The following is a 57671-nucleotide window of genomic DNA, read 5'->3' on the forward strand; positions in this document are numbered from 1 at the left end:
GGCGACGTCGAGTTTGTCGAGGGCGGCCTTGGCGCGGATGATTGCCGCAGAGTCGCTGGCGGTCACGTTGCGCGCTTCAAGGGCGGCAGCGGCGCCGGCGCCGTCGAGGCGGTCCATGTTGGCTTCGGTGGCGTGGCCGGCATTGGCGCCTTTGGTGGCGACTTCGCCGTCTTCTTCTTTGTCGAATTCGTCCCAGCTCAGCATGACGTGTCGTCTCCTGCGTGAGGGCGCAAAGGTGCCCGTGTGAAACCGGATGGTTGGGTGTTCACACGGCCCTCGGGCCGCGGTGGATCTTAAGGAATCGTTTGTTGCAACAGCTCGCGCAGGCAAAAAAACGGAATGGGCTAACGGGTGCTGCGTGAGGCTTGAGGGGCGCAGGTGCAGGTGCTTGCCCTGGCGATGCCTCAGGTCTGGCTCTTCGTCCCTTGTGTAAAGGGATATTGCAGGCCCGATTTACCCGCGCATTATAGGGAAAAAATCGGCTTTGTGTTGTGACGGATGGTCACGGTGGGGACGCAGGCGGGCGGGTATTTGGGCTAAGGCGAGGATTTACAGGGGGTTAGCGAGGCTGGAAATTTTTGAGGGGGGGTGGGGTGGTTTGTTGATGCTGGGGGGAGGGCATTTGGCGAGGATTATGGTGGTGTGGCGGCTATCGCCTTCGCGAGCAAGCCCGCTCCCACAATGGGATTGGGGGCAGCGCCTGAATCGCATTCCAGTCAGCAGATGGCTCTTGGCCGCAAGAACGCTGTCCTGCGGCGAGCAAGAATCCGCTTATCCGTTGGAGCAACCGCCGCCCATCACGTGGTACTTGAGAATATGCCGCTGACCCTGGGAATCGTCATATTCCATTTGCACCGGTACCACGCGGCATACATCGGGAACGTTGCTCATGTGCACCACCTTGGCGACATCGAGGTGGGTGCTGTAGCTGTAATCTTCAACAATCGGCGCGTCGCGGCCGGCGAGTTCAGTGGGGGTCTCGTCGGCCAGGGCGGCGGTGGCGCACAGGCTGCTGAGGGTCATGATCAATAAAGCTTTCATCGGGTCTGTCTACCTTTTTCAGGGCGAGAGGGGTCACGAGGCCCTTGTGAGGCCACGCGTGTCACTTGAGTGTTGGGAAGTTCGGATTAACGTGGCCTGGGTGGGGGCTGTTGCGTTGTTAATCGCGGTGCCGTGTTGGCGGAGCTGATTTTAGGCGTGCGGGCGCTGTGCATATACCCGTGCTTTTGATAAACACTTTTGGTGGTTTTTGTAACAATCCGCCGATCAGGGTTTTTTCAGTACGTCGCAAAGCGCCACGGGGCGCGGGCCAGAGCAGCAAGGGCTATGGCGGGGCAATTTGTAGGGTCTTGTTACTACCATCGTCGAATGGTTCTATAGGTCTGGCCCGGCTACAACGGGGCCATACAACAACAACTATGTCACCGAGGTAAGAAAGATGAGTGCGGCTTCCCTGTACCCCGTTCGTCCCGAAGTAGCAGCCAACACGCTGACCGACGAGGCGACCTACAAGGCGATGTACCAGCAGTCGGTGGTCAATCCCGATGGCTTCTGGCGCGAACAAGCCCAGCGTCTGGACTGGATCAAGCCTTTCACCACGGTGAAGCAGACTTCGTTTGACGATCACCATGTCGACATCAAGTGGTTCGCCGATGGCACCTTGAACGTTTCCTACAATTGCCTGGACCGTCACCTCGCCGAGCGTGGCGACCAGATCGCGATCATCTGGGAGGGCGATGACCCTGCCGAGAGCCGCAACATCACTTACCGCGAGCTGCATGAGCAGGTCTGCAAGTTCGCCAACGCCCTGCGTGGTCAGGACGTGCACCGTGGCGACGTGGTGACCATCTACATGCCGATGATCCCCGAAGCCGTGGTCGCCATGCTGGCCTGTACCCGCATCGGCGCGATCCACTCGGTGGTGTTTGGTGGTTTTTCCCCGGAAGCCCTGGCCGGTCGCATCATCGACTGTAAGTCGAAAGTAGTGATCACCGCCGACGAAGGCATCCGTGCCGGCAAGAAAATTCCGCTCAAGGCCAACGTCGACGACGCGCTGACCAACCCGGAAACCAGCAGCATCCAGAAGGTCATCGTGTGCAAGCGCACCAATGGCGCGATCAAGTGGAACCAGCATCGCGACATCTGGTACGAAGACCTGATGAAAGTGGCCGGCACCGTGTGCGCACCCAAAGAGATGGGCGCTGAAGAAGCGCTGTTCATCCTTTATACCTCCGGCTCCACCGGCAAGCCCAAGGGCGTGCAGCACACCACCGGCGGCTACCTGTTGTACGCGGCGCTCACCCATGAGCGCGTGTTCGACTACCGCCCGGGCGAAATCTACTGGTGCACCGCCGACGTGGGCTGGGTCACCGGCCACACCTACATCGTCTACGGCCCGCTGGCCAACGGCGCGACCACCGTGCTGTTCGAGGGCGTGCCGAACTACCCGGACATCACCCGGGTGGCGAAGATCGTCGACAAGCACAAGGTCAATATTCTCTACACCGCACCGACCGCAATCCGCGCAATGATGGCCTCGGGCACCGCTGCCTGCGAAGGCGCCGACGGCAGCAGCCTGCGTCTGCTCGGTTCGGTGGGTGAGCCGATCAACCCCGAAGCGTGGGACTGGTACTACAAGAACGTCGGCCAATCCCGTTGCCCGATTGTCGACACCTGGTGGCAGACCGAAACCGGCGGCAACATGATGAGCCCACTGCCGGGCGCCCATGCGCTCAAGCCGGGTTCGGCGGCGCGGCCGTTCTTTGGCGTGGTGCCGGCGTTGGTGGATAACCTGGGCAACCTGATCGAAGGCGCGGCCGAGGGCAACCTGGTGATTCTCGATTCCTGGCCGGGCCAGGCGCGTACGCTGTTTGGCGACCATGACCGGTTTGTGGACACCTACTTCAAGACCTTCCGTGGCATGTACTTCACTGGCGACGGTGCGCGGCGTGACGAGGACGGCTACTACTGGATCACCGGGCGGGTGGACGACGTGCTGAACGTGTCCGGCCACCGCATGGGCACGGCTGAGATTGAAAGTGCCATGGTGGCGCACCCGAAAGTCGCGGAAGCGGCGGTGGTGGGCGTGCCGCATGACATCAAGGGGCAGGGCATCTATGTGTACGTCACCCTTAAAAATGGCGAAGAACCGAACGAAGCGCTGCGCCTGGAGCTGAAGAACTGGGTGCGCAAGGAAATCGGCCCGATTGCCTCGCCGGACGTGATCCAGTGGGCGCCGGGCTTGCCGAAGACGCGTTCGGGGAAAATCATGCGGCGCATCCTGCGCAAGATTGCCACGGCCGAGTACGACGGGCTGGGCGACATCTCCACCCTGGCTGATCCGGGTGTGGTGGCGCAATTGATCGAAACGCACAAGACCATGAGCGCCGCGTAAGGCTCGGCCAACACAGAAACCCCAATGTGGGAGGTGGCAAGCCCTCCCATATTCCACGCCAATAAATATCGGCTTCTTGCGTCAGAAGAGTCCCGGCGTTACCGCCCAGCGCAAATGTGTAACCCGCCGCCCAAACCTGAGGCATCCCCCTACACCCTCGCTCCAAAAAGCCGTACCCCTATCCCTCTCTGAAATAAGATTTAACACCACACTTGCCGTGCCAGAAGGGTTTGCGAATAATAGGCCCGCAATTTGCAGCATCAACAGGTTTAATATCTTTTGTCTCTGCATAAAACCCAGAGGCTGTCAATGTGCTGGAACCGCTTTCTCGGTGCTTCTGTAAATTGTTGTCGCATTGAGGAAATATCGGCTTCCGGCCTGTCGTTAGAATGCCGATCACCCGCTCGTCGTCGCAGGCAGTGCCTGGGCACGGACGCAGCGCCGCTATTCGGTTTCAACCTTCGCCGCATCGTGGGCCATGGCTCATACTGCTGTTTTGCCCTATATCGATGGAGTCCCATGATGAAGAAACTCGTGCTGTTGGGCGCCCTGGCGCTGTCCGTGTTGTCGATGCAGGCTTTCGCTGAAGGCAAGCCTCTGAAAATTGGTATCGAAGCGGCTTACCCTCCGTTTGCCTCCAAGGCGCCGGATGGCAGCATCGTCGGTTTTGACTACGACATCGGCAACGCCCTGTGCGAAGAGATGCAGGTCAAGTGCACCTGGGTCGAGCAGGAATTCGACGGCCTGATCCCGGCGCTGAAAGTGCGCAAGATCGACGCGATTCTGTCGTCCATGTCCATCACTGACGACCGCAAGAAGTCCGTGGACTTCACCAACCGCTACTACCTGACCCCGGCGCGCCTGGTCTTGAAGGAAGGCACCACCGTCAGCGACAGCCTGGACGAACTCAAGGGCAAGAAGATCGGCGTACAGCGTGGCTCGATCCACGACCGTTTCGCCCGTGAAGTGCTGGCGCCAAAAGGTGCCGACATCAAGGGTTACAGCACTCAGAACGAAATCTACCTGGACGTGGCCGCTGGCCGTCTCGACGGCACCGTGGCCGACGCCACCCTGCTCGAAGACGGTTTCCTCAAGACCGACGCCGGCAAAGGCTACGCGTTCGTGGGCCCGGCCTTCACCGACGTCAAATACTTCGGTGACGGCGTAGGCATCGCGGTCCGCAAGGGCGACAAGGAAAACCTCGACCGCATCAACGCAGCCATTGCCGCGATCCGTGCCAACGGCAAGTACCAGGCCATCGAGAAAAAGTACTTCAACTTCGACATTTACGGTCCTGAAACCAAGTAAACCGTCTTGGCTGTCCGTCCCCAATGGCGCAAGCAACAGAGCATTCTGAAGTTTGCGCCATTTTTTCATCCCCCTTTTCGAGGACCTGAATCATGTTGAAAGGCTACGGGGCCGTTATCCTCGATGGCGCATGGTTGACGCTTCAGCTCGCCTTGTCGTCGATGGCCTTGGCCATTGTTCTGGGTCTGATCGGGGTCGCGCTGCGCCTGTCGCCGGTGCGCTGGCTGGCCTGGCTGGGTGACTTGTACTCCACGGTGATCCGCGGGATCCCCGACCTGGTGCTGATCCTGCTGATTTTCTACGGCGGTCAGGACCTGCTCAACCGCGTCGCGCCGATGCTCGGCTTTGACGACTATATCGACTTGAACCCCATGGCCGCCGGCATCGGTACCCTGGGTTTCATTTTTGGCGCCTACCTCTCGGAAACGTTCCGCGGCGCCTTCATGGCCATTCCCAAGGGCCAGGCCGAAGCCGGCCTGGCGTATGGCATGAGCGCTTTTCAGGTGTTTTTCCGGGTGATGGTGCCGCAGATGATTCGGCTGGCAATCCCCGGGTTCACCAACAACTGGCTGGTGCTCACCAAGGCCACCGCGCTGATTTCAGTGGTGGGCCTGCAAGACATGATGTTCAAGGCCAAACAGGCGGCCGACGCCACCCGTGAGCCTTTTACCTTCTTCCTCGCAGTGGCGGCGATGTACCTGGTGATCACCAGCGTGTCGTTGCTGGCCTTGCGTTACCTCGAGAAGCGCTACTCGGTAGGCGTAAGGGCGGCCGATCTATGATCTTCGACTACAACGTCATCTGGGAGGCCATGCCGCTGTACCTCGGCGGCCTGCTGACCACCCTCAAACTGCTCGCCATTTCGCTGTTCTTCGGCCTGCTCGCCGCCTTGCCCCTGGGCCTGATGCGGGTGTCCAAACAGCCGATCGTCAACGGCATCGCCTGGCTCTATACCTACGTGATTCGCGGCACGCCGATGCTGGTGCAGCTGTTTTTGATCTACTACGGCCTGGCTCAATTCGAAGCCGTACGCGAAAGCTTTCTCTGGCCGTGGCTGTCGAGCGCCACGTTCTGCGCGTGCCTGGCCTTTGCGATCAACACCAGCGCCTACACCGCCGAGATCATCGCCGGCAGCCTCAAGGCCACGCCCAATGGCGAGATCGAAGCGGCCAAGGCCATGGGCATGTCGCGCCATAAGCTGTACCGCCGCATCCTGTTGCCGTCGGCCCTGCGCCGTGCGCTGCCGCAATACAGCAATGAAGTGATCATGATGCTGCAGACCACAAGCCTGGCCTCCATCGTCACGCTGATCGACATCACCGGTGCCGCGCGCACGGTGAACGCGCAGTATTACCTGCCGTTCGAAGCCTACATCACCGCCGGCGTGTTCTACCTGTGCCTGACCTTCATCCTGGTGCGCCTGTTCAAGTTGGCCGAGCGCCGCTGGCTGAGCTACCTGGCTCCACGGAAGCACTGATATGGAACGTATCGATCACCTGTTGCCCTGGGGCCACCTGGGCTGCGAGCGCCAACTGAGCGTGTTTCGCTTTGGCAGCGGCGAGCGCAAGGCCTATATCCAGGCCAGCCTGCACGCCGATGAACTGCCCGGCATGCGCGCCGCCTGGGAGCTGAAAAAACGCCTCACCGAACTGGAACAGCAAGGCGCCCTGAACGGGGTGATCGAGCTGGTGCCGGTGGCCAACCCGATGGGCCTGGGCCAGCTGTTGCAAGGCAGCCACCAGGGTCGTTTCGAAGTGGGCAGCGGCAAGAACTTCAACCGTGATTTCGTCGAGTTGAGCGAGCCGGTTGCACCGTTACTGCACGGCAAGCTTGGCGATGACCCCCACGCCAATGTGCGCCTGATTCGCCAGGCCATGAGCGACGCACTCAACGCCTTGCCCGAACCCGGCAGCCAGTTGCAGGGCATGCAGCGCATCCTGCTGAGCCATGCCTGCACCGCTGACATCGTCCTCGACCTGCATTGCGATGCTGAAGCCGCGCTGCACATGTACGCGTTGCCCCAGCACTGGCCGCAGTGGCGTTCGCTGGCGGCGCATTTGAATGTGAAGGTCGGCCTGCTGGCGGAAGATTCCGGCGGCAGCTCGTTCGACGAGGCCTGTTCGTTGCCGTGGCTGCGGTTGTCGCGGGCGTTCCCCGAGGCGCAGATCCCGCTGGCGTGCCTGGCGACCACCCTGGAGCTGGGCGGCCAGGCCGATACCGGGCGTGACGAAGCCATCTTCCACGCCGAAGGCATTCTCGCGTTTCTCGCCGAGCAGGGGCTGATCAAGGGCGAATGGCCCGCGCCGCAGTACGAGGCCTGCGAGGGCGTGCCCTTCGAAGGCACCGAGTTGCTGTTCGCGCCCCACGCAGGGGTGATCAGTTACCTGCGTAAAGCCGGTGAGCGGGTAGACGCCGGCGATGAAATTTTTGAAGTGATCGACCCCGTCAACGACCGCGTCAGCACCATTTGTGCGGGCACCTCGGGGGTGTTGTTCGCCGTTGAACGGCTGCGTTATGCCCAAGCGGGTTTCTGGCTGGCCAAGGTGGCGGGGCGCGACGCGCTGCGTCACGGGCGCTTGCTCAACGACTGACCACCTGTTTTTGTGAGAACCGACCGCATGTACAAGCTTGAAGTCCAAGACCTGCATAAACGCTATGGCAGTCATGAAGTGCTCAAGGGCGTGTCCCTGGCCGCCGCGGCCGGTGATGTGATCAGCATCATCGGCTCCAGCGGTTCAGGCAAAAGCACGTTTTTGCGCTGCATCAACCTGCTGGAGCAGCCCCACGCCGGCAAGATTCTGCTCAACAACGAAGAGCTTAACCTGGTGGCCACCAAGGACGGCGCCCTGCGCGCCGCCGACCCCAAACAGTTGCAGCGCATGCGTTCGCGCCTGTCCATGGTGTTCCAGCATTTCAACCTGTGGTCGCACATGACCGCGCTGGAAAACGTGATGGAAGCCCCGGTGCATGTGCTCGGCGTGTCGAAAAAAGACGCCCGCGAAAAGGCCGAGCACTACCTGGCCAAGGTCGGCGTAGGCCATCGCAAGGATGCCTTCCCCGGCCACATGTCCGGTGGCGAGCAGCAGCGCGTGGCGATTGCCCGCGCGCTGGCGATGGAGCCAGAGGTGATGCTGTTCGACGAGCCTACCTCGGCGCTGGATCCGGAGCTGGTGGGTGAAGTGCTCAAGGTGATGCAGGACCTGGCCCAGGAAGGCCGCACCATGGTGGTGGTGACCCACGAAATGGGCTTTGCCCGTGAGGTGTCGAACCAGTTGGTGTTCCTGCACAAAGGCATCGTCGAAGAGCGCGGCAACCCGCGTGAAGTGCTGGTGAACCCGCAGTCCGAGCGCTTGCAGCAGTTCCTGTCCGGCAGCCTGAAATAGCCCTTACTGCCTGGAATTGCTTTTGCTTTATGTGGGAGGGGGCTTGCTCCCGATAGCAGTGTGTCAGTCAACACGTGTGTATCTGCCATACCGCCATCGGGAGCAAGCCCCCTCCCACATTGATCTTCATCAGTTTTTGAGATTTGTGTTGGTTTACGGGCTAGCATTGGCCCTTGTCTTCATTACCGTTCTTCGTTTCGGATAGCCTCAATGACCGCCCACAAAATTGGTTTTCTCATCTGGCCCAGCACCAAGGCACTGACGCTTGCGCTGGCTGAGGAGGCTTTGCGCGTTGCTCAGCGGGTGCATCCGGAGGTGATTTACGAGCTGTCGTTTCTGCACGCCGAGCCGCCGATCCATGGCGCCTGGCAACTGCCGGGCGAGCCGTGGGCGGGCAAGCTCGAAGGCTTTCAGAAACTGTTTCTGCTGGCGGACGAGCCGCCCACCGTCATCGCGTCCCAGCTCAGCAGCGCGCTCAAGCAACTGGTGCGCGCCGGCTGCGTGATCGGTGGCCTGTCGGCCGGTGTGTACCCGCTGGCCCAGCTCGGTTTGCTCGACGGCTACCGCGCCGCCGTGCACTGGCGCTGGCAGGACGATTTTGCCGAGCGCTTCCCCAAGGTCATCGCCACCAGCCACCTGTTCGACTGGGACCGTGACCGCCTGACGGCCTGCGGCGGCATGTCGGTGCTCGACCTGCTGCTGGCGGTGCTGGCCCGCGACCACGGCGCCGAACTGGCCGGGGCGGTCTCCGAAGAACTGGTGGTGGAGCGTATCCGCGAAGGCGGCGAGCGCCAGCGTATTCCGCTGCAAAACCGTTTGGGCTCCAGCCATCCGAAGCTGACCCAGGCCGTCTTGCTGATGGAAGCCAATATCGAAGAACCGCTGACCACCGATGAAATCGCCCAGCACGTGTGCGTGTCGCGACGACAACTTGAAAGGATCTTCAAGCAGTACCTCAACCGTGTTCCCAGCCAGTATTACCTGGAATTGCGCCTGAACAAGGCGCGCCAGATGCTCATGCAGACCAGCAAGTCGATCATCCAGATCGGCCTGTCGTGCGGCTTTTCCTCGGGGCCGCACTTCTCCAGCGCCTACCGCAACTTTTTCGGCGCCACCCCTCGCGAAGACCGCAATCAGCGACGCAGCAGCAGCCCGTTCGAGTTGTCGTCGGTGCCGTCCGAGCGCGGTTGAGGTGTGAGGCGCAAAATTCCCGCGCCGCTGCCGCAAAAAATCGTCTCACCCGTTTAAACTGCGCCATTGCGATGCTATATGTCGCATTGGCGTAAACCCGCGTAAAACCGGGGTTTGCGCTATAAGAAGTTGTCGCTTGGCGGCAAGGCCGCCCGCAAGACTGTCCTTACAATCCGTCCATCGTCCGCCAGTTCCAGGCGGGCGTTCCTCTTCAGGAGACTCCGATGTCCGTTGAGCAAGCCCCGGTGCAACGCGCCGATTTCGACCAGGTAATGGTGCCCAATTACGCACCTGCCGCCTTCATCCCGGTGCGCGGTCAAGGTTCGCGCGTGTGGGACCAGGCCGGTCGCGAGCTGATCGACTTTGCCGGCGGCATCGCGGTCAACGTGCTGGGCCACGCGCACCCGGCGCTGGTCGGCGCGCTGACCGAGCAGGCCAGCAAGCTGTGGCATGTGTCCAACGTGTTCACCAACGAGCCGGCCCTGCGCCTGGCGCACAAGCTGATCGACGCCACCTTTGCCGAGCGCGTGTTCTTCTGCAATTCCGGCGCCGAAGCCAACGAGGCCGCGTTCAAGCTGGCCCGTCGCGTGGCGTTCGACCGGTTCGGCACTGAGAAGTACGAGATCATCGCTGCGCTCAACAGCTTCCATGGCCGCACCCTGTTCACCGTCAACGTTGGTGGCCAGTCCAAGTACTCCGATGGCTTCGGGCCTAAAATTACCGGCATCACCCACGTTCCTTATAACGACCTGGCCGCGCTGAAGGCCGCCGTGTCGGACAAGACCTGCGCGGTGGTGCTCGAGCCGATCCAGGGCGAGGGCGGTGTGCTGCCGGCCGAGCTGGCTTACCTGCAAGGCGCGCGCGAACTGTGCGATGCCAACGACGCGCTGCTGGTGTTCGACGAAGTGCAGACCGGCATGGGCCGCAGCGGCCACCTGTTCGCCTATCAGCACTATGGCGTGACCCCGGACATCCTCACCAGCGCCAAGAGCCTGGGCGGCGGTTTCCCGATTGCGGCGATGCTCACCACCGAAGCGCTGGCCAAGCACCTGGTGGTCGGCACCCACGGCACCACCTACGGCGGCAACCCGCTGGCGTGCGCGGTGGCCGAAGCGGTGATCGACGTGATCAACACCCCGCACGTGTTGGTGGGCGTGAACGCCAAGCACGAGCAGTTCAAGGCGCGCCTGCAGCAGATCGGCACGCAATACGGCATTTTCAGCGAGGTGCGTGGCCTGGGCCTGTTGATCGGTTGCGTGCTCAGCGATGCATTCAAGGGCAGGGCCAAGGACGTGTTCAACGCGGCCGAGAAAGAAAACCTGATGGTCCTGCAAGCCGGTCCGGACGTGGTGCGTTTTGCGCCGAGTTTGGTGGTGGAAGAAGCGGACATCAACGAAGGCCTGGATCGTTTTGAGCGTGCGGTAAAAACGCTGACCCAGGCCTGACCGCTACACGGACCAAATGTGGGAGGGGGCTTGCTCCCGATTGCTGTCTGTCAGTTGATACATCAGAGACTGATCCACCGCTATCGGGAGCAAGCCCCCTGCCACATTGGAACTGAGTTGTACCCGGGCTTCCCGGTATTTTCCCCATGCGTTTTTCGAGTTAAGGAGTGACCCCATGCTGGTGATGCGCCCCGCGCAAATGGCTGACCTGGGCGAGGTACAGCGTCTGGCTGCGGACAGCCCGATTGGTGTCACTTCCCTGCCGGACGATGTGGAACGCCTGAGCGACAAGATCGCCGCCAGCGAAGCCTCATTCGCGGCCGAGGTGAGTTTCAACGGCGAAGAAAGCTATTTCTTCGTGCTCGAAGACACCACCACCGGCAAGCTTGCCGGCTGCTCGGCCATCGTTGCCTCGGCCGGTTACTCCGAGCCGTTCTACAGTTTCCGTAATGAAACCTTCGTGCACGCCTCCCGCGAGCTGAAGATCCACAACAAGATCCACGTGCTTTCCCAGTGCCACGACCTGACCGGCAACAGCCTGCTCACCAGTTTTTATGTGCAGCCCGCGCTGGTCGGTTCGCCGTGGTCGGAACTCAACTCCCGTGGCCGCCTGCTGTTCGTCGCCAGCCACCCCGAGCGCTTTGCCGACTCGGTGGTGACCGAGATCGTCGGCTACAGCGACGAGAACGGTGATTCGCCGTTCTGGGACGCCATCGGCCGCAACTTCTTCGACCTCAACTACGCCGCCGCCGAGCGCCTGTGCGGGCTCAAAAGCCGCACGTTTCTCGCCGAACTGATGCCCCATTACCCGATCTACGTGCCGCTGTTGCCGGACGCCGCCCAGGAGGCGATGGGCCAGGTGCACCCGCGGGCGCAGATCACCTTCGACATCCTGATGCGCGAAGGCTTCGAGACCGACCATTACATCGACATCTTCGACGGTGGCCCGACCCTGCATGCGCGGGTCTCGGGCATTCGCTCGATTGCCCAGAGCCGCGTGGTGCCGGTGAAGATCGGTGAGATGGTCAGGGGCGCCGGTCGCCAGTACCTGGTGAGCAACGCGCAGTTGCAGGATTACCGCGCGGTGATGCTGGAGCTGGACTACGCGCCCGGCAAACCGGTGGTTCTGGACCTGACGGCGGCTGAAGCATTGGGCGTGGGCGAAGGCGCAAGTGTGCGTCTGGTCGCGGTTTAAAGAGAGCGTTTCGCGGGTGGCTGACCACAGCGGCCCGTTCGAGGAGATAGCATGATCGTTCGTCCCGTACGCAGCAGCGATTTACCGGCCCTGATTGATCTGGCGCGCAGCACCGGCACCGGCCTCACCACCTTGCCGGCCAACGAGGAACGCTTGACCCACCGGGTAGGCTGGGCCGAAAAAACCTTTCGCGGCGACGCGGGGCGCGGCGATGCCGACTACCTGTTCGTGCTGGAAAACGACGAAGGCCGGGTGGTGGGCATTTCCGCCATTGCCGGTGCCGTCGGCCTGCGCGAGCCCTGGTACAACTTCCGGGTCGGCCTGACCGTCAGCGCGTCTCAGGAGCTGAATATCTACCGTGAGATCCCGACGCTGTTTCTGGCCAACGACCTCACCGGCAACTCCGAGCTGTGCTCGCTGTTTCTGCACGCCGATTACCGCAATGGCCTCAACGGCCGCATGCTGGCCAAGGCGCGCATGCTGTTTATCGCCGAGTTCCCGCAGCTGTTCGGCAACAAGATCATCGCCGAGATGCGCGGGGTGTCCAACGACGCGGGGCGCTCGCCGTTCTGGGAAAGCCTGGGCCGCCACTTCTTCAAGATGGAATTCAGCCAGGCCGACTACCTCACCGGCGTGGGCAACAAGGCGTTCATTGCCGAACTGATGCCGAAGTTTCCGCTGTACAGCTGCTTTCTTTCCGAAGACGCGCGCAACGTGATCGGCAAGGTGCACCCCGATACCGAGCCGGCGTTGAGCATGCTCAAGAGCGAGGGTTTCAGTTATCAGGGCTACGTGGATATCTTCGACGCCGGCCCGGCGGTGGAATGTGAAACCGCCAGGATCCGTGCGGTGCGCGACAGCCAGGCGCTGGTGCTGGCCATCGGCACGCCGGGGGACGACGCCACGCCGTTCCTGATTCATAACCGCAAGCGTGAAGACTGCCGCATCACCGCCGCGCCGGCCCGCCTTGCCGCAGGCACATTGGTGGTCGACCCGCAGACCGCCAAGCGCCTGCAACTGGTGGTGGGTGATCAAGTGCGCGCCGTACCGTTGTCTGCTGCCCGGGAGTCGAAATAATGAATTCGCTGTATATCGCAGGAAGCTGGCTGGCTGGCCAGGGTGAGCTGTTCGAGTCGCGTAACCCCGTAACCCAGCAGACGCTGTGGGCCGGTCACGGCGCCACCGTCGAACAGGTCGAGTCCGCCGTGCAGGCCGCGCGCCAGGCGTTCCCGGCCTGGGCCCGGCGCCCGCTGGAAGAGCGCATCAGCGTGCTCGAAGCCTTCGCGGCCACCCTGAAAAAGCGCACCGATGAAATCGCCCGCTGCATCGGTGAGGAAACCGGCAAGCCCCTGTGGGAGTCGGCCACTGAAGTCACCAGCATGGCCAACAAGATTGCCATCTCGGTGCAAAGCTACCGTGAGCGCACCGGCGAGAAAAGCGGCCCTCTGGGCGACGCCACCGCCGTGCTGCGTCACAAGCCCCACGGCGTGGTGGCGGTGTTCGGCCCGTACAACTTTCCGGGGCACTTGCCCAATGGGCATATCGTCCCGGCCTTGCTGGCGGGCAATACCGTGCTGTTCAAACCGAGCGAGCTGACCCCCAAAGTCGCCGAGCTGACCGTGCAATGCTGGATCGAAGCGGGCCTGCCAGCGGGCGTGCTGAACCTGCTGCAGGGCGCGCGCGAGACCGGCATCGCGCTGGCCGCCAACCCGGGCATCGACGGGGTGTTCTTCACCGGCTCCAGCCGCACCGGCAACCACCTGCACCAGCAGTTCTCCGGGCGCCCGGACAAGATCCTGGCCCTGGAAATGGGCGGCAATAACCCGCTGGTGGTCGATGAAGTGGCCGATGTGGACGCAGCGGTGTACACCATTATCCAGTCGGCATTTATCTCGGCCGGCCAGCGCTGCACCTGCGCGCGCCGCCTGCTGGTGCCGCAAGGCGCCTGGGGCGATGCGTTGCTGGCACGCCTGGTAGCGGTTTGCGCGACCCTCGAAGTGGGCGCGTTCGACCAGCAACCGGCACCGTTCATGGGCTCGGTGATTTCCCTCGCGGCGGCCAAGGCGTTGATGGACGCGCAGGAATGGATGCTGGCCAATGGCGCGGTCGCGCTGTTGGAGATGACTCAACCGAAGGACCAGGCCGCATTGCTCACCCCGGGCATTATCGACGTGACCGAGGTGAGCGAGCGCGAAGACGAAGAGTTGTTCGGCCCGCTGCTGCAGGTGATTCGCTACGCCGATTTCGAGGCGGCGATTGTCGAGGCCAACAACACTCAATATGGCCTGGCCGCGGGTTTGCTGTCGGACTCCGAAGCGCGCTACCGGCAGTTCTGGCTGGAAAGCCGCGCGGGCATCGTCAACTGGAACAAGCAACTGACCGGCGCCGCCAGCACCGCGCCGTTCGGCGGGGTAGGCGGCTCGGGCAATCATCGCGCCAGTGCGTATTACGCGGCGGATTATTGCGCGTACCCGGTGGCATCGCTGGAGACCCCGAGTCTGACGTTGCCAGCAGCACTGACCCCGGGCATCACGCTGCTCTGAAAGTGGGTGTGAGCCCTTGTGGGAGGGGGTGTGTTGAAGACTTTTGAAGCCTATAAAAACAGATGTTCGTGGAGCCTCGCCGATGAAATCCTGTGAAGTCAATTTTGACGGTCTAGTGGGGCCGACCCATAACTACGGCGGCTTGTCCTTCGGCAACGTCGCGTCCCAGAGCAACAGCCAGCAGCATTCCAACCCCAGGGAAGCGGCGTTGCAGGGCCTGCAGAAAATGAAGGCGCTGATGGACATGGGCTTTGTGCAAGGCGTGCTCGCGCCCCAGGAGCGCCCCGATGTGGCCGCCTTGCGCAGCCTTGGTTTCAGCGGCAGCGACGCGCAGGTCATCGAGCAGGCCGCCAGGCAGGCGATGCCGTTGCTGGTCGCCAGTTGCTCTGCCTCGAGTATGTGGGTGGCCAACGCCGCCACCGTCAGCCCGAGCGCCGATACGTTTGACGGCCGCGTGCACTTCACCGCCGCCAACCTCAATTGCAAATACCACCGCAGCATTGAGCACCCCACCACCAGCCGCGTGCTGGGGGCGATGTTCGCCGACGCGCAGCGCTTCGCCCATCACGCCGCCTTGCCGGCGGTGGCGCAGTTCGGCGACGAAGGCGCGGCCAACCACACGCGTTTTTGCCGCAGCTATGGCGAGGCCGGTGTGGAGTTTTTCGTGTTCGGCCGCAGCGCCTTCGACCCGCGCTACCCGGCGCCGCAGAAGTACCCGGCGCGTCAGACTCTGGAAGCGTCCCAGGCCGTCGCGCGCCTGCACGGTCTGGCGGATGACGGCGTGGTATTCGCCCAGCAGAACCCGGCGGTGATCGATGCCGGCGTGTTCCACAACGATGTGATCGCGGTGGGTAATGGCGAGGTGCTGTTCTATCACGAGGATGCGTTTCTCAACACTGAGCAGATGCTCGCCGAACTGCACGGCAAGCTGGCCAGGCTGGGCGGCCATTTCCAGGCGGTGTGTGTGCCGCGTGCCGAGGTGAGCGTCGAGGACGCGGTGCGTTCCTACCTGTTCAACAGCCAATTGCTGACCCGACCGGACGGTTCGATGCTGCTGATCGTGCCGCAGGAATGCCGTGCCAACGAGCGCGTGTGGCGCTACCTGCAAACCCTTACCACCTCCGGCGGCGTGATCCGCGAAGTCAAGGTGTTCGACCTCAAGCAAAGCATGCAGAACGGCGGCGGCCCGGCGTGCCTGCGCTTGCGCGTGGCGTTGAACGAGACCGAACTGGCGGCGGTGAACCCGGGCGTTATCATGACGGCGCCGCTGTATGAGACCCTCACTGAATGGGTGGGCAGGCACTACCGCGACAGCCTGCGCGAAAGCGACCTGGCTGACCCGCAATTGCTGCTTGAGTGCCGGACGGCACTGGATGAACTGACGCAAATCCTTAAACTGGGCTCGGTTTATCCGTTCCAGATCAATTAATGCCTTAAGGCTGAGATATTTTATTTATGACCGACACCCTGAAACTGATCCTTGAAGACACCGACGGCACCCAGCTGGAAACCTCCTGCACGCGCGTTGCCGTGGTCTGGCAGGGCAAGGAGATCTGGATCCAGCATGATGGCCGTGGCCAGTTGCTGATCGGTGTGGACGTGGAAGAGGGCGACGCCGAGTACGCCAACCTGCTGATGCGCCCGTTGGCCACCAACCTGATGAGCCTGCAACTGGAAATGGAACCGGCCGACGTCGAAGGCGATGACGACGATCACGTCCACGGCCCAGGCTGCAACCACTAAGGAAGCTGCGTATGCTCGCCCTCGGCAAACTGCTTGAACTGACCCTCGCCGGTCGTGAACCGGCGCAAAAAATTCAACTGACTGTCGACGGCGTGCAGATGCGCTGGCTCAGCGAGGGCGCGCTCGAAGTGCGCCCGCCGCAGGCCCTGGACGCCGGCGGCGACCTGCTGCTGTCGTCCGGCATCCATGGCAACGAAACCGCGCCGATCGAACTGCTCGACCGCCTGTTGCATGGCATCGCCCGGGGCGAGATCAAACCGCGTAACCGTATTCTGTTTCTGTTTGGTAACCCCGAGGCCATGCGTCGCGGCGAGCGTTACCTGGAACTGGACGTCAACCGGCTGTTCAATGGCCGGCACGAACAAAATATCGGCCCGGAGGCCATCCGCGCCGCCGAGCTCGAACAACTGGCCCGCAGCTTTTTCAGCCTGCCGGGCCGCTGGCGCCTGCATTACGACCTGCACACCGCCATTCGCGGTTCGAAGATCGAGCAGTTCGCCCTTTACCCGTGGAAAGAAGGTCGCCAGCATTCGCGCCACGAGCTGGCGCGCCTGAGCGCTGCCGGCATGCAAGCGGTGCTGCTGCAGAATAAAGCCTCCATCACCTTTACCGCGTTCACCTATGAGCAGCTCGATGCCGAGGCCTTTACCCTGGAGTTGGGCAAGGCGCGGCCGTTCGGGCACAACCAGGGCGTTGATGTGTCGCGTCTGGAAACGCGCCTGACGCAGATCATCGAGGGCACGGAGCCTGCGAGCGAGACCCTGGACGGCCTGCAACTGTTCGCGGTCGCCCGTGAAGTCATCAAGCACAGCGACGCCTTCCTGATGCATCTGCCGGCAGACGTGGAAAACTTTTCGCAGTTGGACAAAGGCTATCTGCTGGCCGAAGACGTGGCCAAGACCCGCTGGGTGATCGAGGAGGAGGGGGCGCGCATTATCTTCCCCAACCCGAAGGTGAAGAATGGCCTGCGCGCCGGGATCCTGATCGTGCCGATCTCGGAGAGTGCCGCCGCGTTCAAATAGGTGGAGACGAATATTGCTTGCGCGGCGTCATGCCCAGTTCCTCTCGGATACCGTTTTCGGTGAACGGTGTGGGATTGGTGTGGGTGGGTGGCGTGGACGGGTCATTGTCGAAATCGAAAGCAACGGCGTCGGTTGGCAGGCCGACTGCCTGAAGTTCGTGATTGGGGATGATCGAGCGCGGTTTGTTGCCGTCTGCTCCGTCAAGGCTGGCGCCCTGCAAAGAAGTGCCGGTGACGACGTTATAGGCATGGCACAGTTCGTGATAGAGCAGCGGGATATTGCTCATTCGATTGCCGATGAACGAAGGGTTGTAATACACGGCGCCGCCATAGGAGGGCGTGCCGGGCCTGTTGTCCTGAATGAATGAAGGAGGCGTCGAAGAGGGGCTGGGCACGAACAGGCCATTGGCCTCGTCCGCCAGTTCATAAATGTTGATGGGTGTGCCGCTGCGCAGTTCGGCGGCATGCAGCGCCTGGAACAGGTGCTGCCCGTTGGGCGAGTTGGCCAGCAGCTGCAGGTCATCGTTTACCCGCTGTTGAAATTCCACGCTGCCGATGACTCTTATGCCGCTGTCTTGCAGGGAGAGCGGTTGGATATCGGTAACAAGCGCTTGAGGATGAGAGCACTCGGGTGAGGTGTCCGGGGGCGTCAGTCCGTGTGCGATGAACTGTCCGGCCGCTGCGAGGCCGCTGTTGGGGTTGGCGAAGACTTTGTCGTCTGGTTTGAGCTGGGTGACCACGTCCAGCCCTTCGCCGGTATACAGCACGTTTGAGCGAGGGCCTGCCTGTATCAAGTCATTGCCGGGGCCTCCTGTCAGGATGTTGTGCGCGCTCCCGCCCATTAACTGATCGTCGCCTTCGCCGCCATTGATGAACGCCAGCCCGCTTGCGGCGATAACCTTGTCGTCTCCCGCGCCGGCGTAGACGGTCATTTCACCGTCTGCAAGGGAGAAAATCTGGTCCGCGCCGTCGCCCCCTTCGATATAGGCGGGGCCTCGGTGATTGAGGACAGTATCGTTGCCAGGGCCTGCAAAAATGCGCGTGTAGCCGCCTCCGGCGAAGATATGATCGTCTCCCTCCCCTGAGTCGATCAGTATTGGCCGCGTCACATCCTCGGCGATGTGGATGAGGTCGTTGCCACCCTGCGTGCGGAGGACAACGAACTGATTCAACCCGGCCAGGGTGACCACGAAGCGCTCGCTATTGATCACCACCATGAGGGTGTCACCGAGCGTGAGTGTGTCGACGTGGATTCGGTCGGCCTGATCGCTTGTGGTAAACACGATGTAGTCGTGAAGTTCATCGGCCAATTCTCGTTCGACGGTAACGAGAGGGGTTTGATGCAGCTTAATGAACGTCAGTGTTTTTTGAATATCGAGATCTCTGTTGAGAGGGCTGGTGCGGCTGGCGGGCGCGGTGAGGCGGCCGTCAATGAGCCATTGAAGGTCTGCGCCACGCGGGGCAAGGGGAGATGAAGGAACTTGAGACATGGTGACTCCGATGATGGTTGGGAGGCGCTCATGATGGGAGCGTCAACGCCATTACATCGTCGGTACAGCGGTTGCTGGCTTTACTTATATAGGATGCCCAATCGCACGGGGCTGCCCGTGCGATTGGGCGGCAATCAGACTCAGCTGACGCGCTTTTGCAGCTCGCTTTGATAGATCGCGCGCACCTTGTGCAGCGTGTCGGCGCAGGTCCGCGCGGCTTCCTGGCCCTTGTGCACGAAGTGCTCGTAGAAGAAGGTGTGGTGCTCGCTGCCGGCGTGGAAGTGATGGGGGGTGAGGGACACCGAGAACACCGGTACTTCGGTTTCCAGCTGCACCTGCATCAGGCCGCTGACCACCGATTGGGCGACGAATTCGTGACGGTAGATGCCGCCGTCCACCACCAGCGCGGCGGCGACGATGCCGGCGTAACGGCCGGTCTTGGCCAGCAGCTTGGCGTGCAGGGGCATTTCAAAGGCGCCGCCGACTTCGAAGAAATCAATGTCCGATTCCTGGTAGCCCTGGGCGATCATTTCGGCGAGGAAGCCTTTGCGGGATTGGTCGACAATATCCTTGTGCCAGCAGGCCTGGATAAACGCGACGCGCTCGCCGTGATGGTTTTTGCTTTTGCTGTCGATAGCGGTGGGTTGCATGTTCTGACTCCTGTTTAAGAAAAAAACAGGGCGTTATGAATCGAATGGGATTTCAAGGGTACGAACAGCGACATCATGCAGGCATGAGGTCGACGCGCGGCGCTTGGGTGCCAATCCCGTTCTCTCTTCATCCGGACTATGACCGTCGGCCCCGGGATCACACCGGGTCTGCTGACCTTGTCGCCGTCCTGCGTGAGCAGTTCGAGGCGCCAAGCGCTCGCGGGCTATGCACATTGCGTGCAATTACCGCCGGTGGGGAATTACACCCCGCCCTGAGAACGTTGCCGCCAGAACCCTGGCGGCGAAGGGTTTTTAACACGGTTTCTGCAAAACTGCACGATTGCCGTCGCGATCACCTAGATCGGTTTGTTTGATGGATATTCGATTCCCGACCACACAGGGCTTGATATTGCGCGGCGTTGCCCGCAGTAATCGTCACTACACCCCCATCGTCAGAGGCCTGCTTGATGAACGTCATAGACCTGCGCAGCGACACCGTGACTCAACCCACGCCCGGCATGCTCGATGCCATGGCCACTGCCGCCACCGGCGATGACGTGTACGGTGAAGACCCCAGCGTTAACCGTCTGGAGGCCGAGCTGGCCCGGCGCCTGGGGTTTGCCGCCGCGCTGTTCGTGCCCACCGGCACCATGAGCAACCTGCTGGCGTTGATGGCCCACTGTGAGCGCGGCGAGGAGTACATCGTCGGCCAGCAGGCGCACACCTACAAATACGAAGGCGGCGGTGCGGCGGTGCTCGGTTCGATCCAGCCCCAGCCGCTGGAGGCGCAGGCCGACGGTTCCCTTGACCTGGATCGGGTGCTGGAAGCGATCAAGCCTGACGATTTTCACTTCGCGCCCACCCGTTTGCTGGCGCTGGAAAACACCATGCAGGGCAAGGTCCTGTCGCTGGAATACCTGGCCCGCGCCCGCGCGTTTACCCACGAACATGGCCTGGCCCTGCACCTGGACGGCGCGCGGCTCTATAACGCGGCGGTCAAGCTGGGCGTGGAGGCGCGGGAGATTGCCCGGCATTTCGACTCGGTGTCGGTGTGCCTGTCCAAGGGACTGGGCGCGCCGGTGGGCTCGGTATTGTGTGGCTCCACGGCGCTGATCGCCAAGGCGCGCCGTCTGCGCAAGATGGTCGGTGGCGGCATGCGCCAGGCGGGGTCGCTGGCGGCGGCGGGGCTGTATGCGTTGGATCACCACGTGCAGCGTCTGGCCGACGACCACGCCAACGCCCAGTGGCTGGGCGAGGCGCTGCGCGAGGCCGGCTACCCCGTGGAGCCGGTGCAGACCAACATGGTCTACGTGCAGATGGGTGACCGTCACCAGGCGTTCAAGGACTTCGCCGGTGAACGCGGGATCAAATTGAGCACGGCGCCACGCCTGCGTATGGTCACTCACATGGATGTAAATCGCGCGCAGCTCGAAAAGGTGGTGCAGACGTTTGTCGCGTTTTCGCGCAATTGACAGGTGCAGGCCGTCTAATTGAACGTTTCTATCGTATAAACACGCTGTACCACTGGCAAAGGGCCGATATAATGCGGCCCTTTGCCGTCGCTCCGTCTGATGATGTTGCGCACTGGCCTTTGGCCGCAGCCTCCGTGGAAGAACCTAATGAAAAGCGCAGAAATCCGTGAAGCCTTCCTTCGCTTCTTCGAAGAGCAAGGTCACACCCGTGTCTCCTCCAGCTCCTTGATCCCCGGCAATGACCCGACCCTGCTGTTCACCAACGCGGGGATGAATCAGTTCAAGGACTGCTTTCTGGGCCAGGAAAAGCGCGCCTACACCCGCGCCACCAGCAGCCAGAAGTGCGTGCGCGCCGGCGGCAAGAACAGCGACCTGGAAAATGTCGGCTACACCGCTCGCCACCACACCTTCTTCGAAATGCTGGGCAACTTCAGCTTCGGCGACTATTTCAAGAAAGATGCAATCACCTTCGCCTGGACCTTCCTCACCGGCGTATTGAAGCTGCCCAAGGAAAAGCTCTGGGTTACCGTCTACGCGACGGACGACGAAGCGTATGATATCTGGACCCAGCAGATCGGCGTGCCCGCCGAGCGCATGATTCGCATCGGCGACAACAAGGGCGCGCCGTACGCGTCCGACAATTTCTGGACCATGGGCGACACTGGCCCGTGCGGCCCTTGCACCGAGATTTTCTATGATCACGGCGCCGACATCTGGGGCGGCCCGCCGGGCTCGCCGGAAGAAGACGGCGACCGTTACATCGAAATCTGGAACAACGTGTTCATGCAGTTCAACCGCACCGCCGATGGTGTGTTGCACCCGCTGCCGGCACCGTCGGTGGACACCGGCATGGGCCTGGAGCGGATCAGTGCGGTAATGCAGCACGTTCACTCCAACTATGAAATCGACCTGTTCACCAACCTGCTGAGCGCCTCGGCGGCGGCCATTGGTTGCGCCAATGAAAGCCAGTCTTCGCTCAAGGTGGTGTCCGACCACATCCGTTCCTGCGGCTTCCTGATCGCCGACGGCGTGCTGCCGTCCAACGAAGGCCGCGGCTACGTGCTGCGCCGCATCATCCGTCGCGCCTGCCGTCACGGTAACAAGCTGGGCGCCACCGGCAGTTTCTTCTACAAGATCGTTGCGGCGCTGGTCGCCGAGATGGGCGAGGCTTTCCCGGAGCTCAAGCAGCAGCAGACCAACATCGAGCGCGTGCTCAAGGCCGAGGAAGAGCAGTTCTCCAAGACCCTGGAACACGGCCTGAAAATTCTCGAGCAGGACCTGGCTGAGCTTAAAGGCACGGTCGTGCCGGGCGACGTGGTGTTCAAACTGTACGACACCTACGGTTTCCCGATGGACCTGACCGCCGACATCGCTCGTGAGCGCGAGCTGACTATCGATGAGGCCGGCTTTGAGCGTGAGATGGAAGCCCAGCGCGTGCGCGCCCGCTCCGCCAGCTCGTTCGGCCTGGACTACAACACCCTGGTCAAGGTCGATGTGCCGACCGAATTCGTCGGCTACAAGGCGACCGCCGGCGCGGCCAAAATCGTTGCGATCTACAAGGACGGCAAATCCGTCGACGTGTTGAGCGAAGGCGAAGAAGCCGTGGTGGTGCTCGACCAGACGCCGTTCTACGCCGAATCCGGTGGCCAGATCGGTGACTGTGGTTTCCTCAGCTCCACGTCGGGGCGTTTTGATGTGCGTGACACCACCAAGACCGGCGGTGCGTTTCTGCATCACGGTGTGCTGGTGCTGGGCAATCTGACGGTCGGTGCGCCGGTCGACACTCAGGTCGACGCGGACGTGCGCCATGCCACCGCGCTGAACCACTCGGCCACCCACTTGTTGCACGCGGCCCTGCGCCAGGTGCTGGGCGAGCATGTCCAGCAGAAGGGCTCGTTGGTCGACAGCCAGCGCCTGCGCTTCGACTTCAGCCACTTTGAAGCGATCAAGCCTGCGCAGATCAAGGCCCTTGAAGATATCGTCAACGCCGAGATTCGTCGCAACACCCCGGTCGAGACCGAAGAAACCGATATCGACACCGCCAAGGCCAAGGGTGCGATGGCGCTGTTCGGCGAGAAGTATGGCGACAGCGTGCGCGTGCTGAGCATGGGCGGCGCATTCTCGGTGGAGCTGTGCGGCGGTATCCACGCCAACCGCACCGGCGACATCGCGCTGCTGAAAATTGTCAGCGAAGGCGGTGTGGCATCTGGTGTGCGGCGTATCGAGGCGGTCACCGGTGCTGCGGCTCTGGCTTACCTGAATGCGGCCGAAGAACAACTCAAGGAAGCGGCCAGCCTGGTCAAGGGCAGCCGCGACAACCTGATCGACAAGCTGTCCGCCGTGCTCGAGCGCAACCGTGCGCTGGAGAAGCAACTGGAGCAACTGCAGGCCAAGGCGGCCAGTGCGGCGGGCGACGATCTGTCGGCCGCTGCGGTGGACGTCAAGGATGTGAAAGTCCTGGCGGCACGTCTGGACGGTCAGGATGGCAAGGCGTTGCTGGCCCTGGTCGATCAGTTGAAGAACAAGCTCGGCCGCGCAGTGATCCTGCTCGGCGGTGTCCATGAGGATAAGGTCGTGCTGGTTGCCGGTGTAACCAAGGACCTGACTGGCCAACTCAAAGCCGGTGATTTGATGAAACAGGCCGCTGCGGCAGTGGGCGGGAAGGGCGGTGGTCGCCCGGACATGGCGCAAGGCGGTGGTGTGGACGCCGGTGCCCTGGATGCGGCCCTGGCCCTGACCGTGCCATTTGTCGAAGCAGGTATTTAAGGCGCTGTTAAACGTCCCGCGACGTGGTCGCGGGCGGTTGAGTGCTGGTTGAATTGGAAATCAGGCGCCCCTTTACGGGCTGAGGCGGCTTAGAAATGGCTTTGATCGTACAGAAATTTGGAGGCACCTCGGTCGGCTCTGTCGAAAGAATCGAGCAGGTCGCCGACAAGGTTAAGAAGTTCCGCGACGCTGGCGATGACCTGGTGGTGGTGCTGTCGGCCATGAGCGGTGAAACCAATCGCCTGATCGAACTGGCCAAGGCCATCAGCGGCGACCAGCAACCATTGCCGCGTGAGCTGGATGTGATCGTGTCCACGGGCGAGCAGGTGACCATCGGCTTGCTGGCCATGGCGTTGAACAGGCGCGGCGTGCCGGCGGTGTCCTACACGGGCAGCCAGGTGCGCATCCTGACCGACAGCGCGCATACCAAGGCGCGAATCCTGCAGATTGATGATCAGAAAATCCGTACTGATCTCAAGGCAGGTCGCGTGGTAGTTGTAGCAGGGTTCCAGGGCGTGGACGAGCACGGCAACATCACCACCCTCGGACGTGGCGGTTCGGACACCACGGGCGTTGCGCTGGCAGCAGCTCTCAAGGCGGATGAATGCCAGATCTACACCGATGTGGACGGCGTCTACACCACCGATCCACGTGTTGTGGCCGTGGCCCAGCGCCTGGACAAGATCACCTTTGAAGAGATGCTGGAGATGGCCAGCCTCGGCTCCAAGGTGTTGCAGATTCGCGCGGTGGAGTTCGCCGGCAAGTACAACGTTCCGCTGCGCGTATTGCACAGCTTCAAGGAGGGTCCGGGCACCCTCATTACTATTGATGAAGAGGAATCCATGGAACAGCCGATCATTTCCGGCATCGCTTTCAACCGCGATGAAGCCAAGCTGACGATCCGTGGCGTGCCGGATACTCCGGGCGTGGCGTTCAAGATCCTCGGCCCGATCAGTGGCGCAAATATTGAAGTCGACATGATCGTGCAGAATGTTTCGCACGATAACACCACCGATTTCACCTTCACCGTGCACCGCAACGAGTACGATGCGGCCGAGCGTATCCTGCAGAACACCGCGAGCGAGATTGGCGCCCGTGAAGTGGTCGGCGATACCAAAATTGCCAAGGTGTCGATCGTGGGTGTGGGCATGCGTTCCCATGCCGGTGTTGCCAGCCGCATGTTCGAGGCCCTGGCCAAGGAAAGCATCAACATCCAGATGATCTCCACCTCGGAAATCAAAGTCTCGGTGGTGATTGAAGAGAAGTACCTGGAGCTTGCGGTGCGCGCGTTGCATACCGCTTTTGAGCTCGATGCACCGGCCCGACAGGGCGAGTAAAGCAGTGCCGTAAGGGCGCGGTTTACCGCGCCCTTCATTTTTTGTGGGCGCGCATGGTCTTTTGCGTGGGCTCGACAATACTCAGGTGGGTGGGCTGCAGCCTTCGGGTTGCAGCTCGATAACCTTGTTTTTGCAGACTGTTGTTCCTGAAATGAAATGCGTGAGGTGAAAGGTATGCTGATTCTGACTCGTCGTTGCGCAGAAAGCCTGATTATCGGTGATGGCGAAATCACCGTGACGGTGCTTGGCGTCAAAGGCAATCAAGTGCGTATCGGGGTTAACGCTCCGAAAGAAGTGGCGGTCCACCGCGAGGAAATTTTCCTGCGGATCAAGAAAGAGAAGGACGAAGAACCAAGCCTTTAATTTTTATCGCTTTTTAAGTTTGCAAACGGGGATGAACGTGGTTAATATACGCCCCGTGTTGCGGAGAGCTGGCCGAGTGGCCGAAGGCGCTCCCCTGCTAAGGGAGTACACCTCAAAAGGGTGTCGGGGGTTCGAATCCCCCGTTCTCCGCCATTATTTGTTTAGTACGTTGCAATCTGGATTTATCGGTAAGTTGTTGAAACTACTCGAAAAAATCGCTTTACATAGAGATTGAACGGCCTATAATGCGCGGCAACAAATGCACTCGTAGCTCAGCTGGATAGAGTACTCGGCTACGAACCGAGCGGTCACAGGTTCGAATCCTGTCGAGTGCACCATTTAAGAGTCATTGCAGCGATGCGGTGACTCGGCTTCAGCCAGTTGTGATCTGGTCTAAAAACACAATCTGCACTCGTAGCTCAGCTGGATAGAGTACTCGGCTACGAACCGAGCGGTCACAGGTTCGAATCCTGTCGAGTGCACCATACAAACAAAAAGCCCGCCAAGTGCGGGCTTTTTGCCGTCTGGAGTTTGTGCAGGGTTTTCTCAGGGCTCATCACCCTAATGTGTTTTGCGCCCTGGTTGCGACGTCGCAGTTCCCAGGTGCAGCTCAGGCTCAACTTTGCCTCGCAAGCGCTTGTTCTCTCCAGTTTTTTAAGATTAAAAGCCACCGAGCGGTGTATCATTGCGCCCGTCAGCCCCGCCGGGGCTTGTGGAATACCTCCATGGACTTACCCAGTAGTAACTCAGTACCCCGTTTTACCAATCATGAATTGACTGATTGATCCTTCCGGCGTGCCCTGCTGCTGGGAGTGGAGTTCGCCTATGACCGAAGTAGAAGTTAAGAAAACACAAGACAGCCTGCAGGATCGCCTGGCTCAAGTCATCGAGCTGCTGCAGCGCCAGCGCGTGGTCGAAGACCTTACGCATCGCCAGGAAGGTCCTAATCACGACCGCGTTGAAAACCTGGTCCACCGCCAAAACCTCGTCGAGCTGCAGCGCAAGCTCGATGACCTGCACTCCGCCGACGTCGCCTATATCCTTGAAGCCTTGCCGCTGGATGATCGACTGACCCTTTGGCAGTTGGTCAAGGCTGACCGCGACGGCGACATCCTGCTCGAAGTCTCCGACTCGGTGCGTGAAACCTTGATCGCCGACATGGACGATCACGAGCTGCTGGCCGCCGCCAAGGAAATGGACGCCGACGAACTGGCTGACCTTGCACCTGAGCTGCCGCGCGATGTTGTCCATGAGCTGATGGAGGCGCTGGACACCCAGCAGCGTGAGCGCGTGCGTTCTGCGCTGTCGTACGACGAAGACCAGGTCGGCGCCTTGATGGACTTCGAGATGGTCACCATTCGCGAAGACGTCAGCCTCGAAGTGGTCTTGCGCTACCTGCGCCGTCTGAAAGAACTCCCAGGCCATACCGACAAGCTGTTCGTGGTCGACTACGAAGGTATCCTCAAGGGCGTGCTGCCAATCAAGCGCCTGCTGGTGAACGATCCGGAGAAGAAAGTCGCGGACTTGATGGCCAGCGATACCGTGAGCTTTCACCCGGACGAGGATGCGTATGACGCAGCCCAGGCCTTTGAACGTTACGACTTGATCTCGGCGCCGGTGGTCGACAAGAACGGCAAGCTGATCGGCCGTTTGACCATCGACGAGATCGTCGATCTGATTCGTGAAGAGAGTGAAACCGAAGTCCTCAACATGGCAGGTTTGCGTGAGGAGGAAGATATTTTTGCCTCGGTCTGGCGCTCGCTGCATAACCGCTGGGCGTGGCTGGCCGTTAACCTGATTACTGCGTTCATCGCCTCCCGTGTGATTGGGCTGTTTGAAGGTTCCATCGAAAAGCTCGTGGCACTGGCGGCGTTGATGCCGATTGTGGCGGGCATAGGCGGCAACTCCGGTAACCAGACCATCACCATGATCGTGCGCGCGATGGCGCTGGATCAGGTGAGCACCGCCAATTCTTCACGCTTGCTGCGCAAGGAGCTGGCCGTCGGGCTTATCAATGGTCTGGTGTGGGGTGGAGTGATCGGTGTGGTGGCCTACTTGCTGTATGGCAGTTGGTCGCTCGGGGTGGTGATGACTGCCGCCATGACGCTCAACCTCTTGTTGGCTGCGTTCATGGGCGTGTTGATTCCCATGACTCTGGCACGCCTTGGGCGCGACCCCGCAATGGGGGCCAGTGTCATGATTACCGCAATGACGGACAGTGGCGGCTTCTTTATTTTCCTGGGCTTGGCGACGATCTTCCTGCTTTGACCCGTGTGGGAGGGGGGCTTCCAGAAAAGCCTCTCACCCAATCCCGCCTTTTGCTCTATCAAATTTCAGGCAAAAAAAAGCCAGCATTCAGCTGGCTTCGGCTTTCAATGGCGAATCAATTGGCTTCTGCGGCCGCCTCAACGTCGTGCGCGATAAGCGAAACGAGGGCATTTTGCTGACGGTGAGAAAGCTGCCGAAAACGCTGCAGCAGTTCGCGTTCGTGCAGTGACAGCTCCGGGCTGTCGAGACGCATGCTCAGCTCTTCGCCCAACGCACCTTCCTGAATAAGGCTCTGCTCCAGGCGCGCGATGATTTCGGAGTTCATGCTGCGGTGATGATTGCGAGCCACCTCGGCAATGCGTTCCCGCATACCGTCTGGCAGACGTACGACGAATTTGTCAGCCGTACGGCTGGAATAAATTGCCTGTTTCAATGGGCGCATATATTTAACCGGTTAGTTCAGGGGAGCGGTTTTTGGAATTGGCCGCAAGGATGAGTGTTAAGACAAGACTCACGACCAAAGTTCAACCCGAATTGCAAAGAGGTCGCATCATGCCTGAGATTCGACATTTCCTTGGCGTCAATTCTGTGACAAATATTGAACTGCCTAAAGGCTTTATGCCAGCACTGATTTGTATTTTTGCGGACTGGTTTGAATATTTTTTGCGTGGAGGGGCGTCAAACGCTGATCAACACGCTGGTCACCGTGACGGATGCCTGGAGGCCGCACATCGTAAAGCAAGATGGCCCTTTGCCCTAACGTTAAGGCTAGTGGCAATCTGCCAATTTGCTAGGTTTATACGACGTAAGGTAGGAGAAAGCGAGGGAGCTAAGCAGTGGGGTCTCAGCGCAGCACCGGGTCGAACTTGATACGGCGGCCCACAATCAATGTTAAAACCAACAGCACAGCAAACACTGAGCCGGCGATGAGAGCGATGGTTTGCCCTTCTTGCGAAGAAACGTGCACACCAAAAGCGGCGCTGAGCAGGGTTAGGCAGAGAAACAGCCAGGAGGATTTGGACATGGAAGTTTCCTTAGAAAACCCAATGCTCGGATGCGGGAGCTGATTGTGCATTTTGTGTGACGCGTATTGGCGTTTGCGCATTTGCGGTCATCACGGCCAACTGTGGACGCTGCTGCAGGTGGTGTGGGACAGGCTGGCGAAGCTGCGCTACATCATCACCGGTGGTCGATTGAAAATGAAACATCACCAAAGCGGCGAGTGCCACGGTATTAAGGGCTAACAGAAGGGCACTGTTCATATTCATGTTCTCCGCCGATTGCTCTGCCGGTGGGTGATGGGCTGTCCGCGTAGGACTTTTCTTATAGAAGATATTGCAGTTGCCGTGCCAATGTTTATTTTCAATAAAATCAATGGGTTGAGCTTGAGTAAAGGAGGCTTCTGATTGCAATTTGCAATGCTGGCATTTTGGGGGAGTGCATTTTGCACGATGCCCTGCAAGTCCCGGTTTTGCTGGGCGAAGCAGGCATCTCAAGGGCGAGGAATGACCTACACGTAAAAAGCCAACGGACGACATGACAAAACCGACCTTGGCCGTTAACATGCTCGCCGTCCGTCGCCGTGCCCTTTGGCCTTGGAGACCGTCATTTGTCCCAGTAGCTCAATTGGATAGAGCATCCCCCTCCTAAGGGGAAGGTTGGCCGTTCGAACCGGCCCTGGGACACCAGATTCAGAGCCCCGCACAGCGCATTTGGCTGGCGGGGCTTTTTTGTGGGCGTTTGGCGCAGATCCGGTCGAACCTTGCTACTGATCCGGGTTCACAGCAGGGTCGTCATGTATTTCTCTTAAAGGTGTACCTTCCATGCGCTCGCGCCGCGTCTGAGCTTCAGCTAATCATTTTGAACACATTAATCTCCGCAAACAGCGCGTATCGCCTGTCCGGATTCGGCGACACGGGACTATCATTCCGTTAGCCCTGACCCCCACTGCAAGGAGCCGCTCGGAACGCCGATGCGCCAAATCTGGAAATCTTTTCGAGCCCTTTATTTCGCCTCTCTAATGATGCTGATCGGCTCAGGCCTGCTCAGTACTTACCTGGCGCTGCGCCTGGCGGCTGACCATGTGGACAGCCTGTGGGTGGGTGCCTTGATGGCCGCCAACTATTTCGGCCTGGTGCTGGGCGGCAAAATCGGGCACCGCCTGATCGCACGCGTCGGGCATATTCGTGCCTATGCCACCTGTGCCGGCATCGTCGGTGCGGCCGTGCTGGGCCATGGTCTGATCAACTGGTTGCCGGCCTGGATCGTGCTGCGGGTCATTGTGGGCCTGGGCATGATGTGTCAATACATGGTCATCGAGAGCTGGCTCAATGAACAAGCCGAGGCCAAACAGCGGGGCTTGGTATTCAGCGGTTACATGATCGCGTCCTACCTGGGGCTGGTGCTGGGTCAGTTGATTCTGGTGATGCATCCGGAGTTGGGTCTGGAGTTGCTGATGCTAGTGGCTTTGTGCTTCGCCCTGTGCCTGGTGCCAGTGGCCATGACGCGCCGCATTCACCCGGCACCCCTGCACCCGGCACCGATGGAGCCGCGCTTCTTTATAAAGCGCGTGCCGCAGTCACTGAGTACGGTGCTGGGGGCGGGGTTGATCGTCGGTTCGTTCTACGGTTTGGCGCCGCTGTATGCGTCCCAGCAGGGGCTGACCACCGAGCAGGTCGGCCTGTTCATGGGGTCGTGCATTTTCGCTGGGTTGTTGGTGCAGTGGCCGTTGGGCTGGCTGTCGGACCGTTATGACCGCGCGCTGCTGATCCGCTGTTTCGCCTTGTGTCTGGCGGTGGCGGCATTGCCCTTGGCGATCATGACCAAGGTGCCTCTGGAAGTGTTGTTCGTTGCTGGCTTTTTCTGTTCGCTGGTGCAGTTCTGCCTGTATCCGCTGGCCGTGGCGTTTTCCAATGACCATGTCGAGGGGGATCGTCGCGTGTCGCTCACGGCCATGCTGCTGGTGACGTACGGCGTCGGTGCCAGCATCGGGCCGCTGTTGGCCGGTGTGGTCATGAAGATGTTTGGCAGCCACATGCTGTATGCGTTTTTCAGCCTGTGTGCCTTGGTCCTCGTGTGGCGTATTCGGCCGAAGGCGGTGACCAACCTGCATCAGGTGGACGATGCGCCGCTGCACCACGTAGCGATGCCTGACAGCATGTCCAGCTCGCCACTGGTGGCTGCGCTGGATCCGCGCGTGGACGAGGCGGTCGTGCAGGAACAGATGCAGACGCCGGTTCCAGATCCTGAGCCTGAACCCGAGTCGCCGTCACCGGTTGACGAGCCAGGCGCGGAAGAATCCACGGAGCCAGCGGACCCGGATGAACACCCTCATGACCTGAGCAGGGCGCGCCCCTGAAAGCAAAAACGGGCAGATCCCATCAGGATCTGCCCGTTTTTTGTCGCGATTGGCGCTGTCAGAAATCGTCGTCCTTGTCGAACCGACGTGCTTCACGTTGCAACTGGTACACAAACCGTTCGACCTGGCGTTGTACCAGGCCGCTCATGTTGTGAAAACGAACGCCAGCGAAGGTGGTATTGATGCGGTCTTCGAAATGCAGGTGACGCAATTCGACAGACGTGGTCATGCTGCCAAAAGGCAGGGCGGCGATAAAACGGTCGTACACCTGGCCCAGTTGCAGGCGCTCCGAGATATCGCCTTCGAAGCGCAGTTTGCAGCCGGTGGCGGAAATATCCAGCAGTTTTCCATTGACGGGAAATTTGAGCCTTTCGCCACCCAATTCGATGTTCACCAGTTGGGCCAGCTTCAGCGCGGCGCGGAAGGCATTGCGGCGCTGATGATAAACCACCTCGCTCGGCATGCTGCCGGTATAGATACGGTGGCCGTCTTTCTCGCTGATGGCGAGGGTGCCGTTGCTTTCCCAGGCGACACGCACGCCGTCGTGGAAGCCCTCGATGCGAAAGGGTTCACCGCTTTCAAGGTGACGCTCGCCATCGCGCGGGATCATTTCGTCCATGATCAGGATTTTGCCGTCACGGTCCACGTCCACCAGGTAGCTCTGGAAGCGCTGGCTGCGTTCGTGGAAGGTGATGATCAGCGGGTCGTGGCTTTCCTGCAGCATCCGCAATGTGCTGGCGATTTCCAGAGGCGTGGTGAGCACCTTGGGTGGCTGCGGAGCGTCTTCCGCATTAAGGGCATTGAACACGGTTCTTCCATCTCCAGACAATATACGACTACTCGCAAGAACCGGCATTTTGCCAGTATGTAGCGCGCCTTGGATAGGCCGCGCTGCAAACCCGCGTCAGGCTTGGCTGCGGGTACTGGGTTTGACCAGGCGGGAGGTGGAACCCTGAGCGTTGTACAGCGCAGGTGGCTCACCGCCATGAAGTATACGCAACTGATTGGCGGTCGTAGCTTGCTGCAACTGGATCGACTGGCCGTTGAGCAGGTTGGCTTCCTGGCACTGGGTGAGCAATTGGTTAAGCGCTTTGCTTTGGGCCAGCAATTGTTCGCCCACCGAAGAGTGGCTGGCCAACTGGGCGAGGCCGTCATGGTCGGCCGGCAGGCCAAGGCTGGTCAGAATCTGGCTGCGCTTCTTGCCGTGCTGTTCGAGCAGAACAATCAACGATTGTTTGCGCGCCAGGATTTCTTCGAGCAACGGCATATCCCGGCCGTAGAGGGCCAGGGATTCCTCTTTAAGCAGCTCGAGCAATTGTTGCGTCGGCGCCAGATCATCAATGATCAGTTCAAGCAAGGTTTCGTCGTGGTGCATGGCAGGCCTTGGGGTTTAAGCGTCCAAAAGCCCGGCGCAGGCCAGTGCCTAGCGCTCGGCTTCGAAATTAAGCAGCTTGCTGGCTACGCGGTTGCTGTCGACTTTATAGCTGCCATCGGCGATCGCCTGTTTCAATTCGGCCACGCGGGCTTTGTTGACAACCGGTTGGTCGCGCAGCGAGTCAGTGACCTTCTGCAACTGCTGAGCCTCATTGCTCAAGTGTACGGATTCCCCGCTCTGGCTGGCGCTGGCCTGTTCCGTCTTCGCGGCAGGCGCTGGCTGGGCCTTGGCTTCCGCGCTCTCTTTGGTGCCACTGGTGCGCGTAGTGCCTGGCAATGCCGGGGAGTTATTTAAACGGCTGAAATCGATGACCATGATAAAAAACCTCTGGGTATTTGGACGCTTGCCATGTTTTCGGCCTTACCCAAACAAACTTTAGGCTCGATTGACAATAAAACTGCGCGCACGGACTTCTCGCCCACAGTGTAGGAAAACCCAGCGTCCTGTACCAGTGCTCTATAAAGCCACCTCCACTTGCCCGGGGGCCGTTACACGCGCCTTGATCACGCGGTTGGAGTTGAGGTTCTTCACCCGGATCTGTTCACTCATGCCGCCGTTGGACAGCGCTTCCCCTGGCATTCTTACGTTCAGCCCGCCGCTGCTGGCGGAGATCACCACCTGATCGCCCTTGCGAACGACCTCGGCTTGCTCCAGATGCACAAGGGTTATCACTTGGTCGGTAACCACCGGTCGGGTAAGTTTCTGCCCGATGGCCTGGTCGACCGAGGTCAGATAGCCCTGGCTGATCTGACTGATGTCGCGTTCACGCAGCATCACATCCTCGAAACCGATGATGCCGGTGCGTTTAAGCGGTCGCGCCACTACTACCACTTCGCGGAACAATTTGACCTGCGCCGGCACAAACACGGTCCAGGGCGACGCGCCTTCGCAACGTACTTTTACCGTTACACGCCCGATTGGTTGGGCCGGGCTTTCCAGGCTGGCTGTCAATTCCTTGTCGCACATCGGCATGCGCAGACGCGGGTCGAGCTGCTTGACCTCGATCTCATAACGGCCGGGCGTCTGTGTGCTCGCCAGATAATCTTCTACAGTGAACTCAAGAAAGCCCTGAGTGACGCCGATAAGGAGATCAGGCAGGGTGACGTTGTCGGCGCGAGCCGCTGCGCCTGAGCCCAAGGCAAGTAATGCCAGCGTGACGCAAAGCAATCTGCGGTACGTTGGAAGGCGTCGGGAAACTGTCGTTTTAAGGTCCATGACCAATAAATAGCAAAGCTCGTGCCGTTTAGAGTGGAGTGCGCGTCGCACCCCCAAAGGTTTTAGCGTAGGAGTCTGGGCATGGCAGGTGTAATGGATTCAGTAAACCAGCGCACACAGCTGGTAGGGCAGAATCGCCTCGAGTTGCTGCTGTTTCGTCTGGACGGCAAGCAGCTGTATGGCATCAACGTGTTTAAAGTACGGGAAGTGCTGCAGTGCCCCAAGCTGACAATCATGCCCAAGTCCAGCCCGGTGGTGTGTGGCGTGGCCAACATCCGGGGCGCGACCATTCCGATTCTTGACCTGGCATTGGCCACTAGCGCCGCCGGGTTGCAGGACCGTCAGAACCCGTTCGTGATCATCACCGAGTACAACACCAAGACCCAGGGTTTCCTGGTGCGCTCGGTGGAGCGCATCGTCAACATGAACTGGGAAGAGATCCATCCGCCGCCCAAGGGTACCGGTCGCGATCACTACCTCACGGCAGTGACGCGGGTCGATAACCAGTTGGTGGAAATCATCGACGTGGAGAAGATCCTCGCCGAAGTGGCACCGACCTCGGAAACCATTTCGGTGGGCGTGGTGGATGCCGACACGGCGCACAAGGCGATTTCGTTGCGTGTGCTGACGGTGGATGACTCCTCCGTGGCGCGCAAGCAGGTGACCCGTTGCCTGCAAACCGTCGGCGTGGAAGTGGTGGCCCTCAATGATGGTCGCCAGGCCCTGGATTACCTGCGCAAGCTGGTGGACGAGGGCAAGAAGCCGGAAGAGGAATTCCTGATGATGATTTCCGACATCGAGATGCCGGAAATGGACGGCTACACCCTGACGGCCGAGATACGCAACGATCCACGCATGCAAAAACTGCATATCATCCTGCATACTTCGTTGTCGGGTGTATTCAATCAGGCCATGGTCAAGAAAGTCGGTGCCGATGACTTCCTCGCCAAATTCCGCCCTGATGACCTCGCATCCCGGGTAGTCGACCGGATCAAGGCAGCAGATCACGGCTAGGGGGATTTCCCCTGGCGGTCACACGATTTAAGAGGCGGTATCTTTGTCTACGGGTAATTTGGATTTCGAACAGTTCCGGGTCTTCCTGGAAAAGGCCTGTGGCATATTGCTCGGTGAAAACAAGCAATATCTGGTATCCAGCCGCCTCAACAAACTGATGGAGCAGCAGGGCATCAAGTCCCTGGGCGAACTGGTACAGCGCATCCAGGGCCAGCCGCGCAGCGGGCTCAAGGAAATGGTGGTCGATGCCATGACCACCAACGAAACCCTGTGGTTTCGCGACACCTACCCGTTCGAGGTGCTCAAGAACAGAGTGCTGCCGGAGGCTATCAAGGCCAGTCCGGGTCAGCGCCTGCGGATCTGGTCGGCCGCCTGTTCGTCAGGGCAGGAGCCTTTTTCGATCTCGATGGCCATCGATGAATTCGAGCGGACCAATATCGGCCAGTTGAAAGCCGGTGCGCAGATCGTCGCCACCGACCTGTCCGGCACCATGCTCAACAACTGCAAGACCGGCGAGTACGACAGCCTGGCCCTGGGCCGTGGCCTGTCGCCGGAGCGACTGCAACGTTTCTTCGACCCCAAGGGCGCAGGACGCTGGGCAGTGAAGGCGCCGATCAAGAGCCGGGTGGAGTTTCGCTCGTTCAACCTGCTCGACAGCTACGCCAGCCTGGGCAAGTTCGACATGGTGTTCTGCCGTAACGTGCTGATCTACTTCTCGGCCGAGGTGAAGAAAGACATCCTGTTGCGCATTCACGGCACCCTCAAGCGCGGCGGTTATCTGTTCCTCGGTGCTTCGGAGGCACTCAACGGTCTGCCGGATCATTACCAGATGGTGCAATGCAGTCCCGGGATTATTTACCAGGCCAAGTGATGTTCACTTGAAAAAAAACGGGAGGCCCTGCAAAGGCCTCCCGTTTTTTATGCATGCAGCGAACCGCATCATTCAGCCGACCTTACTTAGGGCCTGGGCTGTATTCGTATATTGCTCAGGGATAAGCGATGAATCCCGCTGGGCACTCGCTGGTTAAAAATACCCAGCCGCACATCGCCTGTCAGCGTTGCGGTGAATGACCCGCGCCCGGTTTGCGGTTGGGCCTTGGTAATATTTTGTACGGCTGCGCCGATCGGGCTGCCGTTCACCGTCATGTGCAGGGTCGAGCCATCGGCGGCGGACGAACCGCCAATGACCTCAAAGCTGCAATCATAGGTGCGGCCCGCGATTACCGGAACAGCGCGGGTAATGATGTGAGCACTGCTCGCCTGGCTGATGAGCACGTCAACGACCACACTGCTATTGATGACATGCAATAGCCCGCCTGTATAAGGGCCCTGAGGGACCCAACCCTGGAAAGTATCATCGCTGAAATCCCATACAGCGCCAGGCAGTGGCGTGACGATGGGGCTTGAGTTGATAAGGACTCTCGCGGCTGGCGCAGCGGAGTTGCTACCTGCACGGTTGATGGTCAGCAGCAATAGCACGATTTTGCCTACGCTGGCTTCAACAAAGCCTTTAGGTATCAAAAACTCGATTCTGGGAGCGTTCGTAGCAATCAGAAAGCTTTGATTGAACTCGCCACCGCGTACGCTGCTGCTCAGGGTCAAAAAAACCCGGTCATTCGGCATGACCGGGAAATCGGCTGTCAGTCCGGCGCTGTTACCGCTAATAAGTCGTGTGTTCAACTCCGGCGGGGTGGACGCTGAGTTTTGTTCGTTGAATCTTGGCGGCGGGATAATCAGCATTTCAAACCTCTGCGGCATACATCAAGGGTATTGGCCGAATAAGGCACTCAGACCCCAGGCACTGCAACTGTCAGAAATGACAGTTAGGACCAGCGGTGGTCCTGTCCCACCGCCAACTGACGTTATCGCCTGATTGCCACCTCTGCGTAAAAGCGGCAAACCCGATTGCCGCTTTACTGGCGCCATGCGGAAGCCTGTTGCCGCTTTTCTGGCATTGGCACGGCATCGGTCCCGCGCAAGCCCTTGAATTCAGGGGCTTGGGCACATTGGCATGCGCCTTGCTATAACCTCGTTACGAACAGCAGGTCAGCCTAAAGGTTTCCGCCATGAGCATCAGCTTCGATAAAGCGCTCGGTATTCACGAACAAGCCCTGGGCTTTCGCGCAAAGCGTGCCGAAGTCCTGGCCAACAACATTGCCAACGCCGACACCCCGAACTACAAGGCTCGGGACCTGGACTTCTCCGCCGTGCTCGCTGCACAGCAGGACAAGACCCAGAACGGCACCTTCGCCTTGAACATGACCAACAGCCGTCATATTGAAGCGCAAGGCCTGAGCAATGGTGACGAGTCGTTGCTGTATCGCACGCCGATGCAGCCGTCGATCGACCAGAACACCGTCGATGCCCAGCTGGAACAGTCGAACTACGCCGAGAACTCGGTGAACTTCCAGGCCAGCTTCACCCTGCTCAACAGCAAATTCAAAGGGCTGATGTCTGCCCTGCGTGGAGAGTAAGCCATGTCCCTGTCCAGTGTTTTCAACATTGCCGGTAGCGGCATGAGCGCCCAGACCACGCGCCTCAATACCGTCGCCAGCAACATCGCCAACGCCGAGACCGTGTCTTCGAGCATTGACCAGACTTACCGCGCGCGCCACCCGGTATTCGCCACCATGTTCCAGGGCGGGCAGAGCGGCGGCAGCGATTCGTTGTTTCAGGATCAGGGCAGTGCAGGCTCCGGCGTGCAGGTGCTGGGTGTGGTCGAGGACCAGAGCAACCTCGAAGCACGTTATGAGCCCAACCATCCTGCAGCGAACGAAAAGGGGTATGTCTACTACCCCAACGTCAACGTGGTCGAGGAAATGGCGGACATGATCTCGGCCAGCCGCTCGTTCCAGACCAACGCGGAAATGATGAATACCGCCAAAACCATGATGCAGAAGGTCCTGACCCTGGGTCAGTGATAAGGGGCGCCAACTAATGGCCATCGTTGATACGTCAAACAACTCGGCAGTCCAGGACCTTTTCAATTCCAAGGTCAAGACCGCCCAGGACAATACCAGCCTCAGCAGCGCCGCCGCAGGTGCGACGGGCAGCCAGGCAATGGGCAAGGATGCTTTCCTGAAGCTGCTGGTGACCCAGTTGAAAAACCAGGACCCCTTGTCGCCTCAGGACAACGGTGCGTTCGTGGCCCAACTGGCACAGTTCAGCAGCCTTGAAGGCATCAACAACCTGAACGACTCGGTCAAGGCGATTTCCACCAACGTCACCTCGTCACAGGCGCTGCAAGCGTCCTCGCTGGTGGGTCGTTCGGTGATTACCCAGACCGACAGAACACTGGTCGACACCAGCAAGAGCATGACCGGCTCGGTGAATGTGCTGGCGTCGGTGGGCAATGTCGCGGTCAAGATCACCGACAAGGACGGCAACACCGTGCGCACCCTCGACATGGGTGCGCAAAGCGCCGGCTCCCAGAGCTTTATCTGGGACGGCAAGAACGACAAGGGTGAGGTTGCGGCTGCCGGGACTTACACGTTCACGGCCACCACCAAGAATGACGCGGGCGATTCCGTCGCCCTGGCCACCTCGCTGCCGGCAACGGTAACAAGCGTGACCCTGAGCCAGACCGGCGGCGAAATGCTGCTCAACCTGGCAGGCGGAAGCAGTATCAAGCAGTCGCAGATCCAGACCATCGGTTTATAGAGCCCGCTAACTACGGTGCAAGGAGAAATACATGTCTTTTAACATCGGCCTTAGCGGCCTCTATGCAGCCAACAAACAACTGGACGTGACCGGCAACAACATTGCCAACGTGGCGACCACCGGTTTCAAATCGTCCCGTGCGGAGTTCGCTGACATCTACGCGGCGTCCAAATTGGGCACCGGCCAGAACAGCATCGGCAACGGTGTGAACCTGGCGGCGGTCTCCCAGCAGTTCACCCAGGGTGACGTGAACGGCAGCGGCGGCATCCTGGACATGGCGATCCAGGGCGGCGGTTTCTTCGTGCAGAAGGGCAGCGACGGTTCGTTGCAATACACCCGCAGCGGCGCCTTCCGCGCCGACAAGGACGGCTACATCACCAACAACACCGGCACCTCGCGCCTGCAAGGTTATGCCGCTGACGACAACGGCAAGATCATCAAGGGCGGCCTGACCGACCTGCAATTGAACCTGTCGAACCTGCCACCGAAGGCCTCCAGCAAGGTCGATTCGGCCAGTAACCTGAACTCCTCGGAGCCGGTGATCGACCAGGTGGCCAAGCCGTTCAACCCGAACGACACCAGCACCTTCACCACCCAATACAGCACCACCTTGTATGACACCCAGGGCAACTCCCACGCCATGGTGCAATACATGGTCAAGTCGGATTCCAACCAGTGGAAGTCCTACACCTTGATCGACGGGCGCAATCCTGACGGCAGTGCGCCAACGGGCACCGGCGCTGTAGCCCCGGTAGCCTCGACGCTGTCGTTTGATACCGCCGGCAAGCTCACCGGTATCGTGACCCCGCCAAGCACGGCGTCCAACACCACATTGACCATCTCCAACTGGGTACCGGGCACTGTGACCGGTGGCGTGTGGAAGGCTAATGGCGCCGCCGCCAACGCGGGTGGTGTGGCCGTCAACATGGCCACGATCACCCAGTACAACTCGGCCAGCTACCGCAACCCGCCGGTCACCGACGGTTATGCCACTGGCCAGATCACAGGCCTGAAGATCGACGGCAACGGTGTACTGTTCGCGACCTTCAGCAACCAGCAGAGCAAGGCCATCGGCCAGCTCTCTCTGGCCAGCTTCAACAACGAACAAGGTTTGCAGCCGGCGGGCAGCACCACCTGGAGAGAAACCTTCGCCTCGGGCCAGCCGGGTTACGACACCCCGCAATCGGGCACCCTGGGTTCGATCGTGTCCAACTCCCTGGAGAACTCCAACGTCAACCTGACCAACGAGCTGGTGGACCTGATCAAGGCCCAGAGCAACTACCAGGCGAACGCCAAGACCATCTCCACCCAGAGCACCATCATGCAGACCATCATCCAGATGACCTGATGAGGTAGCGCTCCACAGAAAGCCCCTCTTTTGGAGGGGCTTTTTTGTGGGCGTGGGAAAAGCGTCTGCATCACCGGAGGGACGCGGTTCACCCATTACACGCCCGACAAGAGCAACCGGGTAAAAGTCCGGGATGGGCGGGTGCATCCAGAGGGGGGGGCGAGGTGGGCGACCACAACAGGAGGGGCACGGTGAAGCGTATACCCTTGTATGGGCGCGGTAGGCATGAAAAAAGCCCGTCAACCTTTCGGTTGACGGGCTTTGAGTGACCCGCTCAGCTTATTGGCAAGCTTCGCAATCCGGCTCGTCAATCGCGCAGGCCTTTGGCACTGGCGCCGGTCCGGCAGGGGCTGCCAGCACCGAATCATCACCGTGGTTGCCGCTGGACACAGCGTTCAGCTTGCCGGTGTTGATGGTCGACTTCTCGGTGCTGGTCGCGGCCAGGGCGCGGAGGTAGTAGGTGGTTTTCAGGCCACGGTACCAGGCCATGCGGTAGGTCACGTCGAGCTTCTTGCCCGATGCGCCAGCGATGTACAGGTTCAGCGACTGCGCCTGGTCGATCCACTTCTGACGACGGCTGGCCGCGTCAACGATCCACTTGGTGTCCACTTCGAAGGCGGTCGCGTAAAGCTCTTTGAGCTCCTGCGGGATGCGCTCGATCTGCTGCACCGAACCGTCGTAGTACTTCAGGTCGTTGATCATCACCGAGTCCCACAGGCCGCGGGCTTTCAGGTCGCGAACGAGGTACGGGTTGATCACGGTGAATTCGCCCGACAGGTTCGATTTCACATACAGGTTCTGATAGGTCGGTTCGATCGACTGCGACACGCCAGTGATGTTGGCGATGGTGGCGGTCGGTGCGATGGCCATGATGTTGGAGTTACGAATGCCTTTTTGCACGCGGGCACGTACCGGGGCCCAGTCCAGGGATTCGTTCAGGTCAACGTCGATGTACTTCTGGCCACGCTGTTCAATCAGGATCTGTTGCGAATCCAGCGGCAGGATGCCCTTGGACCACAGCGAACCCTGGAACGTCTCGTAGGCGCCGCGCTCGTCGGCCAGGTCGCAGGAAGCCTGGATCGCGTAGTAGCTGACCGCTTCCATGGACTTGTCGGCGAACTCGACCGCAGCATCCGAACCGTAAGGAATGTGCTGCAGGTACAGCGCGTCCTGGAAGCCCATGATGCCCAGACCGACCGGACGGTGCTTGAAGTTGGAGTTCTGCGCCTGGGGCACCGAGTAGTAGTTGATGTCGATCACGTTATCGAGCATGCGTACGGCGGTGTTGACGGTGCGCGCAAGCTTTACGGTGTCCAGCTTGCCGTCGACGATGTGGTTCGGCAGGTTGATCGAGCCCAGGTTGCAGACCGCGATCTCATCCTTGTTGGTGTTCAAGGTGATCTCGGTGCACAGGTTCGAGCTGTGGACCACGCCCACGTGCTGCTGCGGGCTGCGCAGGTTGCACGGGTCCTTGAAAGTCAGCCATGGGTGGCCGGTTTCGAACAGCATCGACAGCATCTTGCGCCACAGGTCTTTAGCCTGGATGGTCTTGAACAGCTTGATCTTGCCCGGGTACTGGGACAGGGCTTCGTAGTACTCGTAGCGCTCTTCGAAGGCCTTGCCGGTCAGGTCGTGCAGGTCCGGCACTTCGGATGGCGAGAACAGGGTCCACTGGCCGTCATCGAAGACGCGCTTCATGAACAGGTCCGGGATCCAGTTGGCGGTGTTCATGTCGTGGGTACGACGACGGTCATCACCGGTGTTCTTGCGCAGCTCGATGAACTCTTCAATGTCCATGTGCCAGGTTTCCAGGTAGGCACACACCGCGCCCTTGCGCTTGCCACCCTGGTTGACCGCGACGGCGGTGTCGTTCACGACTTTCAGGAACGGTACGACGCCTTGCGACTTGCCGTTGGTGCCCTTGATGTACGAACCCAGTGCGCGCACCGGGGTCCAGTCGTTGCCCAGGCCGCCGGCGAATTTGGACAACATGGCGTTGTCGTGGATCGCGTGGTAGATGCCCGACAGGTCATCCGGCACGGTGGTCAGGTAGCAGCTCGACAGCTGTGGACGCAGGGTGCCGGCGTTGAACAGCGTCGGGGTCGACGACATGTAGTCGAAGGACGACAACAGGTTGTAGAACTCGATGGCGCGGTCTTCTTTATGCTTCTCTTCAATCGCCAGGCCCATGGCCACGCGCATGAAGAACACCTGTGGCAGTTCGAAGCGGATACCGTCCTTGTGGATGAAGTAACGGTCGTACAGAGTTTGCAGGCCCAGGTAGGTGAACTGCTGGTCGCGCTCGTGGTTGATCGCCTTGCCGAGTTTTTCCAGGTCGAAGGTGGCCAGGACCGGGTTCAGCAATTCGAATTCGATACCCTTGGCGATGTAGGCCGGCAGGGCCTTGGCGTACAGCTCGGCCATCTCGTGGTGAGTGGCGCTGTCGGCCACGCCCAGGAAGCCCAGGCCTTCGGCACGCAGGGTGTCCATCAGCAGGCGCGCGGTCACGAACGAGTAGTTCGGCTCGCGTTCAACCAGGGTACGGGCGGTCATCACCAGGGCGGTGTTGACGTCGGTCAGGGCCACGCCGTCGTACAGGTTTTTCAGGGTTTCGCGCTGGATCAGCTCACCGTCGACTTCTTCCAGGCCTTCGCAGGCCTCGGTGATGATGGTGTTCAGGCGGCCCAGGTCCAGCGGTGCAAACGAACCGTCGGCCAGGGTGATGCGGATCGACGGATGCGCCTGTACGGCGGCGTCTTCGGCCGGGGCGCGCACGGCACGCTCCTTGGCGCGCGAGTCGCGGTAGATCACGTAGTCGCGGGCGACTTTCTGCTCGCCGGCACGCATCAGGGCCAGTTCAACCTGGTCCTGGATTTCTTCGATGTGGATGGTGCCGCCCGACGGCATGCGACGCTTGAAGGTCGCGGTGACCTGTTCGGTCAGGCGGGCAACGGTGTCGTGGATGCGCGACGAGGCAGCAGCATTGCCGCCTTCAACTGCAAGAAACGCTTTGGTGATGGCGACGGTGATCTTGTCATCGGTGTAAGGAACGACAGTGCCATTGCGCTTGATCACGCGCAGTTGGCCAGGTGCGGTGGCGGACAGATCCAGGTTCGAATCAGCGGCCTGCGGCACGGAGCCCTGCGGGTTCTCGCGAGTTGTGTCGGTTTGCATGGGGGGGTTGTCTCCACGTTCTATATTTGATTGCGAGTGCCAGGCTTCTGCCTGCAACACCCGTACCGTTTTCCATACCGGGATGGAGAACAGCTGCCATCCGCGTAAGCGATTTGGTCTACTGAAAAAAATCGGTTGTTCTACGTTGCACACGCCATAAAAAACTTGAAACAGGGACTGCTTCTGTGGTTGGGCAAATTGGGCGAAAACCCCACATGTAGGGTCTACCTTGCCGCCGAGCTACAAGATAATGCGTTTTGGAGGGGTTAGCAACGCAGTAACCTGTGGATAACTCGTGGGTAAAATGTGTAAGAAAGGTTCAGTGCCGGTGTAGGCCGCATTACTGCTGCATCTTACCGTTTGTCGTAGGGCATTCAGCTCGCACCGCAGGCTGCGCGTTTTCGAAGGGCGCGAACCCTACCATAAAAGAACGCGATCACCGAATGCACCGTCTGGCTTGTGTCAGTAGGCTGGCCCATGGCTACAATCGACCTCACTTATGCCCCCCAAACGTGACAAAAACGCTATGGCCCGCGTGGATCCGACTGTGGGAAGGGGACGTTTCATAACAACGAGGATCACCCGTGGAGCAAGAACCCTGGCACCTGTTGATCGTCGAGGACGATGAGCGATTGGCCGAGCTGACCCGAGAGTACCTGCAGAGCAACGGCCTGCGTGTGTCGGTGGAAGGTAGCGGTGCGCTGGCCGCGGCGCGCATCATTGCCGAGCAGCCCGACCTGGTGATCCTCGACCTGATGCTGCCCGGCGAGGACGGCCTGAGTATCTGCCGCAAGGTGCGCGCGCGGTATGACGGCGTGATCCTGATGCTCACCGCGCGCACCGACGACATGGACCAGATACAAGGCCTGGACCTGGGCGCCGACGACTATGTGTGCAAGCCGGTGCGCCCGCGCCTTTTATTAGCGCGCATCCAGGCATTGTTGCGGCGCAGCGAACCGGCAGAACCCACCAGCGGCCCTCACCAGCGCCGCCTGCAGTTCGGCCCGCTGGTGGTCGACAGTGCGCTGCGCGAAGCCTGGCTGCACGACGGTGCTATCGAACTGACCAGCGCCGAATTCGACCTGCTCTGGCTGCTGGTGGCGAACGCCGGGCGCATTCTGTCCCGCGAGGAAATCTTCATCGCCCTGCGCGGCATCGGCTATGACGGCCAGGACCGCTCCATTGATGTGCGCATCTCACGCATTCGCCCCAAGATCGGCGACGACCCGATCCACCCGCGCCTGATCAAAACCATCCGCAGCAAGGGCTATCTGTTCGTCGCCCAAGCCGCTGCGGATACGTCGCTGTGAACTCGATCTTCCTGCGCATCTACGGCGGCATGTGCGCCGCACTGGTCCTGGTGGCGCTGCTCGGCATGCTGGCCCTGCACCTGCTCAACGAAGTGCGCAGCGACCAGTACCGCGAGCGCCTGGCCCACGGCACATTTGCGTTGATGGGCGACAACCTGCAGACCATGAACGCCATCGAGCGTCAACGGGCCTTGGCCATGTGGGAACGTCTGCTGGGCATCCCCCTGCAACTGCGCCCGCTGGCAGACGCGCGGTTGGACCTCGGCCAGCGCAGTCGCCTGCAACGCGGCCAGGTACTGGTGGAGCAGACCGGGCCCCATGCCGCGCGGGTGCTGCGTCTGGTCAGCGATCAGGAGCAACGGGTACTGACGGGCGACGTGCAGCAGATCAGCGAGCAACTGGCCCGTGCGACGATTTACCTGCTGGCCGACGAATTGGTGCGTTTCCCCGTGGCCGAGCAGCCGCAGCGCCTGGCCGCTCTGAAAGAGGCCAAGGGTTTTGGCTTTGACATGCACCTGTTGGCCCTCGACCAGGCGGATATGGACAACGACCAGCGCCGCCGCGTGTCGGAAGGCGATACGGTGATGGCGCTGGGCAAGGGCGGTGACTCGATCCGCGTGTTTGCCGGCATGGCGGGCACGCCCTGGGTGCTGGAAATCGGTCCGCTGTATCAAATGAATCCATATCCGGTGCAATGGCTGGTTCTGATTGCGCTGGCAGGCCTGACCCTGATCGGTTTGATCGTCTATTTCCTGGTGCGCCATCTGGAGCGGCGCCTCAAAGGCCTGGAAGCGGCCGCCACGCGGATCGCCGAGGGTGATCTGCACGTGCGTGTGCCGGCACGCGGTGCCGATTCGGTGGGCCGCCTGGCCGCTGCCTTTAATGGCATGGCCGAGCACCTGCAGCAATTGCTGGCGATCCAGCGCGAGCTGGTGCGCGCGGTGTCCCACGAATTGCGCACGCCGGTGGCGCGCCTGCGTTTCGGCCTGGAAATGCTTGGCGACGCGGCCACGCCCGAAGCACGGCGCAAATACCTGGACGGCATGGACGGCGATATCCAGGACCTTGATGGCCTGGTCGACGAAATGCTCACCTACGCCCGGCTGGAGCAGGGCGCACCGGCGCTGAATTTTCAGCCGGTCGACCTTGATGCACTGCTCGACCAGGTGATCGGCGAGTTATCGCCACTGCGTCGCGACGTCACCGTCAGTCGAGGTGACTGCCTGTCATCAGCGCAAGGGGGCAACGCCTGGGTCGACGCCGAACCGCGCTATCTGCATCGCGCTCTGCAAAATCTGGTGAGCAATGCCATGCGCCATGCCCAGGCGCATGTGTTGATCAGCTACCAGGTGGGCGCGTCGCAGTGCCGTATCGACGTTGAGGACGACGGGCCGGGCGTGCCGCAAAGCGCCTGGGAGCGCATCTTCACGCCGTTTCTGCGTCTGGACGACAGCCGCACCCGCGCCTCCGGTGGACATGGTCTGGGCCTGTCGATTGTGCGGCGGATTACTTACTGGCATGGCGGGCGGGCATTGATTGCCAAGAGCCCTAACCTGGGCGGGGCGTGTTTCAGCCTGAGCTGGCCGAGGGTGCAAGGTAAACCCTGAGACCGCTATCGGGAGCACGCCCCTCCCACATTGGCAATGCGCTTCCCTGTGGGAGGGGGCTTGCTCCCGATAGCGGCGTATCAGCCGCTGACAGCCACCAGACTCAACAATTGCCCATCGCCCACCGCAAACTGCCCGTCCAGCTCCTTGCCATGGCACCACTCACTGGAAAGGTCCGTCAGCAACCGCAGCCGCACGTGACCTGTGTCCGACCAGTCCAGCACCTCGGCATGCTCAAAGTAGAAGCGCTTTTGCACAATCGGATACAAGGCTTTGAACAGGCTTTCTTTCACCGAAAACGTCAGGGTCACACACTGCGCAATTTGTGCCTGCGGCAACAGCGCCATGCGCTGCAACTCATCGGCCGTCAGAATTTCTGCGGCCAGACGTTGCGCCCGCTCCAGCGTGAGCATGTTCTCCACGTCCATCCCCAACCCGCGCCACTGCGCCTTGTGGCCGACAATCGCCGCCGCATGCCCGGTGCTGTGGGTGATGGAGCCGCTGATATGCGCAGGCCACACCGGCGCGCGATCTTCACCAATCGCCGGGGTGCAATCCAGGTGATCAAGGCGTTGCAGGGCGGCGCGGGCACACACGCGGCCGGCCAGGAACTCCGCCTGGCGCTTGGCCACGGAGCGCTGGATGCTCGCCGGAGGCGGCACGGCGCAGCGCTGAAAATCGCCATTGTCCAACCGCACCGGGTCAAAGCGGGTGCTGAAGAACACCGTGCCGGGCAGGGGCGCGGGCAGGGGCCAGTGGCCGTCGAGTGGGGTGCAGAAAGCGGGTAGGAAGGTCATGCGCGGTATTTTGCCGAGTTGGCGCGTCAGTGGATAGTCTGCGCTGGTTCAGGCCAGGTTCAGAGCTTGTTCAGGGGGAGTTCAGGGGCGCGTGCGTAGTCTGCATGGACCAGCCGTCGGGGTTCCGGGCTGTGCAGGCGGGCTACCGCCTCAGCGGCCAGTGCAACGGGATTAAAATACGCCAGCAAGACCTGCAGGGCCGCTATGATATCCCTCTGTCGGACAGTTGAATTGCCTTGGAGAGCTTTATGAAATTGCTGGTGGTGGAAGATGAGGCGCTGCTGCGTCATCACCTGTTGACCCGCCTGACCGACAGTGGACACGTGGTCGAAGCCGTGGCCAATGCCGAAGAAGCCCTGTATCAGACCGGGCAGTTCAATCACGACCTGGCCATCATCGACCTGGGCCTGCCCGGCATGGGCGGCCTGGACCTGATTCGCAAGCTTCGCAGTGACGCCAAGACATTCCCGATCCTGATCCTCACTGCCCGTGGCAACTGGCAGGACAAGGTTGAGGGCCTGGCCTCCGGCGCAGACGACTATGTGGTCAAGCCGTTCCAGTTCGAAGAGCTGGAAGCGCGCATGAACGCCTTGTTGCGCCGCTCCAGCGGGTTCACCCAGTCGACCATCGTCGCAGGTCCCTTGCTGCTCGACCTCAATCGCAAGCAAGCCTCGCTCGATGAACAGCCGCTGGCGCTGACCGCCTACGAATACCGGATCCTCGAGTACCTGATGCGCCACCATCAGCAGGTGGTCGCCAAGGACCGCTTGATGGAACAGCTCTACCCTGATGATGACGAGCGCGATCCGAACGTCATCGAAGTGCTGGTCGGACGCCTGCGCCGCAAGCTGGAAGGCCCGGCCGGGTTCAAGCCGATCGACACCGTGCGTGGCCTGGGCTACCTGTTCAATGAGCGCTGCCTTTGATTCGCTCGCTTCGCGTACGCCTGATGCTGGCGGCCGCCACCCTCGCCGTGCTGTTCATGCTGGGTTTGCTGCCGGCCATGCAGGGCGCGTTCAGTCTGGCGTTGCAGGATTCCATCGAGCAGCGTCTGGCCTCGGACGTCACCACGCTGATCTCGGCAGCGCGGGTTGAGAACAATCGCCTGCTGATGCCGGCGCAGTTGCCGGACGAGCGCTTCAACCTCACCGACAGTCGTCTGCTCGGCTATATCTACGACCGCGAAGGCCATCTGGTGTGGCGTTCGCGGGCGACCCAGGAAGAAAACATCAACTACAAGCCGCGCTATGACGGGCGTGGCAATGAGTTTGCGCGAATTCGCGAGGCCAACGGCCAGGAATTTTTCGTGTACGACGTGGAGGTCAAGCTGCTCGGCGGCAAGAGCGCTGCGTTCAGTATCGTCGCCCTGCAACCGGTGCGCGAATACCTGCTGACCCTCGAAGGTCTGCGCGAAAACCTCTACCTGGGCTTCGGCGCCGCCTTGCTGGTGCTGCTGACCCTCCTTTGGCTGGGCCTGACCTGGGGCCTGCAAGCCCTGCGACGGTTGAGTCAGGAACTCGACCAGATCGAGGGCGGCACCCGCGAAAGCCTCAGCGAGCAGCACCCGCGCGAATTGCTGCGCCTGACCGGCTCTCTCAATCGCCTGCTGCACGGTGAGCGCGAACAACGCGCACGCTATCGTGATTCCCTCGACGACCTCGCCCACAGCCTGAAGACCCCGCTGGCGGTGTTGCAGGGCGTGAGCGAAGACATGGCGCAGCGCCCCGCAGACCGCGAGCAGGCCTGGGTGCTGCAATCGCAGATCGAGCGCATGAGCCAGCAGATCGGCTACCAGTTGCAACGCGCCAGCCTGCGCAAAAGCGGCCTGGTGCGCCACCAGGTGCGGCTTGAACCGGTGCTGCAAAGCCTGTGCGACACGCTGGACAAGGTGTACCGCGACAAGCGCGTGGCCGTGTCCTTCGACTTGCCGGATGAATGCTATGTGCCGATCGAGAAGGGCGCCTTGCTCGAATTGCTCGGCAATCTGCTGGAAAACGCCTACCGCCTGTGTGTGAGGGAGGTGCGTATCAGCCTGCTGGAAAACCTCGAAGGCGCCGAGCTGTGTATCGAGGACGACGGCCCCGGCGTACCTCCCGACCAGCGCGCGCGGATTCTGCAGCGCGGCGAACGGCTGGACCGTCAGCACCCGGGGCAGGGGATTGGCCTGGCGGTGGTCAAGGACATTATTGAAAGCTACGGTGCACGCTTGACCCTGGGCGATTCGCCATTGGGCGGCGCGGCGTTCAAGATTCATTTCCCGGCTGTCTGATCTTCATCGGCTTGCCTGCGATGGCGTCCGCCCCGGCGCCACATCCCCCAAACTTATCTCACCAAGGCGGATATCCGCCAAATTGTAGGACGATAGAGGTCGGTCCGGCGGAAATCCGCCACATTGTCTGGCCCGGCAGGCCATGCCTGGACATCGCTATCCCTGACATCTAAAGGCCCTACGGAAATTTCCGCAAAGTGGCACGGCGTTTGCGATCAAGATTACAGCGCAGGTGTGTTCATACAGGCCTCGCAAACAACAAATCCCTCCAGTGCAGGAGGGTTCGCAATTCAAGTGTCGTGGGCAATGGCGGATATTTGCCACACGGGACGATTGAGGAACTTTGCAATGACGACTCGTCAGCCACTCTACAAATCCCTGTATTTCCAGGTGATCGTCGCAATCGTTATCGGTATTTTGCTCGGCCATTTCTATCCTGAGACCGGCGTGGCCCTCAAGCCACTGGGCGACGGCTTTATCAAGCTGATCAAAATGGTCATTGCCCCGATCATCTTCTGTACCGTTGTCAGCGGCATCGCTGGCATGCAAAGCATGAAGTCGGTGGGCAAAACCGGTGGCTACGCGCTGCTTTACTTCGAAATCGTGTCCACCATCGCCCTGCTGATCGGCCTGATCGTGGTGAACGTCGTGCAACCGGGCGCCGGCATGCACATCGACGTCGCGACCCTGGATGCCTCCAAAGTCGCCGCGTACGTTACCGCCGGTAAAGACCAGAGCATCGTCGGCTTTATCCTCAATGTGATCCCGAACACCATCGTCGGCGCGTTCGCCAACGGCGATATCCTGCAAGTGCTGATGTTCTCGGTGATCTTCGGTTTCGCCTTGCATCGCCTGGGTGCCTACGGCAAGCCGGTGCTCGACTTCATCGATCGCTTCGCCCACGTGATGTTCAACATCATCAACATGATCATGAAGCTCGCGCCGCTCGGTGCCCTGGGCGCCATGGCGTTCACCATCGGTGCCTACGGTGTGGGTTCGCTGGTGCAACTGGGCCAGTTGATGATCTGCTTCTACATCACCTGCCTGCTGTTTGTGCTGCTGGTGCTCGGCGGTATCTGCCGCGCCCACGGTTTCAGCGTGATCAAACTGATCCGCTACATCCGTGAAGAACTGCTGATCGTGCTGGGTACGTCTTCTTCCGAGTCGGCCCTGCCACGCATGCTGATCAAGATGGAGCGTCTGGGCGCGAAGAAGTCCGTGGTGGGTCTGGTGATCCCGACCGGCTACTCGTTCAACCTCGACGGCACCTCCATCTACCTGACCATGGCTGCCGTGTTCATCGCCCAGGCGACTGACACCCACATGGACATCACCCACCAGATCACCCTGCTGCTGGTGCTGCTGCTGTCCTCCAAAGGCGCTGCAGGCGTGACCGGTAGCGGCTTTATCGTGCTGGCCGCGACCCTGTCTGCCGTCGGCCACCTGCCGGTTGCCGGCCTGGCGCTGATCCTGGGTATCGACCGCTTCATGTCCGAAGCGCGTGCGCTGACCAACCTGGTGGGTAACGCCGTTGCTACCATCGTTGTGGCCAAGTGGGTGAAGGAGCTGGACACCGACAAGCTGCAAAGCGAACTGGCTTCCGGCGGCACCGGTATCTCGGAAACCCGCGAAGTCGACGACCTGGGCGTCGCCGAAGGCCCGACTCCGGTGGTCAAGTAAACCGCTGATGGCGTGAACTGACGCCAAGGCAACCTGCAAACGCCCCGACCTGTTCGGGGCGTTTGCGTTTGTGCGCACGGCCTTTTGGAATTTTTTGCTTTAGAGTCAATCGATACCTCATCAACAAACGCTCACAGGAGGAGAAATGGACAGTGTGGACCTGAACGTCCTGCGTAGCGTATTGGCGTGGCGCCAGGCCGGGCATCGCGTAATGCTGTACAGCGTGGTGCAGACCTGGGGCAGTGCGCCGCGTCCGCCCGGGGCGATGTTGGCCCTGCGCGGCGATGGCGTGGTGATTGGCTCGGTTTCCGGCGGCTGCATCGAGGATGACCTGATCGCGCGCCTGCAGGATGGCCGCCTGGCCGCTGACGGCCCGCCGGTGCAGAGGGTGACCTATGGCGTTACCCGCGACGAGGCGGCGCGCTTTGGCCTGCCGTGTGGCGGCACCCTGCGCCTGACCGAGGAGCGGGTGGTGGAGTGGGAGTGGGTCGCGCAGCTGCTGGCGCGCTGTGAGGATCACCAGATCGTTGCCCGCGAGTTGAACCTGGTCACGGGCGAGGTGACCCTCAGCGATGCCAGCAAGACCGATGTGTTGAGCGTTGACGACCAGCGCTTGCGGGCCATCTACGGTCCGCGCTGGCGGCTATTGCTGATCGGTGCCGGCCAGCTGTCGCGGTACGTGGCGGAGATGGCGCGCCTGCTGGATTTCGAGGTGCTGATCTGCGACCCGCGCGAGGAATTTGTCTACGGCTGGGAAGAACAGCACGGCCGCTTTGTGCCGGGCATGCCGGACGAAGCGGTGCTGAATATCCAGACCGACGAACGCACGGCTATCGTCTGCCTGACCCATGACCCTCGGTTGGACGACATGGCCTTGCTGACCGCGTTGAATTCCAGCGCGTTCTATATCGGCGCGCTGGGCTCGCGGGTCAACAGCCAGAAGCGCCGGGAAAATCTCGCAGAACTGGGCCTGTCGAATGAGGCCATTGCACGTTTGCATGGGCCGATCGGTTTGCACATCGGCAGTCACACCCCGGCGGAAATCGCGCTGTCGCTGATGGCGGAAATTGTCGCGATCAAGAATGGCGTGGCGCCGATGCAGAAAAAGCCGCTGGCGGCGGTGGCCGAGTGACGCTGACCGCGATTGTACTGGCGGCGGGGCAGGGCAGTCGCTTTCGCGCCGAAACGGACCAGGATAAATTGCTGGCTCACTGTGTCGGCCGGGACGGCGTAACGCGACCGGTGGTCGAGCAGGTGTTGCTGAGCTTGCCTGAGCAGATCGTCTCGCGGCTGTTGGTGACGTCGCCGGGACGTACAGAGATCATCCGATTGGCCAAGGCGCACGGCTGCGAGGTCCTGCTGCTGCAATCGGCGGGGATGGGCGACAGCATCGCGGCGGCGGTTGCGGCCAGTGCGTCTGCTGACGGTTGGTTGGTGGTGCTGGGGGATATGCCGTTTATCCAGTCCGCGACTATCGAGCGTGTGATCGATGATCTGGAAAGCATCAATGTGCCAGTGCATGCCGGGCAGCGTGGGCATCCGGTTGCTTTCGGTCGGGCATTTGGCGCTTCGTTAATGGCGCTGAAGGGGGATCGCGGCGCAAAGCCTTTGTTTGCTCAGGCTGCCGTGACGGAAGTGCCAGTGGATGATGCCGGCATATTCTGGGATGTGGATGTGCCGCAAAGGCTCAATTTCAACCCAGACTAAAATGTGGGAGGCTCCATTACCTCTTCGACGTGGCGAGCGGGCTTGCCCCGCGTTGGGGTGCGAAGCGCCCCCAATCAAGCAAAACGCGCTGTACCTGACACTGCACAGAGCATGGTCTTGGGGCTGCTGCGCAGCCCAACGCGGGGCAAGCCCGCTCGCCACAGTGATGTGACTGCCTCGGCTTCCTTGCGGCGACGGCGCGCTTCACGTAGCCGTTATGTGGGAGGCTCCATTACCTCTTTGACGAAGCGCTGTCGCGCAGCAAGCTGGGAAGCCTCTGTGGCGAGCGGGCTTGCCCCGCGTTGGGGTGCGAAGCGCCCCCAATCAAGGAAAACGCGCTGTACCTGATACTGCACAGAGCATGGTCTTGGGGCTGCTGCGCAGCCCAACGCGGGGCAAGCCCGCTCGCCACAGTGATGTGACTGCCTCGGCTTCCTTGCGGCGGCGGCGCGCTTCACGTAGCCGTTATGTGGGAGGCTCCATTACCTCTTTGACGAAGCGCTGTCGCGCAGCAAGCTGGGAAGCCTCTGTGGCGAGCGGGCTTGCCCCGCGTTGGGGTGCGAAGCGCCCCCAATCAAGTAAAACGCGCTGTACCTGATACTGCACAGAGCATGGTCTTGGGGCTGCTGCGCAGCCCAACGCGGGGCAAGCCCGCTCGCCACGGGGATATGGCTGCCTGAAATATCGGGCTTTAAAAAATCAACCCGTTATTTTGTATTTGATAAGAGTCTGCTGGTTAAGGCTTTTTGACCGACAAAAAAAGCCCCGCCTGATCACTCAGGCGGGGCTTTTTTAGTGGCTGATGGAATCAGACGAGGGGTTTAGGCTCGTGCTCTTCTTCCTGAGCCTTTGAAGCCTGAGCAGCGGCGGCTGCCTCGGCTTCCTTGCGGCGGCGACGCACTTCACGTGGGTCGTTCGGCGCACGGCCGTTTTCAGTCAGAGCGCTGGCAGGTGCAGCTTCAACCACAGGGGCCGCCACTTCGGCTTCCACCGGCGCTTCAACCACTGGCGCGGGCTCGATGACCGGCGCAGGTTCAGCCACCGGAGCAGCTTCGACAGCGACGACCTCGGCAACCGGGGCTGGCGCTTCTTCCACTACAGGGGCAGGTGCTTCTACAGGGGCAGGAGCCTCAACCGCAGCAGCCGGTTCGGCAGTCCACTGGAAGGCGGTCTGTTCTTCACGAACTTCGCGCACTGCCGGGGCAGCTTCTTCGACAAACGGTGCTTCGACAGCTGGCGCCTCAACGGCCGCTTCAACCACCGGTTGAGCTTCGACCACTGGAGCCGCTTCTACGGCAACCACTTCGGTTTGTGGCTGGGCGTCACGCTCCAGTGCAACTTCCACTTCCGGAACCACTGGGGTTTCGATCGGGGTGGTCGCTTCGACGACTGGCGCTTCAACCACGGCGGTTTCGGCGACAGGCGCCTCTGCAGCAGGGGTTTCTTCAACAGCAGCGGTGGCGCGTTCAGCCTGCTCGTGAGCCTGGGCTTCAGCCGGGGCACTGATGACCGAGCTGGCCACGGCAGCGGTAACGGCCAGGCCAGCGGCCAGTTCGTTGCCTGTTACTTCGGCGCCTGTCGCTTCGTTATTGGAGCCTTCAGCGTTTTCGCCGGTCTCTTCCGAGCCTTCGATCACATCGCCGTTGGCATCACGCTGACGCTCACGACGGTTGCTGCGACGACGCTGGCCACGGGAGCGGCGGCGTGGACGATCACCTTCGGCGTTGTCCTGGCCATCTTCCTGCAGTTGCTCTTCGCCGTTCAGCACTTCTTCTTCGCTGGAGGCTTCAGCTTGCTCGGCACGTGGCTGACGCTCTTCACGTGGCTGGCGCGGTTGGCGCTCTTCACGTGGGGCGCGTTCTTCACGTGGCTGGCGAGCCGGGCGTTCTTCGGTGCTGGCAGCAGCGACGGCCGCTACGGCTGGCGAAGCGTCCAGTGGCTCGCGCAGTTCACGCACGCGTTCTTCACGCTCGCCACGCGGCTTGCGATCTTCGCGCGGTGCGCGTGCGGTACGAGGTGCACGCTCTTCGCGGGGTGCACGCTCTTCACGGGCTACGGTCGGGGTGTCCTCGCGGGCTTCACGCGGGGCACGCTCTTCACGAGGTGCACGTTCTTCACGCGGCTTGCGTTCTTCGTCACGACGACCATTGCGGTTACGGCTCTGTTGACGGCCGTTACGGCGTTCTTCATTGCGCGCGGGGCGCTCGGCAGCAGGCTTTTCAGCCACAACCGGTGCAGCCGGCTCTTCCTTGGTGGCGAACAGGCTGACCAGCGACTTCACCAGGCCCTTGAACAGGCTTGGCTCAGGCAGGGCGGCCGGTGCGGCAACCGGTGCGGCGGCTTCAACCGGCACCGGTGCATTGGCGCGTGCCGGGGCGGTCTTGACGGCCGCTTCCTGGCGCACGAGGGTGCGGGTTGCTGCGGCCGGCTGGACTTCTTCCACTTCGGCGGCCGCCGCAGCGATTTCGTAGCTGGACTGGTTGGTGTGTGCTTCCGGGCTGTCATCACGCAGGCGCTGCACTTCGAAGTGCGGCGTCTCGAGGTGATCGTTCGGCAGGATGACGATACGGGCACGGGTGCGCAGTTCGATCTTGGTGATCGAGTTGCGTTTTTCGTTGAGCAGGAACGCAGCCACCGGGATCGGCACTTGTGCGCGGACTTCGGCGGTGCGGTCTTTCAGGGCTTCTTCTTCGATCAGACGCAGGATCGCCAGAGACAGCGATTCGACGTCACGGATGATGCCGGTGCCGTTGCAGCGCGGACAGACGATGCCGCTGCTTTCGCCCAGGGATGGACGCAGGCGCTGACGGGACATTTCCAGCAGGCCGAAGCGCGAGATGCGGCCCACTTGTACGCGGGCACGGTCGGCTTCCAGGCACTCGCGGACTTTCTCTTCCACGGCGCGCTGGTTCTTGGCCGGGGTCATGTCGATGAAGTCGATCACGATCAGGCCGCCGATGTCACGCAGGCGCAGTTGGCGGGCGATTTCTTCAGCCGCTTCCAGGTTGGTCTGCAAGGCGGTTTCTTCGATGTCGCTGCCTTTGGTGGCGCGCGCCGAGTTGATGTCTATGGACACCAGGGCTTCGGTCGGGTCGATCACGATGGAGCCGCCGGAAGGCAGTTCGACCACCCGCTGGAAGGCGGTCTCGATCTGGCTTTCGATCTGGAAACGGTTGAACAGCGGCACGCTGTCTTCGTAAAGTTTGATCTTGCTGGCGTATTGCGGCATCACCTGGCGGATGAAGGTCAGGGCTTCGTCCTGGGCTTCAACGCTGTCGATCAGCACTTCGCCGATATCCTGGCGCAGGTAATCGCGGATGGCGCGAATGATCACGTTGCTTTCCTGGTAGATCAGGAACGGCGCGGAGCGATCCAGCGATGCTTCTTTGATGGCGGTCCACAGTTGCAGCAGGTAGTCGAGGTCCCACTGCATTTCTTCGCTGCTGCGGCCAAGGCCTGCAGTGCGCACGATCAGGCCCATGTCGGCCGGAGCGACAAGGCCATTCAGCGCTTCACGCAGTTCGTTGCGCTCTTCGCCTTCGATGCGACGGGAGATGCCGCCGGCACGCGGGTTGTTCGGCATCAGCACGAGGTAACGGCCGGCCAGGGAGATGAAGGTGGTCAGGGCGGCGCCCTTGTTGCCACGTTCTTCTTTCTCGACCTGAACGATAACTTCCTGGCCTTCGCTCAGGACGTCCTTGATGTTTACGCGGCCTTCGGGGGCTTTCTTGAAGTATTCGCGGGAGATTTCTTTGAGGGGCAGGAAGCCGTGGCGCTCGGAGCCGAAATCGACAAAGGCAGCCTCAAGGCTGGGTTCGATGCGAGTAATACGGCCTTTATAGATGTTGGCCTTCTTTTGCTCGCGCGCACCGGATTCGATGTCCAGGTCGTAGAGGCGCTGGCCATCTACCAGTGCAACACGCAACTCTTCGGGTTGAGTTGCGTTAATCAGCATTCTTTTCATGTTGTACCGTCGGTTTCCGGGCTGCCGGAAACGGCGTTCGGCACACACGACTTCTCACGGTCGGTGTCAGGTGCGTCAAGAGTGGTTGGCCACTCCAGTGTCCAGCAATGCCTGCCAATTGGGCGGGCATCGCGACGGACGCGTCCTGCTTGTTAGCGGTGGTGACAAAGGCACCACTTCAACAAAAGCTAAGGTCAGGAGGAGGAATCAACCGGCGACTGTGGACGAGATGAAGCGTCTAAATATAAGCCTAGTGCTACACGGTCCGACGGTTGTGCATCTCCACCCTACACGTATCCCTGATAATTCGGGTGCTGCCGCGCGCAGAATCCGCAGCGGGTTGGCATTTACCGTGGGCTCCAATGGGGAGTCCACGCTCATGGCTAAACAAGACTCAACGTGGGCGACTGCGCTCACATCCAGCTCTTAACAGGCGTTGTTTCCGAAGCATTCGCCGTGGTCCGGCACAAGACTGACTGCACTTTGTGAACTGGCCGTAAATATCGGCGTAAAACGCGAGTATTCACTCTGCGCATCGCGCTCGCTTCAGGCCTCATGTCACCTGCGCTTGTTACAATCCTGAACCTTCCAGGGTGGCAAACGCCCCGTAGGACGGCCTCGCGTCCTGATGAATTGCGATGGTCAGGGCCGGCAGTTTGCCGCAAGTCCTCTGTCCAGGCCGCTTTTGGCGGCGTTCGCGACTATAGCAGCAATGATTAAGTGCTTCAATTCCATAAAAAATTGTTATCATCGCCGCCATGACGACTACCGCCCCCCCGACCCCCAGCGTCCAGCTGCTTGAGGTCTCGCCGGAATATGCCGGCCAACGCATCGACAATTTTCTCCTGGCCAGGCTCAAGGGCGTGCCCAAGACCTTGATCTACCGCATTTTGCGTAAAGGCGAAGTGCGCGTGAACAAGGGGCGAATCAAGCCCGAATACAAGCTGCAGGCCGGCGATATCGTGCGGGTACCGCCAGTGCGCGTGCCCGAGCGTGATGAGCCGGTGCCGTTGGCACAAGGCCTGCTGCAGCGCCTCGAAGCCTCCATCGTGTTCGAAGATAACAAACTGATCGTGATCAACAAGCCCTGCGGCATTGCGGTGCACGGCGGCAGCGGCCTGAATTATGGCGTGATCGAGGCCTTTCGTCAGTTGCGCCCGGACGCCAAGGAGCTGGAGCTTGTGCATCGTCTGGACCGGGACACCTCCGGCCTGCTGATGATCGCCAAAAAACGCAGCATGCTGCGTCACCTGCATACCGCCCTGCGTGGCGATGGCGTGGACAAACGCTACATGGCGCTGGTGCGTGGCAACTGGGCCAGTTCGATCAAGAGTGTGCGCGCGCCGTTGCAGAAGAGCAATCTGCGCTCCGGCGAGCGCATGGTCGAAGTGGACGAGGAGGGCAAAGAGGCCCTGACCCTGTTCAAGGTGCTGCGTCGTTTCGGCGATTTTGCGACCATGGTCGAGGCCAAGCCGGTCACCGGACGAACTCACCAGATTCGTGTGCACACCCTGCATGCGGGCCACTGCATTGCCGGCGACACCAAGTATGGCGATGAGGGGTT

At 60.8% G+C, this 57671-nt stretch carries 48 protein-coding genes, 4 tRNA genes, 1 pseudogene and 1 riboswitch (1 of these 54 running past the window's edge); of the genes and pseudogenes, 38 read left to right on the top strand and 15 right to left on the bottom strand.

Features of this window, described 5'->3' with window-relative positions; genetic code table 11:
- Nucleotides 1–204 (bottom strand): annotated as a pseudogene (locus TU79_RS22415) (ribonucleotide-diphosphate reductase subunit beta); the annotation flags it as partial.
- Between the two features lie 567 nt (nt 205–771).
- Nucleotides 772–1041, bottom strand: coding sequence for a DUF2790 domain-containing protein (locus TU79_RS22420; protein WP_057010045.1), 270 nt, complete (start codon nt 1039–1041; stop codon nt 772–774).
- 397 nt (nt 1042–1438) lie between these two features.
- Between TU79_RS22420 and acs the strand changes: the two genes are divergently transcribed.
- From acs to astE, 14 genes are all read left to right on the top strand, one after another.
- Nucleotides 1439–3394: an acetate--CoA ligase gene (gene acs / locus TU79_RS22425; RefSeq protein WP_057010046.1), complete on the top strand. Its 1956-nt coding sequence runs from the start codon at nt 1439–1441 to the stop codon at nt 3392–3394.
- 522 nt (nt 3395–3916) lie between these two features.
- On the top strand, nt 3917–4702 hold the full coding sequence (locus tag TU79_RS22430) for an ABC transporter substrate-binding protein (protein ID WP_003233533.1): 786 nt from the start codon (nt 3917–3919) through the stop codon (nt 4700–4702).
- 92 nt (nt 4703–4794) lie between these two features.
- The gene (locus TU79_RS22435) at nt 4795–5484 is read left to right on the top strand and encodes an ABC transporter permease (RefSeq protein ID WP_057010047.1); all 690 of its coding nucleotides are present in this window, start codon (nt 4795–4797) and stop codon (nt 5482–5484) included.
- Nucleotides 5481–6179: an ABC transporter permease gene (locus TU79_RS22440; RefSeq protein ID WP_057010048.1), complete on the top strand. Its 699-nt coding sequence runs from the start codon at nt 5481–5483 to the stop codon at nt 6177–6179. Before TU79_RS22435 ends, TU79_RS22440 begins: the two co-directional genes overlap by 4 nt.
- Before the next feature lies 1 nt (nt 6180).
- A complete protein-coding gene (locus tag TU79_RS22445; protein ID WP_057010049.1) occupies nt 6181–7293 on the top strand; it encodes a succinylglutamate desuccinylase/aspartoacylase family protein in 1113 nt (370 codons plus the stop codon).
- 27 nt (nt 7294–7320) lie between these two features.
- Nucleotides 7321–8085, top strand: a complete 765-nt coding sequence (locus TU79_RS22450) for an ABC transporter ATP-binding protein (protein WP_057010050.1) — start codon at nt 7321–7323, stop codon at nt 8083–8085.
- A 210-nt stretch (nt 8086–8295) separates the two neighbouring features.
- Nucleotides 8296–9276, top strand: coding sequence for a GlxA family transcriptional regulator (locus TU79_RS22455; RefSeq protein WP_057010051.1), 981 nt, complete (start codon nt 8296–8298; stop codon nt 9274–9276).
- Nucleotides 9277–9500: 224 nt separating this feature from the next.
- A complete protein-coding gene (locus TU79_RS22460) occupies nt 9501–10721 on the top strand; it encodes an aspartate aminotransferase family protein (RefSeq protein ID WP_057010052.1) in 1221 nt (406 codons plus the stop codon).
- A gap of 175 nt (nt 10722–10896) precedes the next feature.
- Nucleotides 10897–11916, top strand: coding sequence for an arginine/ornithine succinyltransferase subunit alpha (gene aruF / locus TU79_RS22465; protein ID WP_057010053.1), 1020 nt, complete (start codon nt 10897–10899; stop codon nt 11914–11916).
- 51 nt (nt 11917–11967) lie between these two features.
- Nucleotides 11968–12993 (top strand): arginine N-succinyltransferase, encoded by a 1026-nt coding sequence (astA, locus tag TU79_RS22470; protein ID WP_057010054.1) that lies wholly within the window; start codon nt 11968–11970, stop codon nt 12991–12993.
- Entirely contained in the window at nt 12990–14459 is a 1470-nt protein-coding gene (astD, locus tag TU79_RS22475; protein ID WP_162276086.1) for a succinylglutamate-semialdehyde dehydrogenase, read from the top strand. Before astA ends, astD begins: the two co-directional genes overlap by 4 nt.
- An 82-nt stretch (nt 14460–14541) precedes the next feature.
- Nucleotides 14542–15888: an N-succinylarginine dihydrolase gene (gene astB / locus TU79_RS22480; protein ID WP_057010056.1), complete on the top strand. Its 1347-nt coding sequence runs from the start codon at nt 14542–14544 to the stop codon at nt 15886–15888.
- A 26-nt stretch (nt 15889–15914) separates the two neighbouring features.
- Nucleotides 15915–16202, top strand: a complete 288-nt coding sequence (locus TU79_RS22485; protein WP_003175651.1) for a hypothetical protein — start codon at nt 15915–15917, stop codon at nt 16200–16202.
- 11 nt (nt 16203–16213) lie between these two features.
- Complete coding sequence (astE, locus tag TU79_RS22490) at nt 16214–17224, top strand: succinylglutamate desuccinylase (protein ID WP_057010057.1); 1011 nt, start codon at nt 16214–16216, stop codon at nt 17222–17224.
- On the opposite strand, the gene TU79_RS22495 is transcribed toward astE, so the two are convergent.
- Both TU79_RS22495 and TU79_RS22505 read right to left on the bottom strand, forming a co-directional pair.
- A complete protein-coding gene (locus tag TU79_RS22495; protein WP_082638686.1) occupies nt 17217–18713 on the bottom strand; it encodes a M91 family zinc metallopeptidase in 1497 nt (498 codons plus the stop codon). The two genes, astE and TU79_RS22495, sit on opposite strands and share 8 nt — an antisense overlap.
- Nucleotides 18714–18853: 140 nt before the next feature.
- The gene (locus TU79_RS22505) at nt 18854–19363 is read right to left on the bottom strand and encodes a 6,7-dimethyl-8-ribityllumazine synthase (RefSeq protein WP_057010060.1); all 510 of its coding nucleotides are present in this window, start codon (nt 19361–19363) and stop codon (nt 18854–18856) included.
- A gap of 114 nt (nt 19364–19477) precedes the next feature.
- Nucleotides 19478–19647: riboswitch (FMN riboswitch) on the bottom strand.
- A gap of 183 nt (nt 19648–19830) precedes the next feature.
- Between TU79_RS22505 and ltaE the strand changes: the two genes are divergently transcribed.
- The 8 genes from ltaE to mgtE all read left to right on the top strand — a co-directional run bounded on the left by ltaE (nt 19831) and on the right by mgtE (nt 27569).
- On the top strand, nt 19831–20835 hold the full coding sequence (gene ltaE / locus TU79_RS22510) for a low-specificity L-threonine aldolase (protein WP_057010061.1): 1005 nt from the start codon (nt 19831–19833) through the stop codon (nt 20833–20835).
- A gap of 147 nt (nt 20836–20982) precedes the next feature.
- Nucleotides 20983–23601, top strand: a complete 2619-nt coding sequence (gene alaS, locus TU79_RS22515) for an alanine--tRNA ligase (RefSeq protein ID WP_057010062.1) — start codon at nt 20983–20985, stop codon at nt 23599–23601.
- Nucleotides 23602–23696: 95 nt separating this feature from the next.
- Nucleotides 23697–24938, top strand: a complete 1242-nt coding sequence (locus TU79_RS22520) for an aspartate kinase (RefSeq protein WP_057010063.1) — start codon at nt 23697–23699, stop codon at nt 24936–24938.
- 174 nt (nt 24939–25112) lie between these two features.
- A complete protein-coding gene (gene csrA, locus TU79_RS22525) occupies nt 25113–25301 on the top strand; it encodes a carbon storage regulator CsrA (protein WP_003233512.1) in 189 nt (62 codons plus the stop codon).
- A 62-nt stretch (nt 25302–25363) separates the two neighbouring features.
- Nucleotides 25364–25454 (top strand) — tRNA-Ser (locus tag TU79_RS22530).
- 108 nt (nt 25455–25562) lie between these two features.
- Nucleotides 25563–25639 (top strand) — tRNA-Arg (locus TU79_RS22535).
- 70 nt (nt 25640–25709) lie between these two features.
- A tRNA-Arg gene (locus TU79_RS22540) sits at nt 25710–25786 on the top strand.
- A 340-nt stretch (nt 25787–26126) separates the two neighbouring features.
- Nucleotides 26127–27569: a magnesium transporter gene (mgtE, locus tag TU79_RS22545; RefSeq protein ID WP_003233511.1), complete on the top strand. Its 1443-nt coding sequence runs from the start codon at nt 26127–26129 to the stop codon at nt 27567–27569.
- 115 nt (nt 27570–27684) lie between these two features.
- On the opposite strand, the gene TU79_RS22550 is transcribed toward mgtE, so the two are convergent.
- The 3 genes from TU79_RS22550 to TU79_RS25715 all read right to left on the bottom strand — a co-directional run bounded on the left by TU79_RS22550 (nt 27685) and on the right by TU79_RS25715 (nt 28831).
- Nucleotides 27685–28011 (bottom strand): Arc family DNA-binding protein, encoded by a 327-nt coding sequence (locus tag TU79_RS22550; protein ID WP_003193592.1) that lies wholly within the window; start codon nt 28009–28011, stop codon nt 27685–27687.
- A gap of 402 nt (nt 28012–28413) precedes the next feature.
- Nucleotides 28414–28593: a PA3371 family protein gene (locus TU79_RS22555; protein WP_057010064.1), complete on the bottom strand. Its 180-nt coding sequence runs from the start codon at nt 28591–28593 to the stop codon at nt 28414–28416.
- Nucleotides 28594–28603: 10 nt separating this feature from the next.
- Nucleotides 28604–28831, bottom strand: a complete 228-nt coding sequence (locus TU79_RS25715; protein WP_082638690.1) for a hypothetical protein — start codon at nt 28829–28831, stop codon at nt 28604–28606.
- A 349-nt stretch (nt 28832–29180) separates the two neighbouring features.
- Here TU79_RS25715 and TU79_RS22560 point away from each other — a divergent pair.
- Nucleotides 29181–29257: transfer RNA gene (locus TU79_RS22560), tRNA-Arg, on the top strand.
- 284 nt (nt 29258–29541) lie between these two features.
- Entirely contained in the window at nt 29542–30927 is a 1386-nt protein-coding gene (locus TU79_RS22565; RefSeq protein WP_057010065.1) for an MFS transporter, read from the top strand.
- A gap of 58 nt (nt 30928–30985) precedes the next feature.
- On the opposite strand, the gene TU79_RS22570 is transcribed toward TU79_RS22565, so the two are convergent.
- The 4 genes from TU79_RS22570 to flgA all read right to left on the bottom strand — a co-directional run bounded on the left by TU79_RS22570 (nt 30986) and on the right by flgA (nt 33577).
- Entirely contained in the window at nt 30986–31735 is a 750-nt protein-coding gene (locus TU79_RS22570; RefSeq protein WP_057010066.1) for a flagellar brake protein, read from the bottom strand.
- Between the two features lie 96 nt (nt 31736–31831).
- The gene (locus TU79_RS22575; RefSeq protein ID WP_057010067.1) at nt 31832–32302 is read right to left on the bottom strand and encodes a flagella synthesis protein FlgN; all 471 of its coding nucleotides are present in this window, start codon (nt 32300–32302) and stop codon (nt 31832–31834) included.
- A gap of 48 nt (nt 32303–32350) precedes the next feature.
- Nucleotides 32351–32677, bottom strand: a complete 327-nt coding sequence (flgM, locus tag TU79_RS22580) for a flagellar biosynthesis anti-sigma factor FlgM (protein ID WP_003233506.1) — start codon at nt 32675–32677, stop codon at nt 32351–32353.
- 141 nt (nt 32678–32818) lie between these two features.
- Complete coding sequence (flgA, locus tag TU79_RS22585; RefSeq protein WP_057010068.1) at nt 32819–33577, bottom strand: flagellar basal body P-ring formation chaperone FlgA; 759 nt, start codon at nt 33575–33577, stop codon at nt 32819–32821.
- Between the two features lie 81 nt (nt 33578–33658).
- Here flgA and TU79_RS22590 point away from each other — a divergent pair, with 81 nt between their 5' ends.
- Both TU79_RS22590 and cheR read left to right on the top strand, forming a co-directional pair.
- Entirely contained in the window at nt 33659–34591 is a 933-nt protein-coding gene (locus TU79_RS22590; protein WP_057010069.1) for a chemotaxis protein CheV, read from the top strand.
- Between the two features lie 43 nt (nt 34592–34634).
- A complete protein-coding gene (gene cheR, locus TU79_RS22595; protein ID WP_057010070.1) occupies nt 34635–35462 on the top strand; it encodes a protein-glutamate O-methyltransferase CheR in 828 nt (275 codons plus the stop codon).
- Between the two features lie 86 nt (nt 35463–35548).
- Here cheR and TU79_RS22600 read toward each other — a convergent pair whose 3' ends face one another.
- Nucleotides 35549–36331, bottom strand: a complete 783-nt coding sequence (locus TU79_RS22600; RefSeq protein ID WP_057010109.1) for a hypothetical protein — start codon at nt 36329–36331, stop codon at nt 35549–35551.
- A gap of 326 nt (nt 36332–36657) precedes the next feature.
- On the opposite strand from TU79_RS22600, the gene flgB reads away from it, so the two are divergent.
- The 4 genes from flgB to flgE are packed head-to-tail and all read left to right on the top strand — an operon-like array spanning nt 36658 to nt 39599.
- Nucleotides 36658–37065 carry a flagellar basal body rod protein FlgB gene (flgB, locus tag TU79_RS22605; RefSeq protein WP_057010071.1) on the top strand — a complete coding sequence of 136 codons (408 nt, stop codon included), beginning with the start codon at nt 36658–36660 and terminating at the stop codon, nt 37063–37065.
- A gap of 3 nt (nt 37066–37068) precedes the next feature.
- Nucleotides 37069–37512, top strand: coding sequence for a flagellar basal body rod protein FlgC (flgC, locus tag TU79_RS22610; protein WP_057010072.1), 444 nt, complete (start codon nt 37069–37071; stop codon nt 37510–37512).
- Between the two features lie 16 nt (nt 37513–37528).
- Complete coding sequence (locus TU79_RS22615; protein ID WP_057010073.1) at nt 37529–38251, top strand: flagellar hook assembly protein FlgD; 723 nt, start codon at nt 37529–37531, stop codon at nt 38249–38251.
- A 31-nt stretch (nt 38252–38282) separates the two neighbouring features.
- Nucleotides 38283–39599 carry a flagellar hook protein FlgE gene (flgE, locus tag TU79_RS22620; protein WP_057010074.1) on the top strand — a complete coding sequence of 439 codons (1317 nt, stop codon included), beginning with the start codon at nt 38283–38285 and terminating at the stop codon, nt 39597–39599.
- A 279-nt stretch (nt 39600–39878) separates the two neighbouring features.
- Here the strand turns inward: flgE and TU79_RS22625 are convergent, their stop codons facing one another.
- Nucleotides 39879–42773: a ribonucleoside-diphosphate reductase subunit alpha gene (locus TU79_RS22625; RefSeq protein WP_057010075.1), complete on the bottom strand. Its 2895-nt coding sequence runs from the start codon at nt 42771–42773 to the stop codon at nt 39879–39881.
- A 584-nt stretch (nt 42774–43357) separates the two neighbouring features.
- On the opposite strand from TU79_RS22625, the gene TU79_RS22630 reads away from it, so the two are divergent.
- Together TU79_RS22630 and TU79_RS22635 are read left to right on the top strand one after the other, a co-directional pair.
- On the top strand, nt 43358–44083 hold the full coding sequence (locus TU79_RS22630; protein ID WP_057010076.1) for a response regulator: 726 nt from the start codon (nt 43358–43360) through the stop codon (nt 44081–44083).
- Nucleotides 44080–45690, top strand: a complete 1611-nt coding sequence (locus tag TU79_RS22635) for an ATP-binding protein (RefSeq protein ID WP_057010077.1) — start codon at nt 44080–44082, stop codon at nt 45688–45690. The genes TU79_RS22630 and TU79_RS22635 overlap by 4 nt, the downstream gene beginning before the upstream one ends.
- 80 nt (nt 45691–45770) lie before the next feature.
- Here TU79_RS22635 and TU79_RS22640 read toward each other — a convergent pair whose 3' ends face one another.
- Complete coding sequence (locus tag TU79_RS22640; RefSeq protein WP_057010078.1) at nt 45771–46487, bottom strand: 4'-phosphopantetheinyl transferase family protein; 717 nt, start codon at nt 46485–46487, stop codon at nt 45771–45773.
- Between the two features lie 248 nt (nt 46488–46735).
- On the opposite strand from TU79_RS22640, the gene TU79_RS22645 reads away from it, so the two are divergent.
- From TU79_RS22645 to TU79_RS22665, 5 genes are all read left to right on the top strand, one after another.
- Nucleotides 46736–47413 carry a response regulator gene (locus tag TU79_RS22645; protein ID WP_003233491.1) on the top strand — a complete coding sequence of 226 codons (678 nt, stop codon included), beginning with the start codon at nt 46736–46738 and terminating at the stop codon, nt 47411–47413.
- The gene (locus TU79_RS22650; protein WP_057010079.1) at nt 47410–48756 is read left to right on the top strand and encodes an ATP-binding protein; all 1347 of its coding nucleotides are present in this window, start codon (nt 47410–47412) and stop codon (nt 48754–48756) included. The genes TU79_RS22645 and TU79_RS22650 overlap by 4 nt, the downstream gene beginning before the upstream one ends.
- 348 nt (nt 48757–49104) lie before the next feature.
- Complete coding sequence (locus tag TU79_RS22655; RefSeq protein ID WP_057010080.1) at nt 49105–50436, top strand: dicarboxylate/amino acid:cation symporter; 1332 nt, start codon at nt 49105–49107, stop codon at nt 50434–50436.
- Between the two features lie 145 nt (nt 50437–50581).
- The gene (locus TU79_RS22660; protein WP_057010081.1) at nt 50582–51568 is read left to right on the top strand and encodes an XdhC family protein; all 987 of its coding nucleotides are present in this window, start codon (nt 50582–50584) and stop codon (nt 51566–51568) included.
- The gene (locus tag TU79_RS22665) at nt 51565–52143 is read left to right on the top strand and encodes a nucleotidyltransferase family protein (protein WP_057010082.1); all 579 of its coding nucleotides are present in this window, start codon (nt 51565–51567) and stop codon (nt 52141–52143) included. The genes TU79_RS22660 and TU79_RS22665 overlap by 4 nt, the downstream gene beginning before the upstream one ends.
- 808 nt (nt 52144–52951) lie before the next feature.
- Here the strand turns inward: TU79_RS22665 and rne are convergent.
- Nucleotides 52952–56107 (bottom strand): ribonuclease E, encoded by a 3156-nt coding sequence (rne, locus tag TU79_RS22670; protein ID WP_057010083.1) that lies wholly within the window; start codon nt 56105–56107, stop codon nt 52952–52954.
- A gap of 758 nt (nt 56108–56865) precedes the next feature.
- On the opposite strand from rne, the gene rluC reads away from it, so the two are divergent.
- Nucleotides 56866–57671 carry the 5' portion of a 23S rRNA pseudouridine(955/2504/2580) synthase RluC gene (rluC, locus tag TU79_RS22675; RefSeq protein WP_003233485.1) on the top strand. 154 nt of this gene lie beyond the right edge of the window, so only the first 806 of its 960 coding nucleotides appear in the window; it begins with the start codon at nt 56866–56868; its stop codon lies beyond the right edge, outside the window.

Origin of the sequence: Pseudomonas trivialis, from assembly GCF_001439805.1 — a bacterium.
Classification (GTDB): Bacteria; Pseudomonadota; Gammaproteobacteria; order Pseudomonadales; family Pseudomonadaceae; genus Aquipseudomonas; species Aquipseudomonas trivialis.

What these genes read in the sequence shown, in the direction of transcription:
- TU79_RS22520 (WP_057010063.1), top strand. Translation starts at nt 23,697, where the DNA reads ATGGCTTTGATCGTACAGAAATTTGGAGGCACCTCGGTCGGCTCTGTC.
- TU79_RS22575 (WP_057010067.1), bottom strand. Translation starts at nt 32,302, where the DNA reads ATGCACCACGACGAAACCTTGCTTGAACTGATCATTGATGATCTGGCG.
- TU79_RS22555 (WP_057010064.1), bottom strand. Translation starts at nt 28,593, where the DNA reads ATGTCCAAATCCTCCTGGCTGTTTCTCTGCCTAACCCTGCTCAGCGCC.
- flgB (WP_057010071.1), top strand. Translation starts at nt 36,658, where the DNA reads ATGAGCATCAGCTTCGATAAAGCGCTCGGTATTCACGAACAAGCCCTG.
- astE (WP_057010057.1), top strand. Translation starts at nt 16,214, where the DNA reads ATGCTCGCCCTCGGCAAACTGCTTGAACTGACCCTCGCCGGTCGTGAA.
- csrA (WP_003233512.1), top strand. Translation starts at nt 25,113, where the DNA reads ATGCTGATTCTGACTCGTCGTTGCGCAGAAAGCCTGATTATCGGTGAT.
- TU79_RS22445 (WP_057010049.1), top strand. Translation starts at nt 6,181, where the DNA reads ATGGAACGTATCGATCACCTGTTGCCCTGGGGCCACCTGGGCTGCGAG.
- TU79_RS25715 (WP_082638690.1), bottom strand. Translation starts at nt 28,831, where the DNA reads ATGAACAGTGCCCTTCTGTTAGCCCTTAATACCGTGGCACTCGCCGCT.
- TU79_RS22615 (WP_057010073.1), top strand. Translation starts at nt 37,529, where the DNA reads ATGGCCATCGTTGATACGTCAAACAACTCGGCAGTCCAGGACCTTTTC.
- TU79_RS22505 (WP_057010060.1), bottom strand. Translation starts at nt 19,363, where the DNA reads ATGCAACCCACCGCTATCGACAGCAAAAGCAAAAACCATCACGGCGAG.
- TU79_RS22455 (WP_057010051.1), top strand. Translation starts at nt 8,296, where the DNA reads ATGACCGCCCACAAAATTGGTTTTCTCATCTGGCCCAGCACCAAGGCA.
- TU79_RS22485 (WP_003175651.1), top strand. Translation starts at nt 15,915, where the DNA reads ATGACCGACACCCTGAAACTGATCCTTGAAGACACCGACGGCACCCAG.
- mgtE (WP_003233511.1), top strand. Translation starts at nt 26,127, where the DNA reads ATGACCGAAGTAGAAGTTAAGAAAACACAAGACAGCCTGCAGGATCGC.
- TU79_RS22450 (WP_057010050.1), top strand. Translation starts at nt 7,321, where the DNA reads ATGTACAAGCTTGAAGTCCAAGACCTGCATAAACGCTATGGCAGTCAT.
- rne (WP_057010083.1), bottom strand. Translation starts at nt 56,107, where the DNA reads ATGAAAAGAATGCTGATTAACGCAACTCAACCCGAAGAGTTGCGTGTT.
- TU79_RS22660 (WP_057010081.1), top strand. Translation starts at nt 50,582, where the DNA reads ATGGACAGTGTGGACCTGAACGTCCTGCGTAGCGTATTGGCGTGGCGC.
- TU79_RS22655 (WP_057010080.1), top strand. Translation starts at nt 49,105, where the DNA reads ATGACGACTCGTCAGCCACTCTACAAATCCCTGTATTTCCAGGTGATC.
- acs (WP_057010046.1), top strand. Translation starts at nt 1,439, where the DNA reads ATGAGTGCGGCTTCCCTGTACCCCGTTCGTCCCGAAGTAGCAGCCAAC.
- astA (WP_057010054.1), top strand. Translation starts at nt 11,968, where the DNA reads ATGATCGTTCGTCCCGTACGCAGCAGCGATTTACCGGCCCTGATTGAT.
- TU79_RS22600 (WP_057010109.1), bottom strand. Translation starts at nt 36,331, where the DNA reads ATGCTGATTATCCCGCCGCCAAGATTCAACGAACAAAACTCAGCGTCC.
- TU79_RS22460 (WP_057010052.1), top strand. Translation starts at nt 9,501, where the DNA reads ATGTCCGTTGAGCAAGCCCCGGTGCAACGCGCCGATTTCGACCAGGTA.
- TU79_RS22565 (WP_057010065.1), top strand. Translation starts at nt 29,542, where the DNA reads ATGCGCCAAATCTGGAAATCTTTTCGAGCCCTTTATTTCGCCTCTCTA.
- ltaE (WP_057010061.1), top strand. Translation starts at nt 19,831, where the DNA reads ATGAACGTCATAGACCTGCGCAGCGACACCGTGACTCAACCCACGCCC.
- TU79_RS22420 (WP_057010045.1), bottom strand. Translation starts at nt 1,041, where the DNA reads ATGAAAGCTTTATTGATCATGACCCTCAGCAGCCTGTGCGCCACCGCC.
- TU79_RS22590 (WP_057010069.1), top strand. Translation starts at nt 33,659, where the DNA reads ATGGCAGGTGTAATGGATTCAGTAAACCAGCGCACACAGCTGGTAGGG.
- alaS (WP_057010062.1), top strand. Translation starts at nt 20,983, where the DNA reads ATGAAAAGCGCAGAAATCCGTGAAGCCTTCCTTCGCTTCTTCGAAGAG.
- flgC (WP_057010072.1), top strand. Translation starts at nt 37,069, where the DNA reads ATGTCCCTGTCCAGTGTTTTCAACATTGCCGGTAGCGGCATGAGCGCC.
- TU79_RS22435 (WP_057010047.1), top strand. Translation starts at nt 4,795, where the DNA reads ATGTTGAAAGGCTACGGGGCCGTTATCCTCGATGGCGCATGGTTGACG.
- TU79_RS22645 (WP_003233491.1), top strand. Translation starts at nt 46,736, where the DNA reads ATGAAATTGCTGGTGGTGGAAGATGAGGCGCTGCTGCGTCATCACCTG.
- flgE (WP_057010074.1), top strand. Translation starts at nt 38,283, where the DNA reads ATGTCTTTTAACATCGGCCTTAGCGGCCTCTATGCAGCCAACAAACAA.
- TU79_RS22550 (WP_003193592.1), bottom strand. Translation starts at nt 28,011, where the DNA reads ATGCGCCCATTGAAACAGGCAATTTATTCCAGCCGTACGGCTGACAAA.
- astB (WP_057010056.1), top strand. Translation starts at nt 14,542, where the DNA reads ATGAAATCCTGTGAAGTCAATTTTGACGGTCTAGTGGGGCCGACCCAT.
- TU79_RS22495 (WP_082638686.1), bottom strand. Translation starts at nt 18,713, where the DNA reads ATGTCTCAAGTTCCTTCATCTCCCCTTGCCCCGCGTGGCGCAGACCTT.
- TU79_RS22640 (WP_057010078.1), bottom strand. Translation starts at nt 46,487, where the DNA reads ATGACCTTCCTACCCGCTTTCTGCACCCCACTCGACGGCCACTGGCCC.
- TU79_RS22430 (WP_003233533.1), top strand. Translation starts at nt 3,917, where the DNA reads ATGAAGAAACTCGTGCTGTTGGGCGCCCTGGCGCTGTCCGTGTTGTCG.
- flgA (WP_057010068.1), bottom strand. Translation starts at nt 33,577, where the DNA reads ATGGACCTTAAAACGACAGTTTCCCGACGCCTTCCAACGTACCGCAGA.
- flgM (WP_003233506.1), bottom strand. Translation starts at nt 32,677, where the DNA reads ATGGTCATCGATTTCAGCCGTTTAAATAACTCCCCGGCATTGCCAGGC.
- TU79_RS22440 (WP_057010048.1), top strand. Translation starts at nt 5,481, where the DNA reads ATGATCTTCGACTACAACGTCATCTGGGAGGCCATGCCGCTGTACCTC.
- TU79_RS22625 (WP_057010075.1), bottom strand. Translation starts at nt 42,773, where the DNA reads ATGCAAACCGACACAACTCGCGAGAACCCGCAGGGCTCCGTGCCGCAG.
- aruF (WP_057010053.1), top strand. Translation starts at nt 10,897, where the DNA reads ATGCTGGTGATGCGCCCCGCGCAAATGGCTGACCTGGGCGAGGTACAG.